Source organism: Aeromonas sp. FDAARGOS 1402, assembly GCF_019046925.1.
In the GTDB taxonomy this organism is placed as follows: Bacteria; Pseudomonadota; Gammaproteobacteria; order Enterobacterales; family Aeromonadaceae; genus Aeromonas; species Aeromonas caviae.
The window spans coordinates 1,069,925-1,127,595 of record NZ_CP077201.1 but is presented as its reverse complement, the minus strand read 5'-3'; the positions used below and the strand labels follow the sequence as shown (position 1 = coordinate 1,127,595).

The 57,671-nt window shown below is 63.4% G+C and carries 51 protein-coding genes and 1 pseudogene (2 of these 52 running past the window's edge); 41 read left to right on the top strand and 11 right to left on the bottom strand.

The annotated features are described in order from the left end of the window. A protein-coding gene (locus I6L32_RS05415; protein WP_161646814.1) for a phosphatidylserine/phosphatidylglycerophosphate/cardiolipin synthase family protein crosses the window boundary here: on the top strand, positions 1-656 show its 3' portion. Its footprint begins 598 nt before the window's first position; 656 of the gene's 1,254 nt are visible here — the last part of the coding sequence; its start codon lies beyond the left edge, outside the window; its stop codon occupies positions 654-656. Between the two features lie 468 nt (positions 657-1,124). Here I6L32_RS05415 and I6L32_RS05410 read toward each other — a convergent pair whose 3' ends face one another. Then, positions 1,125-2,243, bottom strand: a complete 1,119-nt coding sequence (locus I6L32_RS05410; protein WP_161646815.1) for a fatty acid desaturase — start codon at positions 2,241-2,243, stop codon at positions 1,125-1,127. Positions 2,244-2,392: 149 nt separating this feature from the next. On the opposite strand from I6L32_RS05410, the gene fabR reads away from it, so the two are divergent. Together fabR and I6L32_RS05400 are read left to right on the top strand one after the other, a co-directional pair. Beyond that, positions 2,393-3,013 (top strand): HTH-type transcriptional repressor FabR, encoded by a 621-nt coding sequence (gene fabR, locus I6L32_RS05405; RefSeq protein WP_010672598.1) that lies wholly within the window; start codon positions 2,393-2,395, stop codon positions 3,011-3,013. Between the two features lie 19 nt (positions 3,014-3,032). Further along, positions 3,033-3,398 (top strand): YijD family membrane protein, encoded by a 366-nt coding sequence (locus tag I6L32_RS05400; RefSeq protein WP_041212194.1) that lies wholly within the window; start codon positions 3,033-3,035, stop codon positions 3,396-3,398. A gap of 33 nt (positions 3,399-3,431) precedes the next feature. On the opposite strand, the gene I6L32_RS05395 is transcribed toward I6L32_RS05400, so the two are convergent. Beyond that, entirely contained in the window at positions 3,432-3,746 is a 315-nt protein-coding gene (locus I6L32_RS05395; protein WP_010672600.1) for a DUF1145 domain-containing protein, read from the bottom strand. Positions 3,747-3,854: 108 nt separating this feature from the next. Beyond that, positions 3,855-4,484 carry a 16S rRNA (guanine(966)-N(2))-methyltransferase RsmD gene (rsmD, locus tag I6L32_RS05390; protein ID WP_069652328.1) on the bottom strand — a complete coding sequence of 210 codons (630 nt, stop codon included), beginning with the start codon at positions 4,482-4,484 and terminating at the stop codon, positions 3,855-3,857. A 110-nt stretch (positions 4,485-4,594) separates the two neighbouring features. On the opposite strand from rsmD, the gene ftsY reads away from it, so the two are divergent. From ftsY to hutH, 10 genes are all read left to right on the top strand, one after another. Beyond that, positions 4,595-6,373: a signal recognition particle-docking protein FtsY gene (ftsY, locus tag I6L32_RS05385; protein WP_216944792.1), complete on the top strand. Its 1,779-nt coding sequence runs from the start codon at positions 4,595-4,597 to the stop codon at positions 6,371-6,373. Positions 6,374-6,595: 222 nt separating this feature from the next. Further along, positions 6,596-7,264 (top strand): cell division ATP-binding protein FtsE, encoded by a 669-nt coding sequence (ftsE, locus tag I6L32_RS05380; RefSeq protein ID WP_010672603.1) that lies wholly within the window; start codon positions 6,596-6,598, stop codon positions 7,262-7,264. After that, a complete protein-coding gene (gene ftsX / locus I6L32_RS05375) occupies positions 7,264-8,217 on the top strand; it encodes a permease-like cell division protein FtsX (RefSeq protein WP_029313524.1) in 954 nt (317 codons plus the stop codon). The genes ftsE and ftsX overlap by 1 nt, the downstream gene beginning before the upstream one ends. A gap of 452 nt (positions 8,218-8,669) precedes the next feature. Next, entirely contained in the window at positions 8,670-9,524 is an 855-nt protein-coding gene (gene rpoH / locus I6L32_RS05370) for an RNA polymerase sigma factor RpoH (RefSeq protein WP_029313526.1), read from the top strand. Between the two features lie 127 nt (positions 9,525-9,651). Beyond that, positions 9,652-10,311, top strand: a complete 660-nt coding sequence (gene can / locus I6L32_RS05365; RefSeq protein ID WP_010672606.1) for a carbonate dehydratase — start codon at positions 9,652-9,654, stop codon at positions 10,309-10,311. A gap of 10 nt (positions 10,312-10,321) precedes the next feature. Beyond that, positions 10,322-11,026, top strand: a complete 705-nt coding sequence (hutC, locus tag I6L32_RS05360) for a histidine utilization repressor (RefSeq protein WP_041212197.1) — start codon at positions 10,322-10,324, stop codon at positions 11,024-11,026. Positions 11,027-11,182: 156 nt separating this feature from the next. After that, the gene (gene hutI / locus I6L32_RS05355; protein WP_010672608.1) at positions 11,183-12,418 is read left to right on the top strand and encodes an imidazolonepropionase; all 1,236 of its coding nucleotides are present in this window, start codon (positions 11,183-11,185) and stop codon (positions 12,416-12,418) included. After that, positions 12,411-13,349 carry a formimidoylglutamase gene (gene hutG / locus I6L32_RS05350; RefSeq protein ID WP_216944791.1) on the top strand — a complete coding sequence of 313 codons (939 nt, stop codon included), beginning with the start codon at positions 12,411-12,413 and terminating at the stop codon, positions 13,347-13,349. The genes hutI and hutG overlap by 8 nt, the downstream gene beginning before the upstream one ends. A gap of 45 nt (positions 13,350-13,394) precedes the next feature. After that, complete coding sequence (hutU, locus tag I6L32_RS05345) at positions 13,395-15,098, top strand: urocanate hydratase (RefSeq protein ID WP_103244106.1); 1,704 nt, start codon at positions 13,395-13,397, stop codon at positions 15,096-15,098. A gap of 1 nt (position 15,099) precedes the next feature. Continuing rightward, positions 15,100-16,632 carry a histidine ammonia-lyase gene (hutH, locus tag I6L32_RS05340; RefSeq protein ID WP_043154412.1) on the top strand — a complete coding sequence of 511 codons (1,533 nt, stop codon included), beginning with the start codon at positions 15,100-15,102 and terminating at the stop codon, positions 16,630-16,632. Positions 16,633-16,825: 193 nt separating this feature from the next. Here hutH and I6L32_RS05335 read toward each other — a convergent pair whose 3' ends face one another. Both I6L32_RS05335 and I6L32_RS05330 read right to left on the bottom strand, forming a co-directional pair. After that, positions 16,826-17,923, bottom strand: a complete 1,098-nt coding sequence (locus I6L32_RS05335; RefSeq protein ID WP_010672612.1) for a calcium:proton antiporter — start codon at positions 17,921-17,923, stop codon at positions 16,826-16,828. Between the two features lie 151 nt (positions 17,924-18,074). Next, positions 18,075-19,610 (bottom strand): EAL domain-containing protein, encoded by a 1,536-nt coding sequence (locus I6L32_RS05330; RefSeq protein WP_103259361.1) that lies wholly within the window; start codon positions 19,608-19,610, stop codon positions 18,075-18,077. Between the two features lie 513 nt (positions 19,611-20,123). On the opposite strand from I6L32_RS05330, the gene I6L32_RS05325 reads away from it, so the two are divergent. Beyond that, positions 20,124-22,043, top strand: coding sequence for an EAL domain-containing protein (locus I6L32_RS05325; RefSeq protein ID WP_216944790.1), 1,920 nt, complete (start codon positions 20,124-20,126; stop codon positions 22,041-22,043). Here the strand turns inward: I6L32_RS05325 and I6L32_RS05320 are convergent. Beyond that, positions 22,040-22,954: a 1-aminocyclopropane-1-carboxylate deaminase/D-cysteine desulfhydrase gene (locus I6L32_RS05320; protein WP_193758469.1), complete on the bottom strand. Its 915-nt coding sequence runs from the start codon at positions 22,952-22,954 to the stop codon at positions 22,040-22,042. The two genes, I6L32_RS05325 and I6L32_RS05320, sit on opposite strands and share 4 nt — an antisense overlap. 120 nt (positions 22,955-23,074) lie before the next feature. On the opposite strand from I6L32_RS05320, the gene I6L32_RS05315 reads away from it, so the two are divergent. The 25 genes from I6L32_RS05315 to tldD all read left to right on the top strand — a co-directional run bounded on the left by I6L32_RS05315 (position 23,075) and on the right by tldD (position 52,529). After that, positions 23,075-23,938 (top strand): hypothetical protein, encoded by an 864-nt coding sequence (locus I6L32_RS05315; protein ID WP_041214302.1) that lies wholly within the window; start codon positions 23,075-23,077, stop codon positions 23,936-23,938. Next, the gene (locus I6L32_RS05310; RefSeq protein WP_216944789.1) at positions 23,938-24,531 is read left to right on the top strand and encodes a PilN domain-containing protein; all 594 of its coding nucleotides are present in this window, start codon (positions 23,938-23,940) and stop codon (positions 24,529-24,531) included. The genes I6L32_RS05315 and I6L32_RS05310 overlap by 1 nt, the downstream gene beginning before the upstream one ends. Next, positions 24,531-25,178: a type II secretion system protein M gene (locus I6L32_RS05305; RefSeq protein ID WP_216944788.1), complete on the top strand. Its 648-nt coding sequence runs from the start codon at positions 24,531-24,533 to the stop codon at positions 25,176-25,178. Before I6L32_RS05310 ends, I6L32_RS05305 begins: the two co-directional genes overlap by 1 nt. Before the next feature lie 55 nt (positions 25,179-25,233). Next, positions 25,234-25,536, top strand: coding sequence for an MSHA biogenesis protein MshK (locus I6L32_RS05300; protein ID WP_029313533.1), 303 nt, complete (start codon positions 25,234-25,236; stop codon positions 25,534-25,536). A 70-nt stretch (positions 25,537-25,606) separates the two neighbouring features. Next, entirely contained in the window at positions 25,607-27,283 is a 1,677-nt protein-coding gene (gene mshL, locus I6L32_RS05295) for a pilus (MSHA type) biogenesis protein MshL (protein ID WP_183149201.1), read from the top strand. Between the two features lie 151 nt (positions 27,284-27,434). Then, on the top strand, positions 27,435-28,325 hold the full coding sequence (locus tag I6L32_RS05290; RefSeq protein WP_216944787.1) for an ExeA family protein: 891 nt from the start codon (positions 27,435-27,437) through the stop codon (positions 28,323-28,325). Then, the gene (locus I6L32_RS05285) at positions 28,322-29,458 is read left to right on the top strand and encodes a tetratricopeptide repeat protein (protein WP_216944786.1); all 1,137 of its coding nucleotides are present in this window, start codon (positions 28,322-28,324) and stop codon (positions 29,456-29,458) included. The genes I6L32_RS05290 and I6L32_RS05285 overlap by 4 nt, the downstream gene beginning before the upstream one ends. 74 nt (positions 29,459-29,532) lie before the next feature. Next, a complete protein-coding gene (mshE, locus tag I6L32_RS05280) occupies positions 29,533-31,245 on the top strand; it encodes an MSHA fimbrial ATPase MshE (RefSeq protein ID WP_029313535.1) in 1,713 nt (570 codons plus the stop codon). Positions 31,246-31,292: 47 nt separating this feature from the next. Continuing rightward, on the top strand, positions 31,293-32,513 hold the full coding sequence (locus I6L32_RS05275; RefSeq protein ID WP_048208884.1) for a type II secretion system F family protein: 1,221 nt from the start codon (positions 31,293-31,295) through the stop codon (positions 32,511-32,513). A gap of 191 nt (positions 32,514-32,704) precedes the next feature. Further along, complete coding sequence (locus I6L32_RS05270) at positions 32,705-33,163, top strand: hypothetical protein (RefSeq protein ID WP_216944785.1); 459 nt, start codon at positions 32,705-32,707, stop codon at positions 33,161-33,163. Between the two features lie 76 nt (positions 33,164-33,239). Further along, the gene (locus I6L32_RS05265) at positions 33,240-33,899 is read left to right on the top strand and encodes a type II secretion system protein (protein ID WP_216944784.1); all 660 of its coding nucleotides are present in this window, start codon (positions 33,240-33,242) and stop codon (positions 33,897-33,899) included. Positions 33,900-33,918: 19 nt separating this feature from the next. After that, on the top strand, positions 33,919-34,359 hold the full coding sequence (locus I6L32_RS23495) for a prepilin-type N-terminal cleavage/methylation domain-containing protein (RefSeq protein ID WP_049637306.1): 441 nt from the start codon (positions 33,919-33,921) through the stop codon (positions 34,357-34,359). Between the two features lie 58 nt (positions 34,360-34,417). Then, on the top strand, positions 34,418-34,894 hold the full coding sequence (locus I6L32_RS05255; RefSeq protein ID WP_302056394.1) for a Tfp pilus assembly protein FimT/FimU: 477 nt from the start codon (positions 34,418-34,420) through the stop codon (positions 34,892-34,894). Next, complete coding sequence (locus I6L32_RS05250; protein ID WP_216944783.1) at positions 34,881-35,453, top strand: prepilin-type N-terminal cleavage/methylation domain-containing protein; 573 nt, start codon at positions 34,881-34,883, stop codon at positions 35,451-35,453. Before I6L32_RS05255 ends, I6L32_RS05250 begins: the two co-directional genes overlap by 14 nt. After that, positions 35,453-36,310: a PilW family protein gene (locus I6L32_RS05245; protein ID WP_216944782.1), complete on the top strand. Its 858-nt coding sequence runs from the start codon at positions 35,453-35,455 to the stop codon at positions 36,308-36,310. The genes I6L32_RS05250 and I6L32_RS05245 overlap by 1 nt, the downstream gene beginning before the upstream one ends. Further along, entirely contained in the window at positions 36,300-36,767 is a 468-nt protein-coding gene (locus I6L32_RS05240) for an MSHA biogenesis protein MshP (RefSeq protein WP_254203883.1), read from the top strand. Before I6L32_RS05245 ends, I6L32_RS05240 begins: the two co-directional genes overlap by 11 nt. A 25-nt stretch (positions 36,768-36,792) precedes the next feature. Next, positions 36,793-41,190 carry a DUF6701 domain-containing protein gene (locus tag I6L32_RS05235; protein WP_216944781.1) on the top strand — a complete coding sequence of 1,466 codons (4,398 nt, stop codon included), beginning with the start codon at positions 36,793-36,795 and terminating at the stop codon, positions 41,188-41,190. A 216-nt stretch (positions 41,191-41,406) separates the two neighbouring features. Then, positions 41,407-42,447, top strand: coding sequence for a rod shape-determining protein (locus I6L32_RS05230; RefSeq protein ID WP_005308111.1), 1,041 nt, complete (start codon positions 41,407-41,409; stop codon positions 42,445-42,447). A 41-nt stretch (positions 42,448-42,488) separates the two neighbouring features. Then, positions 42,489-43,397, top strand: a complete 909-nt coding sequence (mreC, locus tag I6L32_RS05225; protein ID WP_029313545.1) for a rod shape-determining protein MreC — start codon at positions 42,489-42,491, stop codon at positions 43,395-43,397. Further along, positions 43,397-43,882: a rod shape-determining protein MreD gene (mreD, locus tag I6L32_RS05220; RefSeq protein ID WP_010672635.1), complete on the top strand. Its 486-nt coding sequence runs from the start codon at positions 43,397-43,399 to the stop codon at positions 43,880-43,882. Before mreC ends, mreD begins: the two co-directional genes overlap by 1 nt. Positions 43,883-43,934: 52 nt before the next feature. Next, entirely contained in the window at positions 43,935-44,522 is a 588-nt protein-coding gene (locus tag I6L32_RS05215; protein WP_010672636.1) for a nucleoside triphosphate pyrophosphatase, read from the top strand. Between the two features lie 79 nt (positions 44,523-44,601). Next, positions 44,602-46,071: a ribonuclease G gene (gene rng / locus I6L32_RS05210; RefSeq protein WP_010672637.1), complete on the top strand. Its 1,470-nt coding sequence runs from the start codon at positions 44,602-44,604 to the stop codon at positions 46,069-46,071. Then, positions 46,072-49,971: a YhdP family protein gene (locus I6L32_RS05205; RefSeq protein WP_216944780.1), complete on the top strand. Its 3,900-nt coding sequence runs from the start codon at positions 46,072-46,074 to the stop codon at positions 49,969-49,971. A gap of 245 nt (positions 49,972-50,216) precedes the next feature. Then, positions 50,217-51,023 (top strand): carbon-nitrogen hydrolase family protein, encoded by an 807-nt coding sequence (locus tag I6L32_RS05200; protein ID WP_216945121.1) that lies wholly within the window; start codon positions 50,217-50,219, stop codon positions 51,021-51,023. Between the two features lie 57 nt (positions 51,024-51,080). Further along, positions 51,081-52,529 (top strand): metalloprotease TldD, encoded by a 1,449-nt coding sequence (gene tldD, locus I6L32_RS05195; RefSeq protein WP_041212218.1) that lies wholly within the window; start codon positions 51,081-51,083, stop codon positions 52,527-52,529. 55 nt (positions 52,530-52,584) lie between these two features. Here tldD and I6L32_RS05190 read toward each other — a convergent pair whose 3' ends face one another. The 3 genes from I6L32_RS05190 to I6L32_RS05180 all read right to left on the bottom strand — a co-directional run bounded on the left by I6L32_RS05190 (position 52,585) and on the right by I6L32_RS05180 (position 55,107). After that, a complete protein-coding gene (locus tag I6L32_RS05190; protein ID WP_041212219.1) occupies positions 52,585-52,788 on the bottom strand; it encodes a hypothetical protein in 204 nt (67 codons plus the stop codon). Between the two features lie 159 nt (positions 52,789-52,947). Continuing rightward, the gene (locus I6L32_RS05185; RefSeq protein WP_069785498.1) at positions 52,948-53,670 is read right to left on the bottom strand and encodes a MarC family NAAT transporter; all 723 of its coding nucleotides are present in this window, start codon (positions 53,668-53,670) and stop codon (positions 52,948-52,950) included. A 120-nt stretch (positions 53,671-53,790) separates the two neighbouring features. Beyond that, positions 53,791-55,107, bottom strand: coding sequence for an MFS transporter (locus I6L32_RS05180; protein ID WP_069785499.1), 1,317 nt, complete (start codon positions 55,105-55,107; stop codon positions 53,791-53,793). Between the two features lie 154 nt (positions 55,108-55,261). Here I6L32_RS05180 and I6L32_RS05175 point away from each other — a divergent pair. Further along, a pseudogene (locus I6L32_RS05175) lies at positions 55,262-55,938 on the top strand (ATP-binding protein). A 73-nt stretch (positions 55,939-56,011) separates the two neighbouring features. On the opposite strand, the gene I6L32_RS05170 reads toward I6L32_RS05175, so the two are convergent. Beyond that, complete coding sequence (locus I6L32_RS05170) at positions 56,012-56,866, bottom strand: neutral zinc metallopeptidase (protein ID WP_069785500.1); 855 nt, start codon at positions 56,864-56,866, stop codon at positions 56,012-56,014. Between the two features lie 74 nt (positions 56,867-56,940). Then, on the bottom strand, positions 56,941-57,204 hold the full coding sequence (locus I6L32_RS05165; protein ID WP_039040440.1) for a hypothetical protein: 264 nt from the start codon (positions 57,202-57,204) through the stop codon (positions 56,941-56,943). Between the two features lie 140 nt (positions 57,205-57,344). On the opposite strand from I6L32_RS05165, the gene I6L32_RS05160 reads away from it, so the two are divergent. Then, a protein-coding gene (locus I6L32_RS05160; RefSeq protein WP_010672652.1) for a GNAT family N-acetyltransferase crosses the window boundary here: on the top strand, positions 57,345-57,671 show its 5' portion. Its footprint extends 195 nt past the window's final position; 327 of the gene's 522 nt are visible here — the first part of the coding sequence; the start codon lies at positions 57,345-57,347; its stop codon lies beyond the right edge, outside the window.

Here is a 57,671-nt window from a genome sequence, read left to right as displayed (position 1 = left end):
TGCTGACCCTGACCGACCCCGCCATGGCGGCCGCCTATGATCTGCCGGCCACTCTGTTTGATGAGTGCCCCGTTCCCCTTTGCTGGCATCCAGGGCGAGGGCAGTGCTGGTTCGATCGCCCCGGCAAGGGGCTGGTCGCCCGGCCGACCACGGCGCCCCTGCTGGGACGCATGCTGGCGAGCAATCAGGGGGCCCTGAGGTTGGTGAGCCCTTACCTGATCCTGACACGGGGGCTGCGTCGCCGGCTCAAGGGGCAGCGACGGCAGGGGGTCGACATCGAGATCCTGACCAACTCCCTGGCCAGCACGGACGTGCCCCTGGTCTATGGCGCCTATCGACGTCACCGCCCCTGGCTCGAGCGTCAGGGGGTCAACCTGTTCGAGCTGACGACGGAGGCGTTCAGTCTGCATGCCAAGCTGATCCTGATGGGGAAGGAGGAGGCGCTGCTCGGCAGTTTCAACCTGGATCCCCGCTCCCTGATGCTCAACACCGAGTTGATGCTGCACCTCCATAGCCCGAGGTTGTGCGACGAGTTGCAGCAACTCATCGATGGCTGGTTGCAGCAGGCCGTGCACCCGGTGGCGGTGTCCCCTTCTGCATGGCGGCGCCTGCTGGCGCAATTGAGCGATTGGTTACCTTTGCACCGTTGGTTGTGAGTGGGATCCGCCTTGTGCGAGATCTCGCAAAGCCTTGTGCGCCTTCGAGGATAACGTTTGCCATCCAAAAACGGGACTGGATTGCATCGTATTGTTTTTAATCGATTTATATTGATAGCGCCGTAACAATCCAGGATCCTCGACTGCATAGAGGTGCGTGTAGAACGGTTTTTTATTTTATTTAACTGCGTAGTATCTCGAGTGCAAGGACAAACACGGCGGCTGGTCTGCCGTGTGGGTGACGGCAACAGGGGAAATGGGCCAACCGGATTGCTCCGGCAGGCGAGGCGGATCGGGAGCGGAAACCCGTGATTCCAGACAGACCCCCGTGGTTGCGGGAGCCCAATATGGAACATGCTATTTGCGAGGGGGTGACATGCGAATGTTGCCCCATTTTTTTATGCCGCCGTCCGTTTGCTCAATCAAAAAGACCGCCTGCTGGCGGTCTTTTGCGTGATGTCTCGGCGATCAGGCGAGGCCCGCCAGCAGACGACTCCAGTTGCGCTTGGCAACGAGGAAACCGTCTCGCAATGTGCGGTACTCCAGTTGCAGCCTGAGCCTGTCGTAGCGTGCGAGGGCTGTGCGCTTGCGCTGCTCCAGCAGTGACTTGCGGTTGGCATAGTAGAGCTGGATCTGCAGGCTCAGCTTGTCGTACTCCTCCTGCAGCAGTGCCTGCCAGCGTTCCCTGTCGTCCTGCTGGTGCACTCTGGCCTGGGCGCGCTTGAGTTGCATCTCCAGCCTGGCCTGCTCGATGCGTTCCTCCGGGCAGGATCTCAGGTCTTTGGCGAGCCCGCACCAGGCGGCGGTGCGGATCAGCCACTTGGTGGGATCGAACTGCCACCACTGAATGCCGTTGCGGTAGTCGTTCTCGAACAGGTGATGGAAGTTGTGATAGCCCTCGCCAAAGGTGAAGAAGGCCAGGATGCCGTTGTCCCGGGCGCTGTTGCGATCCGTGAACGGCTGGCTGCCCCAGATGTGGGCCAGGGAGTTGATGAAGAAGGTGGTGTGATGGGTCATCACCATGCGCAGCACCCCGGCCAGCAGCAACATACCGAGCAGATCCCCGTGCAAGAGGCCGAGCAGCAGCGGAATGCCGATGTTGGTGACCAGAGCCAGGGCCAGATAGTGCCTGTGCTGGAATGCGACCACGGGGTTGTTTTGCAGGTCGCGCACATTGCTGTAGTCGTGGTAGGTATCGCGCTGGTATTCCCGCAGCATCCAGCCGATGTGGGAGTACCAGAAGCCGCGACCCGCACTGTAGGGATCCTTCTGGTTGTCATCCACGTGGCGGTGGTGGCGGCGATGATCCGAGGACCAGTGCAGCGCCGAGTTCTGCAGGGCGAGCGCGCCTCCGATGGCGAAGATCCATTGCAGGGCCGGGTGTGCCTTGTAGGCCTTGTGGGACCAGAGCCTGTGGTAGCCGGCGGTGATGGAGATGCCGCAATAGCAGAACAGCAGCAGGAAGCAGAGCCACTGCCATAGGTCGTAGCCCTGGCTCAGTCCATACCAGGGGACCGCTATCAGTGCCGTGAGCCCGGAGAGGGCGAACAGCAGGGTGTTGGTCATGATGATCGGGGGGCGGTCCATTTCACTCGGCTCCTTTCAGCGAACAGCTGTTCACTATTCTCCATTGAGCCGGAATGCGGGTCAATGGTAAAAAAGTCGGAGACAAACCTGATCCCGGCCCCGCCTTCGGGTTATCATCTGGCCTCGCTAATCTCAAGGTGACTGTTTTCGTGGGTATTCGCGCGCAACAAAAAGAAAAAACCCGGCGTACGCTGATCGAGGCGGCGTTCAGTCAACTCTGCGCCAACCGCAGTTTCTCCAACCTCAGCCTGCGGGAAGTGGCCAGAGAGGCGGGCATAGCGCCGACCTCCTTCTATCGCCACTTTAGGGACATGGAAGAGCTGGGGCTGACGCTGGTGGACGAGGGAGGGCTGACCCTGCGCCAACTGATGCGCCAGGCGCGCCAGCGCATTGCCGGTGGTGGCAGCGTCATCAGCACCTCGGTGCAGACCTTCATGGAATTCGTCGAAAACAACCCGAACATCTTCCGGCTACTGCTGCGCGAGCGCTCCGGCACCTCGGCTGCATTCCGTCAGGCGGTGGCCCGGGAGATCCAGCACTTCATCGCCGAGCTGACCGATTATCTGGAAGCCACCACGCAGGCGCCACGGGAAGAGGCCTATATCCAGGCGGAGGCCATGGTGACCATCGTCTTCAGCGCCGGTGCAGACGCCCTCGACATGACCCCGGAAGAGTGCAAGGCACTGTCGGAGCGCACCATCAGCCAGTTGCGGATGATCGCCATGGGCGCCGAGGTGCAGAACCGCAAGCGCCACGAATCTCTCACATAACGCAAGGATGGACAGCCTCATGCATGAACCGAACGCGATTCCGAAGAAGCCCCTGGTGCTGGCCCTGCTGATCGGTATCTGTGGCGATGCCTTCCTGTCGGCCTTGATGGAGTCGGTCGTCCCCTTCTCCTTCTACCCCCTCATCGCCCTGTTGCTGGCGGCCAGCCAGCTCTATCAGCACTATCGCCATGAGCCCATGGTGGGCAACACACCCAGCTGCATCCTGCTCTGCTTCTTTATCGGCGTGTTCGGCCATTCTGCCCTGGTCAAGGTGCAGTACCCCGAGCTTGGCAGCAACTTCTTCTCCCTCATTGCCATGCTGCTGCTGCTTGCCGCCCTCTCCATCAAGCTGGGAATCAGCCTCGGAAAAACGCAGAAGGAGTGACGAATCACTCCTTCTGGTCGGGCCGGGGGTGGCCTAATCGGCCCTAGGGGGGGTCTCTCCCTTCTTCCTAGCGTCTATGATGGCCTGCAGCTTGGTGCGGATATCCATCATGCCGAACACCCCGAAGATCAGCACCTGGGTGAATTCGAGACGAGTGACAGCGAAGTAGGGTTTGCAAGCCGCCTTGATCATGCTGGCCTGTACCCAGTGCATCAATATCACGATGACGCCGCACACAGGCAGAAAGCCGTTCAGTTTGCCCGGCAGGGTGCCCAGCAGGGCGAGTGCCACACCGAACCAGAAGAACAGCAGCACCCCCATCGCCAACAGATTAAACACCCGCTTCATCGTTTACCTCCCGTACATAGAGTTGATAGCAGACCTGATGTGATCGACCTGCTTGTCCTTGAGCCGTTGTCCAAATTGACGGAGAAGGGGACTGTACCCATCTCCCCTTTAAACAGCTGCGTCATGCTTGGTGTCCCGCAGATAGAGCTGATAGCAGACCTGACCAGCCTGCTTGTCCTTGAGTAGTTTCCAGCTGGCGGGCAGCGCCAGATCGGCCATCTCTTTTTCCCGCTCCAGATAGATGAGGGCATCGGATGCCAGCCAGCCGCGCTGCTCGAGCAGCTCGCACACCTGGGGCAGCAGCTCGCGACGAAACGGTGGGTCCAGAAAGACCAGGTCGAAGGGGGTGGGCGGGCCTTGCAGCCAGCTCACGGCATCAGCCTGGATCACCTGCCCCTGGCTGCTGCCCAGGGTCGTCAGGTTCTTCTTGAGCTGGTCGGCGGCGCCTCTGTCCATCTCGATCAGGGTGACCTGTTCGGCATAGCGGGACAAGGCTTCCAGCCCCAGCCCGCCGCTGCCGGCGAACAGATCCAGGCAGCGGGTACCGCGCACGTGGGGAGCCAGCCAGTTGAAGATGGTCTCCTTGACGCGATCCGTGGTGGGTCTGAGCCCTTCCACATCCCTGACGGGGAGTTTGCGTCCCTTCCATTGGCCGCTGATGATTCGTACCACGCCCGCTCGCCCCTGAGGGGCCGGGCTCTTGCTCGGGCTGTTACGGCTGGATTTCACTCTGGGCATCGCGTTTCGTCGTCAGAAAATAAAGTGATAGTATAAGGCGGTTCATTTTTATGCCGACCCGCCGAGGGACGGCTATCTTAGCAGTCAGCCTTTGATGTGAGTATTTTTAGATGGCAAAAGGTTTGTTTTCCTGGCTGGGTTTCGGCCGCAAGAAAGAAGAGGCTGAGGCCGTTCCATCGCAGGCGCCCGACGCTACCCCGGCGGTCGTCGAGTCGGAGGCCGCCGCTGTTCCCGCGCCTGTCGCCGATGTTGCCCCGGCTGATGCCCCCACCGCCAAGCCCGAAGCGCCGCTGAGTGGCCCTGACGAAGGCCCCCTGGTTGTGGAAGAGCCGGAGGGCGAGCTTGAGCCCGTCATCGTCAATGAGGCCTTGATCTCAACCGAAGCTCAGGTCGCAGAAGAAGCCATTGTCGCCGCCGAAGCCCGCGCTTTGGAAGAGGCCCGTATTGCCGCCGAGGCTCGCGCCGCAGAAGAAGCCCGTGTTGCCGCCGAGGCTCGCGCCGCAGAAGAAGCCCGTATTGCCGCCGAGGCTCGTGCCGCAGAAGAAGCCCGTATTGCCGCCGAAGCTCGCGCCGCAGAAGAAGCCCGTATTGCCGCCGAGGCTCGTGCCGCAGAAGAAGCCCGTATTGCCGCCGAGGCCCGCGCTGCGGAAGAGGCTCGCATCGCTGCCGAAGCCCGCGCCGCAGAAGAAGCCCGTATTGCTGCCGAGGCCCGCGCTGCGGAAGAGGCTCGCATCGCTGCCGAAGCCCTTGCCGCGGAAGAAGCCCGTATTGCCGCCGAGGCTCGCGCCGCAGAAGAAGCCCGTATTGCCGCCGAAGCTCAGGCTGCCGAGGAAGCCCGTGTCGCCAAAGAGGCCCAGCGAGCGGAAGATTTGCGTCTGGTCGCCGCGATGGAGGCTGAGGCCGCCGCGCTGGCCGCTCTGCCACTGGCCGCCAAGGTGGACGACGACACTCAGGAGAAGCCGCAGCGGGAGGGCTTCTTTGCCCGCCTCAAGCGCAGCCTGGTGCGTACCAGGGAGAATATCGGTTCCGGTTTCTTCGGCCTGTTCCGTGGCAAGAAGATCGATGACGATCTGTTCGAAGAGCTGGAGACCCAGCTGCTGACCGCCGATCTTGGCGTCGACACCACCACCCGCATCATCGAGGGGCTGGTACAGCACGCGGATCGCAAGCAACTCAAGGACGCCGAGGCGCTCTACGGTCTGCTCAAACAGGACATGGGCGAGATGCTGGCCAAGGTCGAGCAGCCCCTGGTGATCGACACCAGCAAGAAGCCTTACGTCATCCTGATGGTCGGTGTGAACGGCGTCGGCAAGACCACCACCATCGGCAAGCTGGCCAAACAGTTCCAGGCCGAGGGCAAGAGCGTAATGCTGGCCGCTGGCGATACCTTCCGTGCCGCTGCGGTCGAGCAGCTGCAGGTGTGGGGTCAGCGCAACAACATTCCGGTGATTGCCCAGCACACCGGTGCCGACTCCGCCTCCGTCATCTATGACGCCATCGAGGCTGCCCGCTCCCGCGGGGCTGACGTGCTGATCGCCGATACCGCCGGCCGCCTGCAGAACAAGAGCAACCTGATGGAGGAGCTCAAGAAGGTGGTGCGGGTGATGAAGAAGCTGGACGATGCGGCGCCCCACGAGATCATGCTTACCCTGGACGCAGGCACCGGCCAGAACGCATTGAGCCAGGCCAAGCTGTTCAGCGAGGCGGTGGGCCTGACCGGCATCACCCTCACCAAGCTGGACGGCACTGCCAAGGGTGGTGTCATCTTCGCGGTGGCCGACAAGTTCCAGATCCCGATCCGCTACATCGGGGTGGGCGAGGGGATCGACGATCTGCGCCCGTTCGTCGCCAACGATTTTATCGAGGCGCTCTTCAGCCGCGAAGAATAAATCCGGCTGACATGAGTCGGCCCGGCCGTGACAAGCACGTGTTCCATACCCCGACTCCGGTCGGGGTATGTCACTATGAGGGCGCAGGCATGGCTCATCCAGGCAAGGGTGACATGTGGCATGCTTGTGACCGGTGTTGTCATCCAGGTGTTGTGCCGGTACGGGGGAGTGAGCGCCCCTTGCTTTATCCCGGTCGGGGTTTGTCAATCTCAGGGAACCGTTATGATTCGTTTTGACAAGGTCAGCAAGGTCTACAGTGGCGGTCATCAAGCGCTGCAAAAGGTCAGTTTTCACCTGCGCAAGGGGGAGATGGCCTTCCTGACCGGCCATTCGGGGGCGGGCAAGAGTACCCTCCTCAAGCTCATCAGCGTGATGGAACGGCCGACCGACGGCCGCGTCTTCTTCCACGGCGATGACGTCAGCCACATCCAGCGCAGTCAGATCCCCTACGTGCGCCGCCAGATCGGCATGATCTTCCAGGATCACCGCCTGTTGATGGATCGTACCGTGTTCGACAACGTCGCCCTGCCCCTGGTGATCGATGGCTACAGCCATGGGGACATCAACAAGCGGGTGGCGGCGGCGCTGGACAAGGTTGGGCTGCTCGGCAAGGAGCGCTACCAGCCGCGCATGCTCTCCGGTGGTGAGCAGCAACGGGTCGGCATCGCCCGCGCCATCGTCAACAAACCGCCGCTGCTGCTGGCGGACGAGCCGACCGGCAACCTGGATCCCCAACTTTCCATGGACATCATGCGCCTGTTCGAGGAGTTCAACCGCTTCGGCGTCTCCGTGCTGATTGCCACTCACGATCTGGGGCTGATCGCCCGGATGCGCTACCGCACCCTGACCCTCAAGGCGGGTCGCATGTATTCGTCCGGGGAGGATCGCTGATGGCTATTGTTCGTCATAAACAGCCGCCGTTGCGTCGTTTGATGATGTATGGAGTGGATCATGTGCGTCAGGCCTTTGCCAGCCTGGGTGAGCTGTGGCGCAACCCGCTCGCCTCCCTGATGACCCTGGCGGTGCTTGGCGTGAGTCTGGCGCTGCCTTCCTGTTTCCACGTATTGCTGAAGAATGCCGAAGTGGTAGAGGGGAGCTGGCAGACCAGCTCCCAGATCTCCCTCTATCTGCGCAAGGATCTGCCGGAGCAGAGCATCCTGGACATGAAGCAGCGGATCCTGCTCTATCCGGAAGTGGAGTCCGTCACTTATATGAACCGTGACGAGGCGCTCAGGGAATTTCGGGAGATCTCCGGTTTCGGTGATGCCCTGGATTATCTGGACAGCAACCCGCTGCCGCCGGTGCTGAGCGTGATCCCGGATCCGCGCTGGCAGAATCCGGAAGGGGCCGCCGAGCTGCTTGCCAAGCTGGAGAACGAGCCCGGTATCGAGCAGGGCAAGCTGGATCTGCAGTGGTTGACCCGGTTGCAGGGGATCATGAACCTGCTGCGCCACACCATTACAGGTATCGCGGTGTTGCTGCTCTCCGCCGTGTTGCTGATCGTGGGCAACACCCTGCGCCTGAATATCCTCAACCAGCGTTCCGAGATTGAAGTGCTCAAGCTGGTGGGTGCGACCGATGCCTTCATCCACCGTCCCTTCCTCTATACGGGCATCTGGTTCGGGGTCATCGGCGGCATGCTGGCCTGGTGGCTGACCGAGGTGATGGTGATCTGGAGCGAGGGGGTGGTGAAGGAGCTGGCGGGGCTCTACAACAGCAACTTTCGTCTGGTGGGGATGGGGGCGTTCGACGGCTTCAATCTCATACTGCTGGGCGCCCTGCTGGGGTTGATCGCCTCCTGGTTCTCGGTGCACAGGCACATTCGCGACATAGAACCGTCCTGATTAATTTGTCAGCATTTTAAAGCGCTGGATTTTGCGAACTGGATCAAGTAAAAGAGTGGCCCGTTTCTGGCACGGGCCACTTTCTCAGAGTAATCTGAATGGTGTCTGCGCCGAGGATCATATGTGGATCCTCTGAACCTTTTGATTTATCAATGGTCTATTGACTGCAACAGAATGAATACGGGTATGGCCCCTATGCCTTGCTCGTCTGACTTGGCAAGCATGTGAAGGTTGCGAGCTCCGCAACAATGGACTTAGCATGCTACTTTTCAGGGGTCCTTTACTGTGACCCCTTTTTTTTGACTGTTCATTTATGATTCATGCCGTCAGCCTAAGATAGGCCGGGTTCATGCTGGGGTGATGTATGATGCAGCACGCAGAATGATACCTGGTCGGTAGACACGTCTTCTCAGGGTGTTAGACTGATTCGATTGAAAAGTAAGAGGTAGAACATGGGAACTTCATTGCAACGCACTATGGCTCTGATTCCGCAAGGTAGTCTGGAAGGCTATATCCAGGCCGTCAACTCGATCCCTGTGCTGAGCGCAGAGGAAGAGCGCGAACTGGCGATGCGTCTGCAGCAGGATGGCGATCTCGAAGCTGCACGCCAGCTCGTTATGTCGCACCTGCGTTTTGTCGTTCACGTGGCCAAGAGCTACTCCGGCTATGGCCTGCCTCAGGCCGATCTGGTGCAGGAAGGCAACATCGGCCTGATGAAAGCCGTCAAACGCTTCGACCCGAGCGTGGGCGTGCGTCTGGTCTCCTTCGCCGTGCACTGGATCAAGGCCGAAATCCACGAATATGTGTTGCGCAACTGGCGCATGGTCAAGGTGGCGACCACCAAGGCCCAGCGCAAGCTGTTCTTCAACCTGCGCAAGTCCAAGAAGCGTCTGGGCTGGCTGAACCACGAAGAAGTGCAGGCCGTGGCTGCCGACCTCGGGGTATCCGCTGCCGACGTCACCGAGATGGAAGCGCGCATGAGCAATTACGATCAGGCTTTCGATCTGGTCGGTGACGATGAAGACGAGGGTGGCTTCGCGCCGGTGCACTATCTGGAAGACAAATCTTCCGATCTCGCCGCGAACATCGAGAACGACAACTGGGACAGCCATGCCACCCGTCGTCTGAGTGCGGCCATGGCGACCCTGGACGAGCGCAGCCAGCACATCATTCGTGCCCGCTGGCTCGATGACGAGAGCAAGACCACCCTGCAGGAGCTGGCCGATACTTACGGCGTCTCGGCCGAGCGGGTGCGCCAGCTTGAGAAAAACGCGCTCAAGAAGCTGAAAGATGCCATGGATGCCTGACGGCCTCCTCCGGTAAGAAGCAGGGCCTGATGGCCCTGTTTTTGTTTTGCGGGGATCTGGTCGGCCTTGCCTTGGTTACCCTTGTGTATGGTATGTTGCCGCCACTGCCACAGTAGGGAGAGCAGAAGTGAAACTGTTGAACGACTTGTTTACCAACAACCGCGAGTGGGCGGAACGGATCAAGGCCGAGGATCCCAATTTCTTCGCTACCCTGTCCGCCCAGCAGGCACCCGAGTACCTCTGGATCGGCTGTTCCGACAGCCGGGTTCCCGCCAACCAGCTGATGGGGCTCTTGCCGGGGGACGTCTTTGTCCACCGCAACGTCGCCAACCTGGTGGTGCACACCGACTTCAACTGCCTCTCGGTGCTGCAATACGCGGTGGAGGTGCTCAAGGTGAAGCACATCATCGTCTGCGGCCACTATGGCTGCGGTGGGGTCAAGGCTGCGATGCAGAACCAGGAGCTGGGTCTCATCGACAACTGGCTGCGCAACATCAAGGACGTCTACTTCAAATACGGCGAACAGCTCGAAGCCATCGAGGATGAGCACGAGCGCTTCGACTACCTGTGCGAGCTGAACGTGGCCGAGCAGGTCGCCAACGTCTGTCACACCACCATCATCCAGAATGCCTGGCGCAAGGGGCAGGAGCTGGCGGTGCACGGCTGGATCTACGGCATCAAGGATGGCCTGCTGCACGATCTCGATCTCTGCATCAGCGGCCCTGACCAGATCCCGGACGTCTATCGCGCCTGGCCGGACATGCGTCCGCCCCATCGTCGCCGCTGAGGACCATCCGGTGGCTCCTGCGCTCTACCTTCAGATAAAGCAGCACATCCTGGACGGGATCCGCGAACGCCACTATCAGGCGGGCGACCGGATCCCGACCGAGGCCGCCCTGTGCGAGCAGTTTGCCGTGAGCCGCATGACGGTGAACAAGGCGCTGCGTGAGCTGGTGGCCGAAGGCTGGCTGGTGCGCACCGCCGGATCCGGCAGTTTCGTGGCCGACAGGCGCACCGAGTCGCCGCTCCTGGCGATTCGCAATATTGCAGACGAGATCGCCGAGCGGGGCAGCGAGTACAGCGCGCGGGTGATCCGGCTGCAACGTCAGGCCGCCGACGAGAAAGTAGCGGTGCGTCTGGGCCTGCGGGTCGGGGCGCCCACCTTTCACAGCCTCATCGTCCATCAGGCCGATGGGGAGCCGCTGCAACTGGAGGAGCGCTTCGTCGATGCCGAGCGACTGCCCGGCTATGGCGAGCAGGATTTCACCCAGCAGACGCCAAACAGCTATCTGATGGAGATCTGCCCCCTCTCCGAGATGGAGCACGTGGTAGAAGCCGTGTTGCCGAGTGCTGGTGAAGCCGGACTGCTGCAAGTGAGGGTCGACACCCCCTGCCTGCTGCTGCACCGGCGCACCTGGTCAGACGGCTGTCTGGTCTCCTATGCCAGATTGTTGTCGCCGGGTTCCCGCTACAAGCTGAGCTCCAAGACGCGTCTCGCATAGTTGTATATACAAATTAAGCATTTAAAAGCCCACCTCTCGGTGGGCTTTTTTGTGCTTACACTCTAATAAAGCCGCTTTTATCAAGATGTGAACTTGATCCTTCCTTTCTTTTCAGAGATCGGCTATAAATTATTGTATATACATTTAGAGGTCGGTATGAACAAGGAACTGTTGAACTGCGAGCGGGTCTGGCTCAACGTGACACCCGCCACCCTGCGCCCCGATCTGGCGGACTACGGCCTGCTGGAGCCCCATGCCCTTGGCGTGCGGGATGGCAAGATCCACGCTCTGGTCCCCATGCAGGATCTCAAGGGCCCCTATGCCGCCTCCTGGCAGGACATGAAGGGGAAGCTGGTCACCCCCGGTCTCATCGATTGCCACACCCACCTCATCTTCGCCGGCAGTCGCGCCGAAGAGTTCGAGCTGCGCCAGAAGGGAGTCCCCTATGCGGAGATCGCCCGCAAGGGGGGCGGTATCATCAGCACGGTGCGCGCCACCCGGGCTGCCAGCGAGGAGCGGCTCTATGAGCTGGCGTTGCCGCGGATCAAGTCCCTGATCCGGGAAGGGGTCACCACAGTCGAAATCAAGTCCGGCTACGGCCTCACCCTGGAAGACGAGCTCAAGATGTTGCGGGTGGCCCGTCGTCTGGGAGAGACGCAACCTATCCGGGTCAAGACCACGCTGCTGGCGGCCCATGCGGTGCCGCCGGAGTATCGCGACGATCCCGACTCCTGGGTCGAGACCATCTGCCAGGAGATCATCCCGGCGGCGGCCGAGGCAGGTCTCGCGGATGCTGTGGATGTCTTCTGCGAGCACATCGGCTTCTCCCTTGCCCAGACCGAGCAGGTCTATCTGGCGGCGGATCAGTACAACCTCGCGGTGAAAGGGCACATGGATCAGCTCTCCAACCTGGGGGGCAGCACGCTCGCCGCCCACTTCGGCGCCCTCTCGGTGGATCATCTGGAATATCTGGATCAGGACGGGATCCAGGCGCTGGCCCACCGTGGCGTGGTCGCCACCCTGCTGCCCACCGCTTTCTATTTCCTCAAGGAGACCAAGCTGCCCCCGATCGCCGCCTTGCGCAAGGCGGGGGTACCCATGGCTGTCTCTTCCGACATCAACCCGGGCACGGCTCCCATCGTTTCCCTGCGCATGGCCATGAACATGGCCTGCACCCTGTTTGGCCTGACCCCGGTGGAGGCCATGGCCGGGGTGACCCGCCACGCCGCCAGGGCGCTTGGCGAGCAGGAACGGCTGGGGCAGCTCAAGGTCGGCATGCTGGCGGATTTCCTTGTCTGGAACTGCGGCCATCCGGCCGAGCTCAGCTACCTCATCGGTGTCGATCAGCTGGTGAGCCGTGTGGTCAACGGGGAGGAGACCCTTCATGGATAAGTTCAACGGGATCGACATGTCGGTCTGGCAGGGGCGTCAGGATCCCGAAGACGGTGAGTTGGCCCTGCGCTGGCACGATAGGGTGCAACCCTGGCAGGAGAATCGCGAACCCGGCGTGGTGCTGCTCGGCTTTGCCTGTGACGAAGGGGTGCGCCGCAACAAGGGGCGGGTCGGTGCGGCCGGTGCACCGCTGGCGGTGCGCAAGCTGCTGGCCAACACGGCCTGGCACCTGGGCGCCCCCGTCTATGACGGCGGGGATCTGGCCTGTGAGGACGGCGATCTCGATGCCGCCCACGGGCGCTTGGCCGAACGGGTCGCGAGTGCGCTGGATCAGGGGCACTTCCCCCTGGTGCTGGGAGGCGGCCACGAGGTGGCGTTTGGTAGCTGGAGCGGCCTGAACCGTCATCTTGGTGGCGAAGGGCGGTTCGGGATCATCAATTTCGACGCCCACTTCGATCTGCGCATGAAACAGGAGCAGGCGAGCTCGGGCACCCCCTTCTTCCAGATTGCCGAGCAGTGCGCCGCCCAGGGCACCCCCTTTCACTATGCCTGTCTCGGGGTGGCCGAAACCGCTAATACCGCGGCGCTCTTTGCCCGCGCCGAGGCGCTGGGAGTTTGGCACGTGCTGGACGAGGCGATGACGCAGACCGAGCTGCCAGCCTTGCTAGGCGGGCTGGATGCCTTCATCGCCCGTTGCGACCACCTCTATCTCACCATCGATCTCGACGTGCTGCCGGCGGCGGTGATGCCGGGAGTCAGCGCTCCCGCCGCTCGCGGCGTGGAGCTGGCGGTCATCGAGCCGCTCATCGCCCATATCCGGGCCAGCGGCAAGCTCAGGCTCGCCGATCTGGCCGAGTACAACCCGAACCTGGATCAGGACAACCGCAGTGCCCGCGTGGCTGCGCGCCTGGTTCACCAGTTGACCAAGTAGTGGCGCACCGCGCCGCCTGACTGCATCGCTAAACAAGGAGTGTCTATGTCTGTACAACACCAGGATCCCCGCCACGATCCGAGCCGCGTGATCCGTGCTCCCCACGGCACCCAGCTGACCGCCAAGAGCTGGCTCACCGAAGCGCCATTGCGGATGCTGATGAACAACCTGGATCCGGATGTTGCCGAGCATCCCCAGTCCCTGGTGGTGTACGGCGGCATCGGCCGCGCCGCCCGCAACTGGGCCTGCTATGACAAGATCGTCGAGGTACTGACCCGGCTCGAGGACGATCAGACCCTGCTGGTGCAATCCGGCAAGCCGGTCGGGGTGTTCCAGACCCACAAGGATGCGCCGCGGGTGCTCATCGCCAACTCCAACCTGGTGCCCCACTGGGCCAACTGGGAGCACTTCAACGAGCTCGATAAAAAGGGTTTGATGATGTACGGCCAGATGACTGCTGGCTCCTGGATCTACATCGGCACCCAGGGCATCGTGCAGGGCACCTACGAGACCTTCTTCGCGGTGGCGAACCAGCACTTCAATGGCGAGCCCAAAGGCCGCTGGATCCTGACCGGGGGCCTGGGTGGCATGGGCGGTGCCCAGCCCCTTGCTGCCACCATGGCCGGTTTCTCCATGATCGCCGTGGAGTGCGACGAGACCCGTATCGATTTCCGTCTGCGTACCCGCTACGTCGACAAGAAGGCCCACAGCCTGGATGAGGCGCTGGCCATGATCGAGGAGGCCAAACGCAGCGGCACCGCCGTCTCCGTCGGCCTGCTCGGCAACGCCGCCGACGTCTTCGCCGAGCTGGTGGCTCGCGGCATCACGCCGGACGTGGTGACCGACCAGACCTCCGCCCATGACCCGGTACACGGCTACCTGCCCCAGGGCTGGAGTGTGGCCCAATGGCGCGATCTGCAAAAGAGCGCACCGGACGAGGTCAACGTGGCGGCTCGCCGCTCCATGGCCCGTCAGGTCGAAGCCATGCTGACCCTGCAATCCCGCGGCGCCGCCACGCTCGATTACGGCAACAACATCCGCCAGATGGCGCTGGAAGAGGGGGTCAAGAATGCCTTCGACTTCCCGGGCTTCGTGCCGGCCTACATCCGCCCGCTGTTCTGCGAGGGCATTGGCCCGTTCCGCTGGGTGGCGCTCTCCGGCGACCCGGAAGACATCTACAAGACCGACCAGAAGGTAAAAGAGCTGATCCCGGACGATCCCCACCTGCACAACTGGCTCGACATGGCCCGCGAGCGCATCGCCTTCCAGGGCCTGCCGGCGCGGATCTGCTGGGTTGGCGTCAAGGATCGGGTGCGCCTGGGCCTGGCCTTCAATGAGATGGTGAAGAATGGCGAGCTGAAGGCTCCGGTCGTCATCGGCCGTGACCACCTTGACTCCGGCTCGGTGGCGAGCCCGAACCGCGAGACCGAATCCATGATGGATGGTTCCGACGCCGTTTCCGACTGGCCGCTGCTCAACGCCCTGCTCAACACCGCCGGCGGCGCGACCTGGGTTTCCCTGCACCACGGTGGCGGTGTGGGCATGGGCTTCTCCCAGCACTCCGGCGTGGTGATCGTCTGTGACGGCACCGACGATGCCGCCAAGCGGGTCGGCCGCGTGCTGCGCAACGACCCGGCCACCGGGGTGATGCGTCACGCCGACGCCGGCTACGAGATTGCCATCAACTGTGCCGTTGAGGCGAAACTGGATCTGCCGATGATAGACGCCACCGGCAAAGGGGTGAAATAAGATGTTCGAACTCAATCTGCAACCGGGCAAACTCTGCCTCGCCACCCTGCGTCGTGTCAGTCGCGAGCCGGTACACGTCAGCCTGGATCCGGCTGCTCTGGCGGGGATCCACGCCTCCGCCGCCGTGGTCACCAAGGTGATCGAGCAAAACCGGGTGGTCTACGGCATCAACACCGGCTTTGGCCTGCTGGCCAACACCCGCATTCCGGTGGAGCAGCTGGACGAGCTGCAGCGTTCCATCGTGCTCTCCCATGCGGCAGGGATTGGCGAGTACATGGAGGACGCCACCGTACGGTTGATGATGGTGCTCAAGGTCAACTCGCTCGCTCGTGGCTTCTCCGGCATCCGGCTGACGGTGCTCGAGGCCCTGATGACCCTTATCAACGCCGAGGTCTACCCCGTGGTGCCGAAGAAGGGCTCCGTCGGCGCTTCCGGCGATCTGGCGCCCCTGGCCCACATGAGCTGCCTGCTGATCGGTGAAGGCAAGGCCCGTCACAAGGGCGAGCTGATCGACGCCGCCACGGCCCTGAAGATTGCCGGGCTGGAGCCCATCGCCCTGGCGCCGAAAGAGGGGCTGGCCCTGCTCAACGGCACCCAGGCGAGCACCGCCTTCGCGCTGGAAGGGCTGTTCCATGCCGAGGATCTCTACGCTGGCGCCATCACCATAGGGGCCATGAGCGTTGAAGCGGCGCTGGGCAGCCGCCGGCCGTTCGATGCCCGCATCCACGAGGTGCGCGGTCAGCGCGGCCAGATCGATGCGGCCGCCTGCTACCGCCACTTGCTGGTGGACGGCAGCGAGATCGGCATGTCCCACCACAACTGCGAGAAGGTGCAGGATCCTTACTCCCTGCGCTGTCAGCCCCAGGTGATGGGTGCCTGCCTGACCCAGATCCGTCAGGCCGCCGAGGTGCTGGTGTGCGAGGCGAATGCGGTCTCCGACAATCCCCTGGTGTTTGCCGAGGATGAGGAGATCATCTCCGGCGGCAACTTCCACGCAGAACCCGTGGCCTTTGCCGCCGACAACCTGGCCCTGGCCATCGCCGAGATCGGGTCGCTGTCGGAGCGGCGCATGGCGCTGCTCATCGACTCGCGCATGTCCGGCCTGCCGGCCTTCCTGGTGAACAACGGCGGGGTGAACTCCGGCTTCATGATCGCCCAGGTCACCTCGGCGGCCCTGGCCTCCGAGAACAAGACCCTGGCCCACCCGGCCTCGGTGGACAGCCTGCCCACCTCGGCCAACCAGGAGGACCACGTCTCCATGGCCACCTTCGCCGGTCGCCGGCTGGCGGACATGGCCGAGAACACCCGTGGCATCCTGGCGGTGGAACTGCTGGCAGCGGCCCAGGGGCTCGACTTCCGCGCTCCCCTGCGCTCCACCGAGCTCATCGAGCTGGCCAAGGGCCGTCTGCGGGAAGAGGTCAGCTTCTATGACAAGGACAGGTACTTTGCACCGGACATCGAGGCGGCGGCCGCCCTGCTGGGCCGTGCCAGCTACAACGACCTGATCCCGGCCGGGACTCTGCCCAGCCTCTGAATTGGAGCCTGAGTAACCATAAATAAGACCGCCCATGGGGCGGTCTTTTCATTTCCGTCTCCCGCGCCTCGCGTCGGGGCCATCGGAAGCGCGCTGCGCAGAGTGGCAGCAGGCAGGTGGTGGCGGCCTTATCCGTGTTCAAACATCCGGAACAGATAAACCACGAACAACACTGGGGTGAGTGCTGGCAGCCTTATCCGTGTTCAAACATCAGGAACAGGTAAACGACAAACAGCACAAGATGGGTGGCGCCGTGCAGGGCGTGGGTGCGGCCGCTGCTGAAGGTCACTTTACAGACCATGAGGGTGGTGATGAGCAGCACCATGTCGGCAGGGGAGAGGCCCAGGCGCACTTCCTGCCCCATCAGGGAGCCGATGAAAAGTACGGAGGGTACCGTGAGGGCGATGGTGGCCAGCACGGAGCCGAAGTAGAGATTCATGGCCCGCTGCAACTGATTATTGAAGGCCGCCTTGATGGCGCCGACCGCTTCGGGGGCCAGTACGATACAGGCGACGATGAAGCCACCCAGTGCCATCGGGGCTTCCATCACGTGCACCCCGTAGTTGATGGGGATGGCCAGGGTCTTGGCCAGCAGGATCACCACCACCAGGTAGGCGAGCAGCAAGAGGGTGTGATAGACGTTGCTCTGCAGCGGGCCGTGGTGATCCTCGAGATCCTCGTGATCGCTGTCGACGAAGAAGTGGCTGTGGCTGCGGGTCTGGATCAGCAGGAAGACACCATAGAGCAGGATGGAGATGATGATCAGCATCCATGACATGGCCTTGGAGAGGCTGCCCAGGGTGCCGCCCTGGGTGAAGTTCGGCAGGACCAGACAGAGCAGTGCCAGGGGAATGATGGCCACCAGATAGGATTTGACCCCGTCCAGATTGAAGTTCTGGGTGTGATAGCGCCAGCCGCCAAACAGCAGGGTGAAGCCCACCAGACCGTTGGTGACCAGCATCACCACCGCGAACATGGTGTCGCGGGCCATGGTGGGATTGGGATCGCCGGTCAGCATGACGGAGGAGATCATCACCACTTCCAGGGAGATGACCGAGAGGGTCAGGATCAGGGTACCGAAGGGTTCCCCGAGCTTGATGGCGAGGGCGTCAGAGTGACGCACGACGGAGAAGATGGCCCAGGTCACGATGGCAAGCAGGGCCAGCGACACCGGCAGGTAGACCGCAAGGGGGGTTGTCTCTGCCAGCAGGTCGCTCCCCAGGGTTTTGAAGAAGAGCAGGGTCAGCAGACCGGCAGGCAGAGCAATCTCTTGTCGGATAAAAGACTTCATAGGCAGTGGTTCTCATCTCGGGGCGGCCTCGGCCGACGGGGTATGGAGCGACTTGGTGCACCCAAGGTGCACAGACCCATGATAAGGGGAGATGCTCCTCATGCGGAGCATCATTTTGTTGCAGAGGGTGAGAGGCGGGGCAGATACCGCCTCAGTGCGGGTCGGAGGGGCTGGTTGTCTCGCCCTCTTGCCATGCCATCAGCCAGATCTTCAGTTTGCTCAGGGGCATGGGCTTGGCATAGACGTAGCCCTGGATCAGGTGGACTCCGTGGCGATGCAGATAATCCACCTGCTCCTGGGTTTCGACCCCTTCGGCGATCATCTCCATGCCCGATTTGAGGCCGAAAGCGATGGTGGCATCCAGCACGCTGCGTTTGAGGTCGTCCGTGCCTATGGTATCCACGAACATCTTGTCGATCTTGATCTGGCGAATGCCGAGCCGTTGCAGGTAGGCAAAGCCGCCATAGCCGGTGCCGAAGTCATCCAGCTTGAAGTGATAGCCCCTCTCCTGCAGAGCTGCGATCTCCGCCATGGCCCCCTGGATGTGCTTGATGGGATCCCGCTCGGTGAGTTCGAAGGTGAGGCGGGCCGGCGAGGGCCAGCCATGGCGCTGCAACTGGGTGCGCAGACGAGGTTGCTCGATATGGCCCGCCACCAGATTGACGCTGACCCACTGGTGCGGGGCCAGGACGGGGAGATCCGCCAGGATGCGCTCCAGCAGTTGATCCGTCATCGGCAGGATCAGCCCCTGCTCCTCCGCATAGGCGATGAAGGTGCCTGGCGACACCAAATCCCGTCCTCGCTGCCAGCGCAGCAATGCCTCGAATCCCACCACCCTTCGGTTTCTGCTGTCCACTATGGGCTGATAGAAGGGGATGAACTCCCGCCGAGCCAGCCCTCTTTGCAGCAATCCTTTGAGGGAGCGCCGGTAGTTTCTAAGGCTCCAGTAGAGGGCCGCCAGCAGCGCCCCCAGCGCCCCGGCCGACCAGAGGCCATCACGGTGTATCTGTGAGCGGGCGTAGCGTTTCAGTGCCTCGCCAGCCCAGAGGGTCTGTTCCACCTGATGCTGGGGGTCGAAACTGAGCAGCCGCATCGGGTTTGCCTCTTCTCGAATGTGCTTGTTGCCACGGGGGAAAAAGAGCCCGGACTGGGTCGGGTGCTTGTGGTTGAACTCCAGGTAGAAACAGTCGTTGCAGGGGGTGCGCAGCAGCTCATGGCTCCAGCTGCTGTCGAGCACCCAATAGGCCAGATTGCCGTTGCGTCTCGCATAGACCAGGGTTTCGCGTTCGGTATCGAACATGGGGGCCGTGCTGGAAATATGAAAGTCGGGGGAGACCGGTATGCCGGCGTCGGCAAGCTGGGGCAGGGCGGGGCCCAGGGTGGAGCAGCCGCTCCCGTTGGCAAGCTGCAGGCCGGCCAGGCGAATATGGCGGTTGTAATACTGGGGTGAGCGCAGCAGCGCCATGTCTTTGGGGCCGCAATCGAAGGCAAAGTGGGCGAGTTGAGCGGGGACATCGTGATCCAGGAGCTGGTTGCGCTCCTGCTGGTAGTCGAGCAGAGCCCTTTCCTTTGTCTGCAACAGGTGGTGAGCCAGCTTGTCGCTCAACAGGGGGGTGAGCAACAGCATCAGCAGCGGGGGCAAACAGAAGAGGCCCAGAGGAATCCATAACGGAGATCGTGCAGACATGGTGGGCACCCTTCTTCCCTGAAATGAAACAACCCGATTGAGGCTCAAGCATCATAGCATTAGCTGCATCGATTTGAGCCAAGTTGGTCACACTTGGAACAAAAACGATAATTAATTGATAAATAAAGGATATGGCTACACACCTGAACAAGATTCAATCGCTGACCTGTCATAAATGACAATTGTCCAGCTTATCTGAAGTGGCTAAAGTAACGGTGCGGTTTGACTCACCGTGTGTTCAATACTCCTGTATCTATTTTTGTCAGTAGCACAGAGTGTTAGTTTTGATATGAGTGTTTCTTTTGGTCCCCGTTGTGGGACCATTTTTCTGTCCGCTCCTCAGCCTGTGTCCCCTCGTTCTCTCCCTTGATGCCTCTTTTGCGGCCCGCACAACGGCGCCGCATGACGCATCCGCCCGCTTATTTGCAGAAGCGGGATCTTCATCCATAGGCGGCGTTTGGTCTGGGCTGATACCATGATGCCCTATGGATGCTGTCGGCTACGGAAAGGCACATGAAACTGACCACTCAACTCGTCTCTTTTATTACGCTGTGCGTGATCTCGGCCATGGCCATGGTGATGCTCGGCGGGGTCTTCAGTTTCCGCCAGATGGGAATGGAGCTGCAGCAGAACCGGGTCGACTCCCTGGTGGAGATCATCGACAAGCAGCTCGGGGTGACCGATGACCAGCAAGCCCTTGCCCGCTGGCTGCCCTCCCTGTTGCGGGCCTCCCATGTGGTGGAGCTGGAGATCCGTCAGGACAAGCAGCGGGTCTACTGGTTTCGCGATGTGCAGCAGCAGACGGACGAGAGCCTGCTGATCGCCTACAGCGAGGCGATCCCCAATCAGACCGGGATGCGGGCCGACTTCAAGCTGGACAGGCCGTTCAAGGAGTTCGAGTACTCCATGAAGGCGATGTTCGGCATCTCTCTGGGTATCTTCATCGTGGTGTTCGGGCTCTGGTACTCCATCCGCTGGCTGCGTCAGCAGTTGCGCGGTGCCGAGCTGCTGGCGGAGCGTGCCCAGCTGATCCTGGATGGCAAGCTGACCAAGCTGGCCCATGACCCTGCCGAAGAGTGGCCTGTTTCGGCCAGTCAGGCCCTCACCCATCTGCTGACCGAGCTGGCCGACGCCCGCAAGGAGCGCAGCCGCTTCGACAACTTCATCCGCAGCAACGCCTTCGTTGACAAGACAACGGGCATCGGCAACCGCCTCTTCTTCGACAACCGGCTGGAGAGCGCCATCATGGAAGCAAGCGTGATCAGCGGCGGTGTGCTGCTGATCGAGCTGGCCGGTCTGGAGGAGCTGGATCCCGAGCTGAGCGGGCGCCCGAGCCAGGAACTCCTGATGGAGGCGAGTGCCACCATCGCCGCCTTCGTGCGAAAGCACAGCGGAGCCCTGCAGGCGCGCTATGCCGGTCAGGTCTTTGCCGTGCTGCTGCCGAACATGTCAGAGAGCGAGATGGTGGACGGCGCCAGCCAGTTGCTCAAGAGTCTGCAACGACTGCACTGGCCCGAAGCGGTCAATGCCGACACCGCCGTCTATCTCGGTGCGGTCTGCTATCAGGCACAGGATTCCCTGCTCAAGGTGCAGGAAGAGGCGGAGCTGGCGCTCAAGAGCGCGCGCCTGCAAGGACACAGCGGCTGGTTCCTGTTCGAGAAATCCCTCAACGAGGAGGCGAGCAGCAAGGGAACGGTGCGCTGGCGCACCCTGATCAGCCGTCGCATCGAGGAGCAGGGCATCGACTTCTACGTCCAGCCTGTGCAGCAGGAGCGGGATCAGGTGGTGTTGCAGCAGGAGCTGCTCATCCGCCTTCACGACGAGCAGGGCCGGGAGCTGCAGGCGGGGGTCTTCATGCCCATGGCGGAGAAGGCCGGTCTGCTGCTGCCGCTGGACAGGCTGGTGGTGGCCCGAGCCTTGCGACTGCTGCGCCAGCGACCGGCATCGAGCTGCCCCATCAGCCTCTCTCTGTGCGCCCAGAACCTGCTCACCCGCGAGTTCCAGCGCGAGCTCTTCTTCGAGCTGTTCCAGTTGCCGCGCAGTACCAACGAGGGGTTGATCCTGCAGTTGTCGGAGTCTCAGGTGACCCGCCACTACGAAGCCCTCAAGCGGCCGCTTCGGGCGATGCGCATGCTGGGGTGCAGGCTTGCCATCGATCATGCGGGCCAGGACGTGGTGAGCACCCAGTACATCAAGGAGTTCGAGATCCACTTCCTCAAGCTGCACCCCAGCCTGGTGCGGGAGATCCACCTGCGCCAGGTCAACCAGATGGCGGTACGCAGTCTGGTGGGGGGCTGTGCCAATACCCAGGCCCGGGTCATCGCGGTGGGGGTGGAGAGTGGCGACGAGTGGAAGATGCTGCGACACCTGGGCGTGCATGCCGGTCAAGGTCCCTGGTTTGCCGACCCCGAGCCCCTCAACCTGCCTGACTAGCGCCCCGGCCGGGGTGACAGGCGGCCCTGCTCCTCCAGGCCCGCCAGCCCCTGCAAGCCACCGGTGTGGATGAAGATGATCTTGCTGCCGCGCGCAATGCGGCCTGCCGCCAGTTCGCGAAAGAGCCCCCACATCGCCTTGCCACTGTAGATGGGTTCCAGCGGCAAGCCGGTTTCGGCACTGAATGCCTGCACCCATTGCCAGAGTGCCGGACTGAACCTGGCATAGCCGCCGTCGTGGTGATCCAGCGCGATGCGCCAGCCCGGGGTGGTGGCCGCCGCCGGATGCAACCGGCATACCTCGCCGGTGATGAAGTCGGCCCCCTTGAGCACCGCGATGGCCAGGATCTGCTCCTGCGCCCGCTTGCCCGCGATGAGTCCCGCCAGGGTGCCGCCGCTGGCGCAGGGCAGCACCCAGAGATCCGGCGAGAAGGGCACCTCGTCGACCAGCTCGGCCACCCCGGGGATGGCCAGCGGGCTGCTGCCTCCTTCCGGTACCAGCAGGGTGTCGTCATCCTCGAACCGGGCAAGCCATTCGGGATCCTGGCGCCGGCGATAGTCCTGCCGGTCGACAAAAACGAGATCCATGCCCCAGCCTTTCGCCGCTTTCAGGGTGGGATTGCTGACGGTATCCCCTTCACCGCGTATGATGCCCGTGGTGCGCAGTCCCAGTCTGAGTCCTGCTGCGGCCAGGGCGTGGATGTGATTGGAGTAGGCGCCGCCAAAGGAGAGGATGTGGCCCTTGCCCAGCATCTGTGCCTGTTGCAGATGGTATTTGAGCTTTCGCCACTTGTTGCCGGAGAGGGTCGGGTGGATCAGATCGTCCCGCTTGCACCAGAGCGTGACGTCATGGGCGGCCAGCAGAGGATGTCGGATCCGGTGCAGGGGGGAGGGGAGCTGAAGGGGAGCCATGGGATCGTCTCCCGTGGGTGCCAGCGTGGCCGTCGATGCGTCGTTTGTCATAAAGTTGGAGGCTAATAGCCTGTTTATGTTAAGGTTTAGTCCGTTTTACGCGGCCAGGTGAAGATCCAGATGAAGTCACTGTTCAGGCGTTCTCCCTCCAGCCATCAGGTCGGGATCCTGCTGGCCAGCGATCGCATTCTGCTGGCCTGCGTGGACCCCGTTCCCGTGTTTGCCAGCCAGCCTGTCAACGGCCCCCACGACTGGTCCAAGGCCCTGGCCGAGCTGTTTTCCCGGCACGGTCTGGCCAAGTCTAAGGTGCGGGTGGCCCTCGCGGCCAGCCTTTATCAGCAGATCCAGATCGACAAGCCCGCCGTCCCCGATGCCGAGATGGCGGGGGCCCTGCCCTGGGCCATCAAGGATTTCGTCAACGAGCCGGTGTTGCAGCTCGCCATGGATTATGTGGACCTGCCGACGCCCCCTGCCGGGCGTCCGCGCATCAACGTTGTTTGCATGCCCAAGAGCCGGGTGCAGCAGGTGGCGGATGCGGTCAACGGCGCGGCAACCCTGGAGGCCATCGTCAGTGACGAGCTGGCCATGACGGCCCTCTACGAGGCGGACCAGATGGTGCGCATGCTGCTCTGGCAACCCCGGGGGCAGGAGCTGCAACTGCTGGTCTTCCATCGGGGCGGACTCTGTTTCTCCCGCCAGTTGCGCGGATTTGCGAGCCTCACCGGCAGCCATGAGCCAGATGCCGACCAGCTCGATGCGCTGGCGCTGGAGATCCAGCGATCCATCGATTATCTGGCTGGCCATCTCAAGCTGCCCGAGCCCGGCCAGTTGCAACTGGCCATCGCCTCCTCCGCCATGGGGGTACTGGTGCGTCACCTGGAACAGACATTCGGTTTCCCGGTGTCGGCCATGGCAAACAAGGCGGTACTGGCAGGAGTCGAATACCTCAGTGCCTATGGCGCGGCCCTGGGCAGGAGCGACTGATGAAACACCATATCAACCTCTATGGCGCCGAATTCCGGCCAAGACGCCTGTGGGCCAGCCTGCCCCAGATGGCGTTGGTCTGGGGCGGCGTCCTGGTGCTGCTGCTGGGGGCCACCCTCCTCTATGGCTGGCAACAGCAGGGCCTCGATCGTGAATTGGCTGGCGTGCGGGCACAGCTCGACGTGCAGCGCGGCGAGGCCAGGCGTCTCGATGCGGAGCTGGCGCGCCATCTGGCGAATGCAGACTTGCAGCGGCAACTGGCCGACAAGCGGGAAGAGCTGGGGGCCAAACAGGCGCTGATGCAGCAGCTTGGCCACCTCTCCCTGCAAAAATCCCAGGGCTATGCGGGCGTGATGGCGGACCTTGCCCGCCTGCGGGATCCCCGCCTCTCCCTGCAACGGATCGAAATTAGCGACGGGCGCATCAACCTCGCGGGCGTGGCCGAACGCAGTCAGGACGTGCCCGCCTGGGTGAACCGCTTCAAGCAGACCCCCTCCCTGGCGGGCAAGCAGTTTGGCGAGCTCACCCTGAGTCGGGACAAGGAGGGCCAGCTTGCCTTCCAGCTCAGTGGCATAGCGCGGGAGACTCCCTGATGGACATGAAGGCACAATGGCAGGGATGGGCGCAGCAGATCGCAGCCCTCAGCCTGCGCGAGCGGATCCTCATTCTGTTGACCGGGGTCGTGCTGCTCGGGGCCATGGGCATCTATGGCTGGCTGGATGACGCCGACACCCGGCTGGGCCAGGATCGGCTGGCCCTGGCTGCGGCGCAGCGGGATCTGGAGATCCTGACCCTGGAAAATCAGGGTAAGCAGGCCAGGCTGGGGCGGGATCCCGATGCCCAGGTACGCGAGCAGCTCGCTGGTGTCGATACCACTCTGCGCCAGATGGATGCCGAGCTGCTGGCTCAGACGGTGGATCTGATCCCCGCCCACGAAATGCCCGCGGTGCTGGAGGCCCTGTTGTCCCGCTCCGCCAACCTGCATATGCTGGCGCTCACCTCCCTCAAGCCCGAGCCGCTGATGGCCGGGGAGCAGAAGGTGAACCTGTTCAGGCACGGCATCCGGCTTCAGCTGGAGGGCGGCTATTTCGATGTCTACCAGTACCTGAAAGCGCTCGAAGCCCTGCCTCGGCACTTCTACTGGAAGGGCTTTGACTACCGGGTGGTCGAGCATCCCAAGGCGGCGGTAGCGATGGAGATCTACACCCTCAGCACCAGCAAGGAGTTCATCCGTGGTTAAGCGGCATGTCGGCGGGACGGGATCCCGCATTTTTGCCTTCCCATCCTGGCGCTGGCTGGCCCTGTGGGGGAGCCTGCTCGCGCTACAGGCTCAGGCCGAGGTGCTGCAGGATCCCACCATGCCCCTGGCGGGATCCGGCTCGGCGGCGAGTGTCGCCAAGGAGGCCGGTCTGCCCAGGTTGCAGAGCGTCATCCTGGGGAGCGGGCCCGCCCTGGCGGTGCTCGACGGTCAAAGCTACCGGGTCGGCCAGCAGGTCAACGGATTCCGGCTGGTGGGGATCAGCGCCGACAGCGTGGTGCTGGAAAAAGCGGGCAAACGCCAGACACTGACCCTGTTTGGCAGCAAGATCCGGATGTGAAGTGGGTGTCGCACGGGATGGTGCGGGCCAGGTTTGTCGAGTTTCATAGCGAGTCAGGTGCACGAATAACATGAAAAAACACCCTTTTTGTCTGCTTCCCCTCGCGCTGGCGGTGGCGGGTTGCACTACCTATCGTCACCCCGAGCCGGTACAGGCCAAAGATGCACTCAAGCAGGCGATGAGCGAGCAGAGCCCGACCGCCCCCCTGACTTCCCTGCCGCCCTCGGTGCAGAGCGAGCTGTTGCAGCTCAATCGTCCCCAGCAGCCGATGACCATTCCCGAGAAGCGGATGCGCATCGCGGCCCATGACGTGGACGCGGTGGAGTTCTTCGGCTCCCTGTTCAAGGGCTCCCGCTACAGCGTGGCGGTCCATCCCGGTGTGGCGGGCGTCATTTCGGTAGAGCTCAAGGACGTGACCCTGCAGGAGGCGCTGGCGACCGTCGGCGACATGTACGGCTTTGACGTGCAGCGCAAGGGCAACGTGTTCCACGTCTATCCCGCCGGTCTGCGTACCGAGACCATTCCGGTCAACTACCTGATGATGGCCCGGCGCGGTCTCTCCCGTACCTCGGTGAGCACAGGCGGGGTGACGGCCAACGACAACAACAATGGCAATAACAACAACTTCGACAACGGCCTGAACAACAGTGGCAACAACAACAGCCAGGGCAACACCGCCAGCGGTGACAACAACACCAACAGCAACGGCACCCGCATCGAGACGGACAGCAACAACGACTACTGGACCGATCTGCGGGATGCCCTGCAGACCCTGATCGGCACAGGGGAAGGGCGGGCCGTCATCACCAGTCCCCAGGCGGGCCTGGTCACGGTGCGTGCCTATCCCAAGGAGCTCAAGGCGGTGCGCGAGTTCCTGGACCAGTCCGGCGAACACCTCAAGCGCCAGGTGGTGCTGGAGGCGCGGATCCTGGAAGTGTCCCTCAACGAGGGTTACGAGCAGGGGGTGGACTGGAGCGGCCTCTCCGCAAGCTGGGACGGCGGCAAGGGCATCACGGGGGGCGGCTCCCTGCTGGACAGCCCCATCGCTTCGACCCCCAACCAGATCTTCCGGGCTCTGGGGGGCGGCGCCGGCTTCACCATCTCCGATGGCAACTTCAACGTCGCGGTCAGCCTGCTCAAGACCCAGGGGGACGTGAACACCCTCTCCAGCCCGCGCGTGACGGCCACCAACAACCAGAAAGCGGTGATCAAGGTGGGGACGGACGAATACTTCGTCACCAACGCCTCGACCACCACCACCACCTCGGGGACTTCGGCCCCCATCGTCACCCCGAACGTGGAGCTGACCCCCTTCTTCTCGGGGATAGCCCTGGACGTGACGCCCCAGATCGACGAGCAGGGCAAGGTATTGCTGCATATCCACCCCTCCGTCATCGACACCGAGGAGCAGAGCAAGACCATCAGCGTCGGCACCGCCGATCCCCTGGTGTTGCCGCTGGCCAAGAGCTCCATCCGCGAGTCCGATACCGTGGTGCAGGCCAACAATGGGGACATCATCGTCATCGGTGGTCTGATGAAGACCGACAGGCAGGAGATTGTCAGCAAGGTACCCCTGCTGGGTGACATCCCCTGGGTCGGCGAGGCCTTCACCAATCGCCGGGAGAGCAACCGCAAGGTGGAGCTGGTGATCCTGCTCAAGCCCACCGTGGTGGAAAAAGACACCTGGCAGAAAGAGCTGCAACGCTCCTCCGAGCTGCTCGACAAATGGTATCCCCCCAAGGGCTGATCCGGGATGACGCGCCTGTTGAGCACTCCTTCTCCCATGTGGCGGCCCCTCCCGGCTGTCGCCACTGTGCCCTGCCCGACGGCGGAGGCGCCATGTCGCTGATCCGGGGCTGTCTGCGGCTGCGCGCCCGGGACTCTGGCCGGGAGGGTGCATGTATCTGAGTCACTTCGGACTGCGGGAGGCCCCCTTCGGCCTGACCCCGAACACCGGTTTCTATTACGGCCTGCCCCCCCACGAGGAGGCCATGCAGGTGCTCAACTGGGCGCTTTCCCAGGGGGAGGGGTTCATCAAGGTGACCGGCGAGGTCGGCACCGGCAAGACCCTGCTCTGTCGCAAGCTGCTGAGCGAGCTCGGCTCCGAGGCCTGCCCGGTGCGCCTGGCCTGGCTGCCCAACCCCCATCTCACTCCGGGGGAGCTGCGCACGGCCCTGGCCCTGGAGCTGGGGTTGACGCTGGCGGGGGAGAGCGAGCTGGATCTCACGGATCGCATTCACCGCCATCTGATCTCCCTGCATCGGCAGGGGAGCCGGGTGGTGGTGCTGATCGACGAGGCGCAAGCCCTGCCGGACGAGACCCTGGAGGCGATCCGGCTGTTTGGCAACCTGGAAACCGAATCCAGCAAGCTGCTGCAAATCGTGCTGTTCGGCCAGCCCGAGCTGGATGCCAGGCTCGGGCAGCCCCGTCTTCGCCAGTTGCGCCAGCGCATCGGTTTTTCCTACCGCCTGCGGCCGCTGCGGCTCGACGAGACCCGGGCCTATCTGGAGTACCGGCTGCAGGTGTCCGGCTATCGCGGGGCCGCCCTGTTCGATGGCTTCGCCCTGCGCAGGCTATGGCGCGCATCCCGCGGCATTCCCCGCCTCATCAACATACTGGCGCAGAAGTGCCTGATGCTGGCCTATGGTCGCGGTGTGTGGCGGATCGACAGCGCCCTGGTACGGCTCGCCATCCGGGATACCGATGATGCCCGCCGTGGCCGTCTCACCCTCTGGTGGCCCCTGTTGTTGTTGCTGGGCACCGCCCTGGCGTATGGAGTCTGGTCATGAGCTTGATCAATCAGATGCTGAAAGATCTGGATAGGCGTCAGCAAGAGGCCGAGGGAGCCGCCGTCTATGTGGCGCCGGTGCGCCAGCAAGGCTGGTGGATGCTGGTGCTGACCCTGCTGTGTACCCTGGCCCTGGGGATCCTCGGCTGGCGCACCTGGATCTTCTGGCAGCAGAGCCAGCGAGCCTCCCTGCCAGCGGCGCAGGTCGAGGCCCTCCGCACTGCCCCTGCGGCGGCGCCATCCGCGCCCCTGGCCGTGGTGGCCACCACGCAGGCGGTCTCCTCTGCCGCGCCAGTGGCAAAGGTGCCCGCCGCCAGTGCCGAGTCGATCGCCACGAGAGTGGCCCCCTCCGCAGCCGAGCAGGTTCCGGCCGATGAGGCCGTGCTCGCCGATGAGGGCAATCCGGAGGAAGCGCTGGGGGACGAGACGATCCCGAGCGACGAGGAGCTGCAGCCGGACCTCTATGCCGAGCTGGCTGCTGAGCAGAGTGCCGAAGAGGCGCCTGCACCCGCCGCGCCGCGCAAACCCGGGATCCTGAAGATCGAGACGGTGGAACTCTCCGACGCCGAGCTGGCCACCCTGGCCGAGCGCAAGGCGACCACGGCCATGGCCAAGGGACGGATGCAGGAGGCGCAGGATGGCTACTACGAGGTGCTGGCCCACGATCCCCACAACCAGGGGGCACGGGAACAGCTGGCGGGCCTGCTCTATGGCGCCGGACGGCTGACCGAGGCCGCCCAGGTGCTGGAAGAGGGGCTGAGGCTGGATCCCGCGCAGGCGGACCTGCGTCTGCTACTGGCCCGTGTGGCCATCAGCGGCGGGGATCGGCAGAAGGCGTTGGAGTGGCTCACCGGCTATCAGCCCGATATTGCCAGCAATCTGGATTATTACGCCACCTGGGCCGGTCTTGCCCAGGAGCTGGGGCAGCCTGTCCAGGCGTCCGAGATGTACGTCAGGCTGCTGCGCCAGCAGCCGGATCAGGGGCGCTGGTGGCTGGGACTGGGGGTGGCGGAGGATGGTCAGGGACACCGTCAGCGGGCACTGGATGCCTATCGCAATGCCCAGTTGCACGGCAATCTGGGGGAGGCCTCCACCCAATGGCTCGAACAACGAATTGGCCAACTGACCCATTGATTAAAGCGGCAGTTCGATGAGCCCATGCCATCGGACCGGGCAGCGGGCGTGAAGCAACAGAGATCGGAGCAACAATGGCACAACCCAGACTGAAAATGCGCCTAGGCGACCTGCTGGTACAGGAACAGATCATCTCGGATGATCAGCTGCAGCTCGCCCTGCAGCAGCAGCGCCAGACCGGCCGCAAGCTGGGGACCACCCTCATCGATCTCGGCTTCATCAGCGAGGTGCAACTGCTGACCTTCCTTGCCCGTCAGCTGGATGTGCCCTTCTTCGATCTCAACAACCTCACCATCGACGTCTCGGCCGTGGCGCTGTTGCCCGAGGTGCAGGCGCGTCGCTACCGGGCGCTGGCCGTCAACCTGAGCGACGACAAGGTCACCGTGGTGATGTCGGATCCGGCGGATCTGAGCGCCCTCGACGCCATCGCTGCCCTGCTCAGCCCGCGGGAGCTGGTGCTGGCCGTGGCCCGTGAAGGCCAGCTGCTGGAGTATTTCGACCGCCTCTATCGCCGCACCCGGGAGATAGAGAACTTCGCGGTGCAACTGCACGAAGAGCACCAGGAGACCGGCTTCGAGCTGGGGGCCGGCAGCCTCAATGCCGCAGCCGACGAGGGGGAGGCGACGGTGGCCAAGCTGCTGCGCTCCCTGTTCGAGGACGCGGTACAGGTGGGGGCCTCCGACATCCATATCGAACCGGACGAGAAGGTGCTGCGCATTCGCCAGCGTATCGACGGCGTGCTGCATGAGAACATCCTCAACGAGGTGCGCATTGCCCAGGCGCTGGTGCTGCGCCTCAAGCTGGTGGCCGGGCTCGACATCTCGGAGAAGCGTCTGCCCCAGGATGGCCGCTTCAATATGAAGGTGCGCGGCCGCGACGTGGATGTGCGGATGTCCACCATGCCGGTGCAGTACGGGGAATCCGTGGTGATGCGGCTGCTGGATCAATCTTCCGGCATCTTGTCGCTCGCCGAGACCGGGATGCCACCCGCCATCCTGACCCGCTTCCGTCGTCAGCTCAAACGCCCTCACGGCATGATCCTGGTGACGGGGCCGACCGGTAGCGGCAAGACCACGACGCTCTACGGCGCCCTCTCCGAACTCAACCAGGCCAGCCACAAGATCATCACGGTGGAAGACCCGGTGGAGTACCGTCTGCCCCGCATCAGCCAGGTGCAGGTCAATCCCAAGATAGGGCTCACCTTCTCCCAGGTGCTGCGCTCCACCCTGCGCCAGGATCCGGACATCCTGCTGGTGGGGGAGATGCGGGACAACGAGACGGTGGAGATCGGCCTGCGCGGCGCCATCACGGGTCACCTGGTGCTGACCACCTTGCACACCAACGACGCCGTGACCAGCGCCCTGCGTCTCATCGACATGGGGGCGCCCGGCTATCTGGTGGCGAGCGCCCTGCGGGCCGTGGTGGCCCAGCGCCTGGTGCGGCGGGTGTGTGAACACTGCGCCTGCGAGACGGCGCCGGACGAGGGACAGGCCACCTGGCTCTCTGTGCTCTCCGGTGAAGCGCCGGGGCAGCATCGCTATCGCAAGGGACGAGGCTGCCAGAGCTGCAACTTCACCGGCTATGCGGGCCGGATCGGGGTCTACGAGCTGCTGGAGCTGGATCAATCCATGATGGATGCCCTGCGCCGCAACGATGCCGAGGGGTTTGCCCGGGCGGCACGGGCGCATGAGCACTACCGCCCCCTGGCCCTGACGGCGCTCGACTATGCCCGGGAGGGGATCACCTCGGTGGACGAGGTGCTTCGGCTGGCCGAGGACCTGGGGTAACGCATGAGGCATCTGGATCGTACTGAATCACTCTTCCGGGGTCGCCCATGAACCGTTTTGCCTACAAGGGGCGTGACAGCCAGGGCCAGGCCGTCAGCGGCGTGGTGGAAGCGGTCAGCGAGCTGGCCGCCGCCGAGCAGCTGATGCGCCGCGGGGTGATGCCCACCGAGCTGAAGGCCGGCAAGGCCAGGTCTGCCAGCATCGACTGGTCGCTGCTGCTGGAAGGGAGCGTCAAGCTGGAGGAGCTGGTGGTCTTCAGCCGCCAGATGTATGCCCTGACCCGTGCAGGCATCCCTATCCTGCGCGCCATCGCGGGGCTGGAGGAGAGCGCCCACAGCAAGCCCCTCAAGCGGGCGCTTCACGCTCTGGGGGAGGATCTGGCCAACGGCCGGCCGCTGTCGAGCGCGATGCAGTCGCACCCGAAGGTGTTCAGCAGCCTCTTCGTGGCCATCATCCACGTGGGGGAGAACACGGGTCAGCTGGAGGAGGCCTTCCTGCAGCTCGCCAACTATTTCGATCTGGAGCTGGAGACCCGCAAGCGGATCAAGACCGCCATGCGTTACCCCACCTTCGTGCTGATTGCCATCGCCGTCGCCATGGTGATTCTCAACATCATGGTGATCCCCGTCTTTGCCGGGATGTTTGCCAAGTTCGGGGTGGAGCTGCCGCTGGCGACCCGTATCCTGCTGGCCACCTCCCACTTCTTCGTTCACTACTGGTGGCTGCTGCTCGCCATCCTGGTGGGAGCTGTCGTCGGCTGGCGACGCTGGGTCGCCACCACCAAAGGCAGGCTGGCCTGGCACAGATGGCAGCTGCGGCTGCCCATCGTCGGCTCCATCATAGAGCGCTCCCTGCTTGCCCGTTTTGCCCGCAGCTTCTCCATGATGCTCAAGGCCGGGGTGCCGCTCAACACGGCGCTGACCCTGGTGGCCGACGCGGTGGACAACGCCTGGATGGCGGGACAGATCCGCGACATGCGGGGCGGCATCGAGCGCGGCGAGAGCCTGCTGCGCACCGCCGGCGCCAGCGGCCTGTTCACTCCATTGGTGATGCAGATGATCGCGGTGGGGGAGGAGACCGGCCAGGTGGACGAGCTGCTGCACGAAGCGGCCGAGTATTACGAGCGTGAGGTGGATTATGACCTCAAGAGCCTCACCGCCCGCATCGAACCCATCCTCATCGGCATAGTGGCGGTCATGGTACTGGTGCTGGCCCTGGGTATCTTCACTCCCATGTGGGACATGATGAGAGCTGTTCGCGGTCAGTGACAGGGTTCAGCATCTTTACTCCCTTGATGATGGGACATGATGAGAGCTGTTCGCGGTCAGTGACTGGATTCAGCATCTTCACTCCTCTGATGGTGGGACATGATGAGAGCGGTGCGCGGCCAGTAGGCAGTATCTTCACGGTCATCCGGATGCTGCCCGTGCCGGGCACAGAGAACAAGGTATGAAAGAGCATGAGCAGAGAGGCCGAGCAGGATGAGCACTGGCTGGGGGGATATCGGCGGGTCGTCGTCTTTATCCTGCTGGCGGTCATCGTCACGACCCTGGTCATGAGCTATCGCAATCACAGGGAAGAGGCGCTGGCCATCAGCGCCAGCCTGCTCGGTGAGCAGTTCGCACAGCGGGCCCAGCGCCTGCACGGACGTTGGCTCGACGAGCGGCGTCCGTCGGTGCTCCATGCCGAGGGCACAGCCTGGCAGTTCGATGAGCGGGGCTGGCCTCTGGCGGTGTTGCCGCGCCAGTCGCCATCGGCCGATTGCCGTCAGCTCTGGCTCGCCCTGCTGGGGCACGATGAGGGGCTCTTATCCTGGCAGGCCCTTGCCAGCGAAGGGGGGGGCGGGTGTGAATTCGGCCAGGAAGGGCACTGGCTGCACTACAGCTTCACCGATGGCCGGGTGGTGGCCCGCCCCTGATTGGGTGCTTCAAGTATTTCATTGACATGATTTTTTTCTATCCGCATGAAATAATGCGGACCATTACGGAGGCAGCATGGCAGCAAAGAGAGTGAGACCCGTTCGGGCGCTTGGCCGGATGGCCGGTTTTTCCTTGATTGAGCTGGTGATCGTCATCGTGATCCTGGGGATCCTGGCCGTCACCGCCTTGCCCCGTTTTCTCGATGTGACCGACGAGGCGAAGAAGGCGAGCGTGGAAGGGGTGTCCGGCGGTTTCGCCACCGGGGTGTCCCTGGTGCGTGCCCAGTGGGAGGCCGAAGGGCGTGCCAGGCAGGATGGGCTCAACACCGTGCTCTATGACGGCTCGCGTTTCTATCTGACCACGCCGACCGACAGCCAGGTCAGCAATGGCGAGCTCTCTCCCGGGTATCCCATGGACACGGCAGCAAGCGGCACGCCCGATGTGGATCCGGCCAGCCTGACGGCGACCCGCTGCCTCAATATTTGGGAGGGGTTGTTGCAGAATCCTCCCAAGGCTACTGCCCGCTTTGACGAGGTGCGCGGTAGCGGCAATGACCTGAAGTTCTATGCCACGGTGAGCAACAATGGACTGGATTCGGTCTGCCGTTACTATCTGGTCAACAGCCTGAGCAAGGGAAGTGATGGACGTTATCAGGACCCGCAAGGGAGCACGGATGCGTTCATGAGTTTCAGTTATCGCCCGGCCTCCGGCCAGGTGACCACCCATATCAATTGATAAACCGAGGAAAGACGTAATGAAAAAGCAATCGGGCTTTACCCTGATCGAACTGGTCATCGTGATCATCATTCTGGGCATTCTGGCGGTCACCGCCGCACCCAAGTTCCTGAATCTGCAGGATGATGCGCGTCTGGCCGCCGCCAATGGCGTGAAGGCCTCCCTGCAAAGCTCTTCACAGCTGGTCTACAGCAAGGCTGCGATCCAGGGTATTGAGAGTTCTTCTGGTGCTGTCTCTGTTGCGGGTACTACCGTGGATACCTCGTTTGGCTATCCGGTGAATGCTGATGCAGGCAAAACAGTGGCACTGGACGGTTGGAGTGGCGCCATGTCAGGCACCATTGCGACCTTCAAGCCAAGCAACGAACCCAATAGCAAATGTGCGGTTACTTACAACAACGCCATCACTGCGGCGGGTGGTGTTCCCTCCATCGCTGTCAGCACCGATTGCGGCAAGTAATTGTCAGACAAGGCGAGGCTTCGGCCTCGCTTTTTCGTTATTCCCGATGAGGGCATGAATGTCGATAGCCAAGGGTTTCACCCTGATTGAACTGGTGATCGTGATCCTGTTGCTCGGGATTCTGGCCGCCTTTGCCGTGCCTAAATGGCTGGGCAAAGGCGGCTTTGAAACCCATACCCTGCGTGACGAGCTGGTGGCCCGGCTGCGGCTGGTGCAGACCATGAACATGCAGGAAGGGGACGCGCGCTGCACCCAGCTGGTGCTGGAGGCGGGGCGTTTTGGCCATCTGACCGGGGCGAGCTGTGCGCCTGCCCCCATTTCAGGCTGGCGTGGGGATGAGCAGCGTCGCGGGCGCCTGGTTCAGGCGTCCGGCAACCTGCAATTCTCTCCTCAGGGGACATTCCATTTCGACAAGCGCAGCGGCAGACCCCTGTGGCTAGGCTGCATCAACGGCTGCGAACTGGCTGTCAGCAGCGGCCAGGAGAGTGCCCGGCTGCGCATCGAGCCGGAAGGCTATATCCATGCGATCCCCTAAGATCCGCCGCGGCTTCACCCTGGTCGAGTTCGTGGTCGGCATCGTGCTGCTGGCCGTCGCCCTGACCGGCATCCTGGGGCTGCTTATCAATCAGGCTCCCCAGGCGGTGGATCCGGTGCAGCAGGTACGCGCCGCCCAGCTCGCCCAGCGCATCCTCGGCGAGATGCTGGAGAAGTCTTTCGACGAGCATTCCGATCGCAACGGCGGCCGTTTTCGCTGCGGCGAGACGGCCGGTGTGCCCGCCTTTACCTATCCCCCCTGCACGGCGAGCGCCGATTATGGCCCCGATGGTGGCGAGACCCGCCCCTACGGGTTCAACGACGTGGACGATTTCGACACGGCAGGCCGCTGGGTGGACGCCAGCTACTTTACCCAGGCCTCGGCCGCGAGCAGCGAAGAGGAGTATCGGCGCTACCAGGTGAAGATCGCGGTGGTGCCGGATACCCTCTTTGGCAGCGCGGGGGAGGGGGCCGAGTCCATCGGCAAGCGCATCACCCTGACCGTGCGCCTGCCGGACGGGAGCGAGCTGGTCTTCGGCCTCTATCGGGGGAACTACTGATGGGCAAGCCACATTCCCGTGATGCCGCGTGGGAATACCCATGTGCCAGACTCGCCCGTGACCGCGTCCGACCCGGGCGTGAGGGGGGCTTCACCCTGGTGGAGCTGGTGATGGTGATCCTGCTGCTCGGGGTGATGGCGACCTTCTCCAGCCAGTTTATCGGCATCGGCACCCAGATTTACGGAGATGCCAGCCGCCGCGAGCAACTGATGAGCGATGCCCGCTTCGCCATGGAGCGGCTCAACCGCGAGCTGCGCGATGCGGTGCCCGGTTCGGTGCGGGTCGAGGACGAAGGGGGCGGTGCCCAGGAGCAGGGGGCCTGTCTGCGGTTCTGGCCCATCGCCATCGCTGGCCGCTACCTGGAGACGGCGAGCAGCACAGTGCTTCGCATCGTCGAGCCAGTCACCATGCCGGCAAAGGAAGATACGGCCATCATCTATCCGCTGCCTGACACGACCTCTGGCAATACCATCACGCTGGACAAGGGGTGTGTGCAGGGGCGTTGCACTGCCAGAGTGACCGAGGTAGGAACTCCCGTCTCCGGGGCCGTGCCGCTGACCCTGGCGGCCGCTGTTACCAAGGATTCCCCGGGCCAGCGCATCTATTTTGCGAACCAGCAGGTGCTCTATTGCGTGAGAGGGGGCAGCCTCTGGCGCATGGCCAAGTCCCTCGACGACACCCTGAGCAGCAGCGAGACCACCCGGTTGATGGGGGAGCATATTCGTCCCGCCGCCTATTACTTCTATCGGGAACCCGCCGCCTTCAACCAGAGCGAGGTGGGGCTGCGGCTGGAGTTCGAGCAGCGCGACGAGCGCGTCGTCTTCCATCACAAGCTGGAGACCCTCAATGTGCCCTGACACTCCCACCATGGTGAGGTCCCAGCGGGGCAGCGCCATCCTGATCGCCCTCTTTGTCATCGTCATCATGGCCCTGCTGGCGGCGGCCATGGGGCGTTTCCTGGTGGACAGCAGCGAGAAGCACACGGTGGAGGTGCGCGGCGTGCGTGCCCTGATGGCGGCCCAGAGCGGGCTCGAAGTTGCACTGTACCGGCTCTATCCCAATGGGGAGTGGCAGGGGCAGGCCAGCCGGTGCGTCCCCGTGGCGCTCGACTTCACCGAGCCCGGGCTTGCCGGGTGTCAGGCCAGCATCACTTGCAACAGGGTGACGGTGAGTGCGGCCGGCGGGACCCAAACCGGATACCGATTCAGCAGTGAAGGGCGCTGTGGCCAGCCCGATGCCGGCAGTAGCCCGAACCCCGATTTTGCCGTCAGCCGCACCCTGGTGGCGGAAGCCTTTGATGGAGTGACGCCATGAGCCCCCTGCCAAGGAGCCAGACCCCATGAAGTCCAGCCAGCCTCTTCGCGGCGCCCTGTTGTGGATCTTGCTGGGATCCACCTCGGTGCAGGCCGCCAGCCAGTGTACCGAAGCCTTCCTCTTCCCGGTGCAGAGCCACGCCTCCCCCGGCGTGCTGAGCATGAACAATGAAAGCAAGATCATCAGCACCACTGTGGGGGCCAGTTACCCCTTCCTGACCAAAAACATCCAGCCCAACGCCAACTGCAACAACGGTGGTTTCTGGAACAACGGCACCTGGGTCTCCAATTGCAACGTCAGCGGCGCCCTTGCCAGTGTGCTCAAGGATGTGACCTTCATCAGCGACCCCGACGCGTTTCCGGCCAACCCGGGGGGCTTCCCCTCCTACAGCGGGAAAAATGATCTCGCTTGCGACGGGGCCATCTCTCCTGCTGCCGGTGACTACAAGAACGCCTCGTGGGGGGGCAACAGCTGCGTGGCGACCCTGAAATCGGGCCAGACCTATCGCTTCGATACCTTGTCTATCAGCGAAGGGGCGATGATCAACCTCAACGGTGCGACCGTCTATGCCCAGAAGATGACCATCAAGAATGGTTACAACAGTGGCGTCACCGGGTCGGGAGACCTTCATGTGAACGATCTGACCGTGACGAGTCAGGGCAAGCTCAATGACGCCAGGGTCACCGTCTACAGCACCCTTGAGGTCTCGGGCAATGGCAATACCGGGACTGCCGTCTTCCAGCCGCACTACCTGGACAAGGTCACCATGGAGGTCTCTGCCAGTGGCCAGAGCGTGCTCATGGGGGCAGGGGACTGGTTTATCAAAAGCCTGGGGATGAAGAGCAACAGTGCCATGACCTTCCAGGGGCAGAGCTCTCTCGCCGTCTATGGGCTCAAGATGGAAAACGAGAGCCGGATCTCCGCTGCGGGGAGTCGCAGCGACCTGACGCTCCAGCTTCACCAGACCCTGGAGGTGAGTGGCAACGGCACCCTCAACGGATATCTGCAGGCCCGCTACCTCAAGACGTTCAAACACCAGAGCACCTCCAACATCAATTTCTACTTTCGTGGCGGCAACCACTGGATAGACAAGATGGAGCTCGGTCAGAACGACAAGCTGATCTTTGACAGCGGCAGTGCCGCGAGGTTGTACATCAAAAGCGATCTGGCCCTGAGCGACCAGATGGAGGTTAATGCCGGGGGCAAGGCCAACGACCTGATGATGTATCACTTCGGCAAGGTCACCATGAGCGGCAATACCAAACTCAACGCCATTCTCTATGTGAACGCCGGGGATCTGGCCATGAGTGGCCAGGCCGTGCTGACCGGTGCTGTGTCGGCGGTGAACGTCTCCATGACCAACAACAGCAAGGTGATCCACGAGCCCTTCAACGGCGACTGGCCGGGCATGTGTGAAGACCCACTGACCTGTTTCAGCGACGACTTCTCCGCCAGCACCCTTGGCAGCGACTGGGTGGCGGCCCGCAGCAGCGGCGACTTTACCCCCGCCATCGTCAATGGCCGACTCGGCATGACCCAGGCCAGCCCCAAGCAATCCACCTCTGCGACTTACCAGCGGCTCTTCCCCGCCGCCAACAACCTGGTCACCATCGAATTCGACCACTATGCCCACGGTGGCAACGGGGCGGACGGCATGGCGGTGGTGCTCTCCGACGCCAGAGTGACCCCCCAGCCCGGCGCCTTCGGCGGGCCCCTCGGGTATGGCTTCAAGCCAGAAGCTAATGGCTTTGCCGGCGGCTGGCTTGGGGTAGGGATAGATGAGTACGGCAACTTCTCCGGCGAAGGTGGCAGTGTCAACAAGGGGCGGCGCAAGCAGTCCGTAGCGGTACGGGGATCGGGTTCCGGTACCAGCGGCTACAACTACCTCAAGGGCGCCTGCAACAACGGCGCCGACAACGCCAACGGCAACTGCCTGTCGCCGACCGTGGACAGCGGCTCGGACAGCAATCGCCCCCACCGTTATCGACTGACCATAGACTCGCGCATCACCGGCCAGTCCCTGGTCAAGGTGGAGCGCAATACCGGAGGGGGTTACAGCACTCTGATCGACAGCTTCAATGCTGCCGCCCAGAGTGGCCAGGCAGCCATTCCCGAGAATCTGTTGTTGTCCCTGACTGGCTCGACCGGGGATGCGACCAACGCCCACCAGCTCGACAACGTCCGGATCTGCGCCCTCAAATCCAATCCGGTGGGGACCCAGATCGATCACTTCGAGTTCGATCACTCCGGTCAGGCCCTGACCTGCAACCCCGAGACTCTGACCATTCGGGCCTGCGCCAACGCCAGTTGCAGCCAACTGTTCACGGACCCGGTGAGCGCCATCCTGACCCCCCTCAAGAATGGCAGCAACGGCTGGATAGCCGGCAGCCAGGTGAGCTACAACGGCAACACCGCCACCGTCAATTTCAGCGGCGGCACGACCACCTTGCAGCTACGCAACAATCTGGCGACGGCCATCACAGTGGGAGTGAGCGGCTCGACGCCGTCCACCAAACCCCTGAGCACCACCCTGTGCCGCGCCGGCAGTGGCGCCCTGAGCGCCGCCGCCTGTACCTTGAGCTTTGCCGACAGCGGCTTCCTGTTCAATGTGCCGGATACCCTGGCCAACAGGCCCCAAGATGTAGTGATCAGTGCCGTCAAAAAGGACAATGCGACCCAGCAGTGTGTCCCCGGTTTTACCGGTGAGCGTTCGGTCGGCTTCTGGGGAACGTATGTCACCCCGAATGACAATTCTGCCGGGAGTCAGATGGCGATTGATGGCAAGACGATTTCGACTTATGCCGCCAATGTAGTCTCGCCAGCGGCGACAACCCTCAATTTGACCTTCGATGGTCAAGGCAAGGCGACGTTGAAGAGTGTTCGCTATCCGGATGCAGGCCAGATGCGGCTTAATGCCCGCCACGATGGCAGCGGTGATACCGCAGGACTGGTGATGACAGGGGCGGATCTCTTCGTCAGCCGTCCGGTCGGGCTCTGCATCACGCCAGCACAAGTGGCCTGCGCAGCAGGGGATGCCAACTGTCCGGTGTTCAAGAAGGCGGGAGAGACATTCCAGGTAGACATCAAGGCGATGGCCTGGGAATCTGCCAATGATGGGGATATTTGTACCGGAAATCTGGCCACCCCCAACTTCGCGCTGGCAAATATCGCACTCGACAGTATCCTTGTGGCGCCCAGCTTAGGCACCAATGCCACGCTTGGCACCACCCGCTATAACCATGGGGTCGCCGCCAACAGTCTCAACAGTATCAACCAGACGGTGAGCGAGGTGGGGGTGTTCCGGATGACGGCGACACCACCGGAGGCAAAGCAGCCAGAGGGGAGCACCGTATCGACGGGCTATTTCGGCTATACCATCCCCGCCACCAGCGTGCCGATGGGGCGTTTCGTGCCCTGGGACTTCTACTTGGTGAGCAGCACTGTCACCCCGGCCTGCGGCGGCTTTAGCTACATGAGTCAGCCGTTTTGGGTGCAGACGACGGTGCAGGCACGGAACAAACAGGGTGAGATCACCCAGAACTACCGGGATGCTTTTGCCAAGGGGGTGATCTCCCTGGTGGCCGCCAATAACCAGGACGGGGTCGACAGATCCAACCGGCTGGTGGATAGCTCCAACCGGCTGGTGGATCCACTGGTTGCCAGCTGGTCGGCTGGAGAGGTCAGGTTCAATGACCAAATCCGCTTTAAACGCCTGCAAGATCTGACTACTCCCGCGACCCTGACCACGCCGGAGGAGCCACTGCGGCTGCTGCGGCTGGGGCTTAAGGTGGGGGACGGCGAAACGCCGGAGACCACTTTCCTCGACGGTCGGAACATGAATCCGTCCGTCAGCGGCACTTGCCAGAGCGGGGTGAACTGCACCGCCAAACAGCTCTCCATTCCGAAGGGATCGGACGATACCATGATCGCCTACTACGGCCGGCTGCTCGCCAGCACCCGTCAGGGGGTCGATAGCGCCCCGCTGGCGCTGCCCCTGCAGGTGCAATATTTCGAAGGGGGCCTGTGGCGAGCCAATTCGCAAGATAGGCGAGCCAATTCGCAAGATATCTGTACCCAGATCTCCCTGGCGGGAGGTGGTATCGTCTTTACCGATGCGGAGCAACGCTATGACTCCGCGACGGGGGATCTGATCCTCAAAGACGGTACCCGCATTCGCCTTGGTCTCGGCAATGTGGCTCCGGGCGGTACTCAGGTCGGTTTCGACGCAGGCGAGACCCGGTTCCACTTCGCGCCACCCAATCAGGCGGTGCGCATTCCCTATCGGATCGTGCTGGAGCAACAGCCATCCCAACCCGTCTGGCTGGCGGATCCGGCCACGGCGGATCACCTGCTGGGAGAGGCCATTTTCGGCCGGGATCGGGGTAATGACAGAATTATTTATCGCCGCGAAGTGATGCCCTGACACCCGGGCTGACACGGGGAGATAGACGCATTGCTGTACAGTGGCGTCTTATCTCCTTGTTTCGTAGTGTTTGTCGGCCTGAGCGGGTGAGTGATGACTCGCATTTTTGTCGCGCCTGATTGATTGGCGACAGTTTGAGCGCTTGCCCATTGGGGTGGGCATTGGTAAAGTTAGCCGGTTTTCTGCACCTCCAAATTCTTAGGATTTCCCGTAGCCATGTTCAAAAAGCTCAGAGGCGTCTTTTCCAACGATCTGTCGATCGACTTGGGAACTGCCAACACCCTGATCTATGTAAAAGATCAAGGGATCGTCCTTAACGAACCCTCAGTTGTCGCCATTCGCCAAGAGCGCGGGAACGCCAAATCGGTCGCTGCTGTCGGTCATGCCGCCAAGCAGATGCTGGGTCGTACCCCGGGTAACATCTCCGCCATTCGCCCGATGAAAGACGGCGTGATCGCCGATTTCTACGTGACCGAGAAGATGCTGCAGCACTTCATCAAACAGGTTCACGACAACAACTATTTCCGCCCCAGCCCGCGCGTGCTGGTGTGCGTGCCCTGCGGCTCCACCCAGGTGGAACGTCGCGCCATCAAGGAATCCGCTCTGGGCGCCGGCGCCCGCGAGGTTTACCTGATCGATGAACCCATGGCTGCCGCCATCGGTGCCGGCCTGCCGGTCTCCGAAGCGACCGGTTCCATGGTGGTGGACATCGGTGGCGGTACCACCGAAGTGGCCATCATCTCCCTGAACGGCGTGGTCTACTCCCAGTCCGTCCGTATCGGTGGCGACAAGTTCGACGAAGCCATCATCAGCTACGTCCGTCGCAACTACGGCAGCCTGATCGGGGAAGCCACCGCCGAGCGCATCAAGCACGAGATCGGCTCCGCCTATCCGGGCGAAGAGGTGCGCGAGATCGAAGTGCGCGGTCGCAACCTGGCCGAGGGTGTGCCCCGCAGCTTCACCCTGAACTCCAACGAGATCCTGGAAGCGCTGCAAGAGCCGCTCTCCGGCATCGTCTCCGCCGTCATGGTGGCCCTGGAGCAATCCCCGCCCGAGCTGGCGTCCGACATCTCCGAGCGCGGCATGGTGCTGACCGGTGGTGGTGCCCTGCTCAAGGACATCGACCGTCTGCTGATGGAAGAGACCGGCATCCCGGTCGTCGTGGCTGAAGATCCCCTCACCTGTGTCGCCCGTGGCGGTGGCAAGGCGCTGGAGCTGATCGATATGCACGGTGGCGATCTGTTCCACTACGAATAAGACCCAAAGCCGGCCGAGCGCCGGCTCTTTTTTGACGACTCATGAAACCCATCTTCGGTAGAGGCCCTTCGCTTCAGTTACGGTTGTTTCTCGCCGTCATCATCTCCGTCGCTGCCATCGTCGCGGATTCCCGCTTCGGTGTGTTCAGCCATGTCCGCGTTTATCTGAGCTCCCTGGTGAGCCCGCTGCAATACATCGCCAACGCCCCCGGCACCCTGCTCGACACCATGTCGACCCAGGTGCAGACCCGCGCCGATCTCATCGAGCAGACCAAGCAGCAGGAGCAGCAACTGTTCACCCTGCGCTCGCGCCTGCTCAAGATGGATCAGCTGGAGCACGAGAACCAGCGGCTGCGCGAGCTGCTGGGGTCGCCGGTACACAAGGAGTCCCGCAAGATGGTGGCCGAGCTGCTGTCGGTGGATTCCGACCCCTTCAGCCATCAGGTGCTGATCAACAAGGGGGCGCTGGATGGCGTCTACAACGGCCAGCCGGTGATCAACGATCAGGGGGTGGTCGGTCAGGTGCTCCACGTGGGCTCCACCACCAGTCGCGTCCTGCTCATCACCGACTCCAGCCACGGCATCCCGGTGCGGGTGCTGCGCAACGACTTGCGCGCCATCGCCTCCGGCAGCGGCGAGCTGGACAAGCTGGAGCTGCGCAACCTGCCCCGCAACACCGACGTCCAGGTCGGCGATCTGCTGGTCACCTCGGGCCTGGGCGGCCGCTTCCCGGAAGGTTATCCGGTGGCGACCGTGACCCGCTCCGACTACGTGGAGGGCAAGCCCTTCGCCCAGATCGAGGCCAAGCCGCTGGTGGCGCTGGACCGTCTGCGCTACCTGCTGCTGCTGTGGACCGACAAGAAACCGGAAGTACACGACAAGGATGCCCTTGAGCCTGCGGCGAGCGCCTCGGCGGCCACGGCAACCTCGGCGGCGGGGGCGACGCGCTGATGCTGCAACCCGCCAGCGGCAGGATCTGGATCTGGTGTTCGATCCTGCTGGCCCTGTGCCTCTCCATCCTGCCGCTTCCCTTTCAATTCGAACCCTTCCGTCCGGACTGGCTCGCCATGGTGCTCATCTACTGGGCGCTGGCGCTGCCGCACCGGACCAACGTCGGCACCGCCTGGGTGGCGGGCCTGCTGCTGGACGTGCTGCTCGGCAGCACCCTCGGCGTGCGGGCCATGGCCATGGCCATCACCACCTACCTGGCGGCCTTCCAGTTCCAGAAGATCCGCAACTTCTCCCTCTGGCAGCAGGCGCTGATCATCGGTCTGCTCTCCCTGGTGGGGAAGATCACCGTGTTCTGGGCGGAGCATCTGTTCAGCCGGGCCAGCCTCAACTTCGCCTACTTTTGGTCGACGTTGACGACGATGCTAATATGGCCCTGGATTTTTATGGTCTTGCGCAAGGTGCGGCGTCGCTTCAATATCAAGTGAATGTGAATAAAAACAACGCATTGTAACTGCGCATCGTCTCATTGAGTGAAGTATGAACAAGCACAACGAACTGCAACTCTATCTCGCCTCGGGCTCCCCCCGCCGGCACGAGCTTCTGACCCGCCTGGGCTACCGTTTCGAGGTCCTCAAGCTGGATGTGCCGGAGCTGCGCAACGACGGTGAGAAGCCCCAGGATTACGTCTGCCGGCTGGCCCGCGACAAGGCGATGGCCGGTGTGGCCGCGGCGCCCACTGCGCTGCCTGTGCTGGGGGCCGACACCATAGTGGTGCTGGGGGAGCGGGTGCTGGAGAAACCCTCCGACCTGCTGGACGCCAAGGACATGCTGGAAGCCCTCTCCGGGCGGGTACACCAGGTGATGACGGCGGTGGCCCTGGCCACCCCGGAGCGGTGCGATGTGCGGCTGGTCACCACCAACGTGGCGTTTCGCAAGCTGGACGAGGCCGAGATCGAAGCCTACTGGCGCACCGGCGAGCCGTGCGACAAGGCGGGCGCCTATGCTATCCAGGGCATTGCCGGCAAATTCGTCAGTCGCCTCGAGGGGAGCTACAGTGCCGTGGTCGGCCTGCCCCTGCTGGAGACGGACCTGTTGATCAAGCAGCACCTCGAGCAGACCCGGTAATCCTCTCGTCAGCAGTGCGCTGCTGAGTTACCCGTTGTTCGTCGTGCCAGAATTCAAAACTAGAAAGGCAAGGTAACTTATGTCGGTAGAACTGCTGGTAAACGTCACCCCCTCCGAAACCCGGGTCGCCCTGGTCGAGAACGGTCTGCTGCAGGAAGTGCATGTGGAGCGTCAGGCCAAGCGCGGCATCGTGGGCAACATCTACAAGGGCAAGATCAGCCGCGTGCTGCCCGGCATGCAGGCCGCCTTCGTCGACATCGGCATGGACAAGGCCGCCTTCCTGCACGCCTCCGACATCGTCCCCCATACCGAGTGCGTGGCGATCAAGGAGAAGGAGCAGTTCCAGGCCGGCAACATCGCCGAACTGGTGCGCCAGGGGCAGGACATCATGGTACAGGTGGTCAAAGACCCGCTCGGTACCAAGGGGGCCCGCCTCACCACCGACATCACCCTGCCATCCCGTTATCTGGTCTTCATGCCGGGCAGTGCCCACGTGGGGGTCTCCCAGCGCATCGAATCCGAGGCGGAGCGCGAGCGCCTCAAGCGCACCGTGGCCGGCTATGTGGACGAACTGGGCGGCTACATCATCCGCACCGCCGCCGAAGGGGTGGGGGAGCAGGAGCTGGAGCAGGACGCCGCCTTCTTGAAGCGTCTGTGGCGCAAGATCCTCGAGCGCAAGCAGAAGTACCCCCCCTGCAAGATCCTCTACGAGGATCCTAGCCTGGCATTCAGGGTGGTGCGTGACTTCGTCGGTGCCGAGCTCGACAAGATCCGGGTCGACTCGCGCCAGAGCTTCGATCAGCTCAAGCGTTTCACCGAGGAGTACGTGCCCGAGCTTGCCAACAAGCTGGAGTACTACACCGGCGAGTCGCCCATCTTCGATCTTTATGACGTGGAGAACGAGATCCAGCGGGCCCTGGAGCGCAAGGTGGAGCTCAAATCCGGCGGCTATCTCATCATCGACCAGACCGAAGCCATGACCACGGTGGACATCAACACCGGGGCCTTCGTCGGCCATCGCAATCTGGAAGAGACCATCTTCAACACCAACGTCGAGGCCACCGCCGCCATCGCCCGTCACCTGCGCCTGCGCAACCTCGGCGGCATCATCATCATCGACTTCATCGACATGCAGTCCGAGGATCACCGTCGCCGGGTGCTGCACAGCCTGGAGCTGGCGCTGGCCAAGGACAGGGCCAAGACCAACGTCAACGGTTTCTCCCAGCTCGGGCTGGTGGAGATGACCCGCAAGCGTACCCGGGAGAGCCTGGAGCACGTGCTCTGCGCCGAGTGCCCCGAGTGCAAGGGGCGCGGCCGGGTCAAGACGGTGGAGTCGGTCTGCTTCGAGATCCTGCGGGAGATCATCCGGGTCAACCGCGCCTACGACGCGGATCAGTTCACCGTCTATGCGGCCCCCTCGGTGGCCGATTACCTGCGGGGGGAGGAGTCCCACAGTCTGGCGGAGCTGGAAGTCTTCATCGGCAAGCAGGTCAGGGTGGTCTCCGAGCCGCTCTGTGGGCAGGAACAGTTCGATGTGGTGATGATGTAATTGGTCTATCGCTGGTTGAGTCGGGGCTGGTTGGCCCTCGGAGTCTTCTTCGTGCTGCTGGCCGTTCTGGTCAGCGTGGTACGACTGGGCGGCCCTTTGCTCAACCAGCACCGAGCGGCCGTGATAGGGACCCTGCTCGGAGAGAGTCAGCTCGAGGTGAGCGTGGATCACGTCGGGCTGGAGTGGACTCCCCGCGGCCCGGCCATCGGGCTGGAAGGACTGGCCATCGCCCCCGATTCGGGGCGTTTCTCCCTGCGCCTTGGCAAGGTGTGGGCCCACCTCGACTTCTGGCGCTCCCTCAACGAACTCAGACCGGTGTTTGGCCAGTTGATCCTGAGCGACGGCAACATCGCGCTGGACATGACCCAGCCCGCCACCCCCGTCAGCGGGAAGAGCGCGAACCAGCAGGAGGCCCTGCTACGCTTCCTGCTGACCCAGCTCTCCACCTTCGACATTCACGACACTCGCCTGAGCCTCACCACGGCACTGGGGGAGGTGCGCGCCCTCGACATCGCCCAGTTGCGCTGGCAGAACCGCGGCAAGCGGCATCAGGGGGTCGGCAAGGCCTATCTCATCAACGGGGTGGGGGAGAGCACCCTGGACCTCATCATCGATGTGGATGCTCCCGAGGTGCGGCTCGACCGCCTCAAGGGCCAGCTCTATCTGGGGGCCCGGGAGCTGGACATCAGCCCCATGCTGGCCCGGATCCACGCCGGCGCGCCGCCGGTGAGCGGCCAGCTCGACTTCCAGCTCTGGAGCGAGTTCGAGAAGGGCAGGCTCGGCAACTCCCTGCTGGCCTTTGGCAACAACCACCTGATCTGGAAGGACGAGATCAAGGGAGAGCCGCACCGCCTCGACCTGCAGGGGGGCAAGATCCAGCTGCGCCGGGACGGCGAGGCGTGGCAGCTCGCCAGCCACGACGTCATCTTCAAGCTCGATGGCGCCACCTGGCTGCACAGCCGCCTGCAGCTCGAGCGCATCGGCTCGCGCATCCAGGGCTATGTGCCCGCCATCGATCTCGACCAGATTGCCAACTTGAGCCAGCTGGTCTCCGGCCTCTATCCCGAGCTGACCGAGACCCTCAAGCGCACCCGGCCAAGGGGCCAGTTGCAGGAGCTGGTCCTGCAGGCCGACGGGGACTGGCAGGGGCTCTCTGTGCAGGGGCAACTGCGCGGCTTCGGGACCCGGGCCTGGCACGATGTGCCCGGTCTGCAAAAGCTGGACGGCGACTTCTGGCTGACCCCGAACGGGGGGCGTGCCCGCCTGACCCTGGGCAAGGGCAAGGTGGATCCGGCCCGCCACTTCAAGGAACCCATCCCGGTGGACAGCCTGAGTGCGGCCCTCGACTGGTGGCGGGCGCCGCAAGGCTGGGTGCTCTATGGTCAGGACATTGCCCTGGACAACCCGGATCTGCGCCTCGCCAGCCGGTTTCGCCTCGAGCTGTTCGAGCACCCCTTCCTCGCCCTGACCGGGCGGATCGACGTCAAGAACGCGGCCCATGCGGATCGCTACTACCCCCTGGCGGTGATGGATGAGGGGCTGGTGAGCTACCTGAGCGGCGCCATCAAGGGGGGCAAGGCCAAGGGAGCCGACCTGCTCTGGTACGGCGAATTCCGTGACTTCCCCTACGACAACGGCAAGGGCGTCTTCCAGGTGGCGGTGCCGCTGCAACAGGCCACCTACGAGTTTTTCCCGGGCTGGCAGCCGCTGACCGACCTGCAGATCGATCTGCTGTTCCAGAACGCCAGCCTCGACATGAACAGCCGCGCCACCCAGCTCGGCAAGGCCAGCTCCGACTCGGTGCACGCCTGGATCCCGGACCTCTATCCGGGGGCTCACCTCTACGTGGATGCCAAGGTTGAGGGCGAGGGCAAGGCCATCAGCGACTATTTGCAGGACTCGCCGCTGGGGGGATCCGTCGGTCAGGCGCTGCGGGAGGTGGAGATCCGCGGCCCCATGAAGGGCACGGTGAAGCTCGACATACCGCTGGATGGCGAGGGGGAGGTCAAGGCCAGCGGGGAAGCCAGCTTCAAGGACAACAAGGTGAGGATCGCCTCCCTGGATCTGCCCCTCGACGGGGTCGCAGGGACGCTCGAGTATGACAACGAGCAGACGCGCATTCACAACCTCAAGGCCAGCCTGTGGAACCAGCCGCTGACCCTGGATTATCAGGGGCGGCAACTGCCCCACGGCTATCAGGCCGACCTCAAGTTCCAGGGGCAGTGGGACAGCCGCCGCCAGCGCCGGGACATACCGGCCCTCGAGATGCTCCAGGGGCGCAGCAACTGGTCCGGTACCCTGGGGCTGACCCTGCCCGAGAACAAGGCGTTCAGCTTCCAGCTGGCGCTGGACTCCAACCTGCAGGGCATGGGGCTGGATCTGCCCGTGCCCCTGACCAAGGCGGCGGGTACCCGGCTGCCCCTCAAGGTGACGGCCCGTGGGCGGGATGGCAGCGCCGACATCCGCGCCGTGCTGGGGGCGGACATCGACATGCAGAGCCGCCTGGTGTACGGCGACGGCGTCCCCTACCTCAGCCGGGTGCGGGTCAACATCGGCCAGCCCGGGGCGCGGGTGATGCAGGACAAGCCCATGCTGCTCGCCATCAACCAGCAGCAGGCGGACGTGGCCGGCTGGCTGGCTCGTCTCAAGCAGTGGCTGCCGGCCGGTTCGGCGCCGAGTGACAATGCGGTGGTGGGCCCCTCTTTCTTGCCCCAGGAGTGGTGGGTAGATGGCCAGCTGGCCCGTGCCGACATCGGCAGTGCCAGCCTCAAGGCGGTGCACTTCACCCTGGGGCCGGTGAACCAGGCCACCGAGGTGATGATCGACAGCCCCGACGTGATGGGGGTGGTGCGGGTGCCGGTGGCCGATGGGCGCCCCATCGATGCCAAGTTTGCCCGCATCTACTGGTCCGGCAAGGGGACCGATCTCAGCCCGGATCCCGATGAGCGCCAGGACAGGGCCATCATGAATGCCATTCCCTGGCTCACCTTCAGCTGCGTGGATTGCCGCTTCGGCGAGCTGCCCCTGGGTGAGGTGAAGGGGGAGCTGCTGCCCGGGGCCAACCGGCTGGATCTCAAAGGACTGGAGATGCGCCTGGCGGGCAGCACCCTGCGCGGCAGCGCCGAGTGGCTGGCCCGTGGCAGCCAGATGCAGACCCGTGCCAGGGTGAACCTCGAGACCCGCAACAGCGAGCTGCTGCTCAAGCGGCTCGGCTACACCTCGCCCATCGGGGATGCCCCGGGCAAGCTGGCGCTGGATCTGAACTGGCGTGACGTGCCCTACCGCCTGAGCCTGCCGACTCTGGCGGGCAGCGCCGACTACCAGCTGGAGGGAGGCACCCTGCGGGAGGTCAACGACAAGGGGGCCCGGCTGCTCTCCCTGCTGAGCCTCGACTCCCTGATGCGCAAGCTGCGCCTCGATTTTCGCGATGTATTCGACAAGGGCTTCTATTTCGAGTCCATGTCCGCCTCCGCCAAGGTCAATCAGGGGGTGGTGGAGAACAACGACTTCTACATGAAGGGCGCCGCGGGCAACCTGCGGGGCAAGGGCATCGCGGATCTGGTGCGCTGGCGGCTCGACTTTGATCTGAGCTTCTCCCCCAACCTGGGGGGCACCCTGCCGGTGGTGGCGGCCTTCTCCCTGACCCCCATCACCGGGCTCTATGTGCTGGCCCTCTCCAAGCTGCTGGAGCCCGTGGTGGACGTGGTGACCCGCATCGATTTTCGGGTCTCCGGCCCGCTGGACGCCCCCAGGCTGGTGGAGGCGGGGCGGGATCGCGCCCGCATCAAGCTCAACCAGCACCAGAAGGATGCGGTGGATGCGGTGGCGCCCGGCCTGCCCGCCAAGGAGGTCACCCCCTTCCTGCTCGATCCCAAGCATCAGGGCTCGGGTCAGCGCTGAGGGCATGCACCGGGCTGGGGGACTTTCCCCCGGCCGCCAAACCCCTCATAGTGCAGATATTGCCCTGCGAGCCGAGAAGGCCTTCTGTCACCGGTCACCGGCTCGCCCAACAGATGAGTGCGGATATTGCCCTGCGAGCCGAGAAGGCCTTGTGTCACCGGCTCGCCCAACAGAAGAGTGCGGATATTGCCCTGCGAGCCGAGGAGGCCTTCTGCCACCGGCTCGCCCAACAGAAGGAGCGCGTCATGTGGCTAGCCGCCATGCAGTTGATTTCGGGTCGTACCTGGCAGGATAACCGGGAGCGGATCGCCGCCGAGCTGGCGAGTCTGCCCGGGGAGCGCCCCTTGCTGGTGCTGCTGCCGGAAAACTTCGCCCTCTTTGGCGAGCGGCAGGGGTATCTGGACGGGGCAGAGCCGTTGGGAAATGGCCCAATCCAGCAGCAACTCTCTGATTGGGCCAAATCCCACGGCATCTGGCTGGTGGCCGGGGCCATGCCCACCGCCATCGCCGGTGCCGACCACATCCACACCAGTACCCTGGTGTTCGATCCCGACGGCGAGATCAAGGGGCACTACCACAAGATCCACCTGTTCGACGTGGACGTGGCGGACAATCACGGCCGCTACCGGGAGTCGGAGACCTTCAGCCCGGGTGATCAGCCTGTGCTGGTGGACTCCCCCTTTGGTCCCCTCGGCCTTTCTATCTGTTATGATCTGCGCTTTCCCGAGCTGTACCGCCAGTTGGCCCGGGCCGGTGCCCGGGTGCTGCTGGTGCCTGCCGCCTTTACCGCCGTCACCGGCGAGGCGCACTGGGAGCCCCTGCTGCGGGCCCGTGCCATCGAGAACCAGTGCTACGTGGTGGCCGCCAACCAGGGGGGCACCCACGAGACGGGGCGCCAGACCTGGGGCCACAGCATGGTGATCGACCCCTGGGGCCGGGTGCTGGCCTGTCTGGCGTCGGGGCAGGGCACTGTGCTGGCGCCACTGGATGGGGCCCTGGTCGATGAATTGAAACGCACCATGCCGGTGCTGCAACACGCCCGCCTGCTGTGAGCCCGCGGCCGTGGATTTAACCGTTACGACATCTCGCATGAGAGTGGAGAGAAAGATTTGAGTCTATTGAGCCAGGTTAGTGCCTCACTGTTGGCCCCGAACGATCTCGACGAAGGGCGGCTGCAACAGCTGCTCGGCAGCCTGATGAGCCATCAGGTGGAGTTCGGCGACCTCTATTTCCAGCGCAGCTGGCACGAGTCCTGGATGCTGGAGGACGGCATCGTCAAGGATGGCAGCTACAACATCGATCAAGGGGTGGGGGTGCGCGCCGTCAGCGGCGAGAAGACCGGTTTCGCCTACTCGGACGAGCTGAGCCTGCTGGCGCTGCAACAGTCGGTGACTGCCGCTCGCGGCATCGCCGCCGCCGGTGCGCAGGGCAAGGTGAAGGCGTGGGCTCGCACCGAAGCAAACCTGCTCTACCCGGCGCTGGATCCCCTGCAAACCCTCGACAAGCAGCAGAAAATTGCCCTGCTGGAGCAGATGGACAAGTTCGCCAGAAGCCTGGATCCCGCCATCAATCAGGTGATGGCCTCCATCAGCGGGGTCTATGAAGAGATCCTGGTGGCCGCCACCGATGGCACCCTGGCCGCCGACGTGCGTCCGCTGGTGCGCCTCTCGGTGACCGTCATCGCCGAGAAGGGGGATCGCCGTGAGCGCGGCAGCGCGGGGGGCGGTGGCCGCTTCGGTTACGACCATTTCCTCGAGCTGGACGGGCTCGAGAGCCGGGCGTTTGGCTATGTGCGCGAAGCGGTACGCCAGGCGCTGGTCAACCTGGAGGCCATCGACGCCCCGGCCGGCACCATGCCGGTGGTGCTCGGTGCCGGCTGGCCCGGTGTGCTGCTGCACGAGGCGGTGGGTCACGGTCTGGAAGGGGACTTCAACCGCAAGGGCTCCTCCGCCTTTGCCGGGCGCATCGGCGAGCAGGTGGCCTCCAAGCACTGCACCATCGTCGATGACGGCACTCTGCCAGGTCGGCGTGGCTCCGTCTCCATCGACGACGAGGGGACGCCGGGCGGTTACAACGTGCTGATCGAGAACGGCATTCTCAAGGGTTACCTGCAGGACAAGCAGAACGCCCGCCTGATGGGCGTGCCGCTCACCGGTAACGGCCGCCGCGAATCCTACGCCGCCCTGCCGATGCCGCGCATGACCAACACCTACATGCTGGCGGGTCAGTACGATCCGGCCGAGATCATCGCCTCGGTGAAGAAGGGCATTTACGCCCCCAACTTCGGTGGCGGCCAGGTGGACATCACCTCCGGCAAGTTCGTCTTCTCCGCCTCCGAGGCCTACCTCATCGAGGATGGCAGGATCACTGCGCCCATCAAGGGGGCGACCCTGATCGGCAACGGCCCCGAGGCGATGAGCCAGGTTTCCATGGTGGGCCGTGATCTCGCGCTGGATCGCGGGGTCGGGGTCTGCGGCAAGGAGGGGCAGAGCGTGCCGGTCGGCGTCGGCCAGCCCACCCTCAAGCTGGATCAGCTCACCGTGGGCGGCACCCAGTAAGGTCACACACCTTTGTAAACCCCGGCCCGGCGCCGGGGCTGGGAAAGGGGTCGGGTCAGTTGACCGAAATGGCGCGGGCGTCGATGAAGAAGCGGGCGTGGCCGTGGTCATCCACCCTTATCTGGGCGAGCAGGCGATCCTTTCGCTTGAACTCCCATCCTGTCTTGATCCGGGTCAGCGCGGGGCTGGCGGCACCGACCACGTTCAGATACTCATGAAACAGGCTGTAGCTTCCAATCTCGGTCAGCATCTTTTCCATTTGCATATCTCCTCAAGTGATGGGGTCAGCACATGCCACGCTAGCGGTAACCTTCTGAACCCTGCCTGTACAAAAACCAGACTACCCCATCAAGATGAAGGCAATATGATCAGGCGCAAGATCAGGAGGGATTTGCACGAAAAATGACACCGTTTTCAATCAGGGCTGGCGCGGCACGGCGAGATGATCGAGGGCGGTAGATCCGGCATGGGTCGGCAAGGCGGCAGTGGGTTGTTCCATCACCTGGCCATGGAAGACGGGATCCTGCGCCACCTCCTTGACGCCGTTGATGCAGAACTGCATACCCATGCACACCAGCAGGAAACCCATGATGCGGGTCATGGCGTCGATGCCGGTGGCTCCCAGGATCTTGCACACGGGATCTGCCAGCTTGAGCACACCCCAGCTGATCAGGCTCATCAGGGCGAAGGCGGTGACCATGGCGGCATAGATGACGACGCGATCGGCCTCGGCCGGCAGCTCGGCGATCTGGGCCGCGCCGCTGATCACCAGCGCCATGGTGCCGGGTCCGCACATGCTGGGCATGGTCAGGGGCACGAAGGCGATATTCTGGTTGGCCTCGACCCCGGCAGACTGGTTTGGCGAGGGGAACAGCATGCGAAAGCCGATGAAGGCGATGATGAGGCCACCGGCCAGGCGCAGGCCGGGAATGGAGATCCCGAACAGATCCAGGATGGAGGATCCGATGAAGAAGCTGACGCACAGGGTGGCGAACAGATAGAGGGCGGCCATGTTGATCTGGCGGCGAATGTGCTCGCGGGACATGCCCTTGCTCAGTCCCAGCAGCAGGGTGGCCGTGGTGGGCGGGTTGACCATGGGCAGCAGGGCCAGCAAGGCGAGAAAGACGACCTGGAAGAACATAGTGGACCTCGGGCAGATGGACGGATTGGGGTGAGCTGGCAGGTCCGCAGCGGACCGCCACCCGGTCGATGATATCCGCAAAGAACAAGCCCCGACAGTGCGGGGCTTGCTTGGGAAGGATCAGGCGGCCTGCGGGGTGGCCTGGCGTTGGCCGCGCTGGCGCAGCCAGAGCCAGATGCCGAGCACGAAACCGAGGGCGGCCAGGCTGACCACATAGTGGGAGGGGGCCAGCACGTCCTCCTTCATCCAGAGGGTGACCAGCATGGGGGTGAGGCCGCCGAAGATGGCGTAGGCCACGTTGTAGGAGAACGACAGCCCGGAGAAGCGCACCACCGGCGGGAAGGCATTGACCATGACGTAGGGCACGGCGCCGACGATCCCCACCGCAAAGCCCGCCAGCATGTAGAGGGGCACCAGCTGATCCGTGCCGGCTACCAGGCTGTGGTAGAAGGTATAAGTGGCGCCGGCCAGCAGCAGGGAGCCCAGGATGAAGGTAGGGCCGCTGCCGATGGCATCGATCAGGCGACCATAGACGATGCAGCCCAGGGTGAGGGCGACGATGGCCAGGGAGTTGGCGGTCAGGGCATCGGCCGGGCTGATGCCGTGCACCTTCTGCAGATAGGTCGGGGTCATCAGGATCACCACCACGATGCCGGCGGAGAGCAGCCAGGTCAGCAGCATGGAGACGACGACGCTGCCCTTGTGTTCACGCAGCACCGTCTTGAGGGGCAGCTCCTCGGCCAGGGACTTGTTGGCCTGCATCTCGGCGAAGACCGGGGTTTCGTGCAGCCAGCGGCGCAGGTACATGGCGACGATGCCGAACACGCCGCCGAGCACGAAGGCCAGACGCCAGCCCCAGTCGCTCACATCGCCCGGGCTCATGCCACGGTTGATGGCGGTCGCCACCAGGGAGCCGAGCAGGATGCCGGCGGTCAGCCCCGCGGTGAGGGTGCCGCAGGCGACACCGACCCGGCGGGCGGGCACGTGCTCGGCCACGAAGACCCAGGCACCGGGGACTTCCCCGCCGATGGCGGCCCCTTGCAGGATCCGCAGCAGCAGCAACAGCAGGGGGGCGGCGATGCCGAGCACGGCGTAGGTGGGCAGCAGGCCGATCAGCAAGGTCGGCAAGGCCATCAGGATGATGCTGAGGGTGAACATCCGCTTGCGGCCGATGAGATCGCCAAAGTGGGCCATGATGATGCCCCCCAGGGGACGAGCCAGGTAGCCGGCGGCGAAGATGCCGAAGGTCTGGAACTGGCGCAGCCACTCGGGAATGTCGGCCGGGAAGAAGAGCTCGCCGATGACCACGGCGAAGAAGACGAAGATGATGAAGTCGTAGAATTCGAGGGCGCCGCCCAGCGCCGCCAGGCTCAGGGTTTTGTAATCCTGTCGATTGAGGGGGCGACCGTGGTCGTGCGATGTGCTGACTTTACTCATATCCTTATGTTTCCCATCGTTTTTTTAGTTATTCTCCCCGGTGTGCTGCGGGGATACGCTCACCCACGAGGGTATGCTTTTGTGTCCCGCAATGTAAATCGCACAATTCGCAACACTGTCTTGCAGCACGGTGCGGCAAGTAGCTGGAGAGATCATGACGAAGAAAAAGGTACTGCTCTCCTGGAGCAGCGGAAAAGACAGCGCCTGGGCCTTGCATCGCCTGCGGCAGGATCCGGCCATCGAGGTGGTGGGGCTGTTCACCACCCTCAACCAGGCGTTCGAGCGGGTGGCCATGCACGGGGTGCGCAAGCAGTTGCTGCTGGCACAGGCTGAGTGTGTGGGCTTGCCGCTGACCACCATCGACCTGCCCTGGCCCTGCAGCAACGAGGAGTATGGGCGCATCATGACGGGCTTCATCGCCGATGTGCAGGCCAAGGACATTTACCACATGGCGTTCGGGGATCTCTTTCTTGAGGATGTGCGCGCCTATCGGGAGCGGCAACTGGCGGGACCGGCATCACGCCGCTCTTCCCGCTCTGGGGCAGCGACACGACCGAGCTGGCGCAGGCGATGATCGACGCCGGGCTCAAGGCCAGGGTCTGTACCCTGGATCCGGGCAAGCTGGACGCCGGGTTAGGTGGTCATGAATTCGGCCCGGCCTTGCTGGCTGCCCTGCCCGCCGGGGTGGATCCCTGCGGCGAGAACGGGGAGTTCCACACCCTGGCCTGGGACGGCCCCATGTTCCTGCATCCCTTGCCCATCCGGGTGGGGGAGACGGTGCTGCGGGACGGCTTCGTCTTCACCGATCTGCTGGCGGAGGATCCCGAATGAGGGAAGACCCCCTCGGGTGAGAAAGAAAAGGGGCCGGCTCCGTGAGGAATCGGCCCCTTTGCGTTTGCCCCCTTCAGCGGGCGGCGAAGGTGTCGCAACTGGTGGGCTTGCCGCTGTCAAAACCGCGTTTGAACCAGGTGAGGCGCTGGGCCGAGGTGCCGTGGGTGAAGCTGTCGGGAACGACCCGGCCCTGACCTTGCTGCTGCAACCTGTCGTCGCCGATGGCCTGGGCGGCGTTGAGCGCCTCTTCCAGATCGCCGCGCTCCAGCACCTGCTCTTTTTCCATATAGTGGCCCCAGACCCCGGCGAAGCAGTCCGCCTGCAGTTCGAGCTTGACCGACAACCGGTTCTGGGCGACCTGGCTGAGCCCCTGTTGCTGCTGGCGCACCTTGGTGGAGATACCGAGCAGGTTCTGCACGTGGTGGCCCACCTCGTGGGCGATCACATAGCCCTGGGCGAAGTCGCCGTCGGCCCCCAGCTTGTCGCGCATGTCCTGATAGAAGGAGAGATCGATGTAGACGGTGCTGTCGGCCGGACAGTAGAAGGGCCCCATCACCGACTGCCCCTGGCCGCAGCCGGTGCGGGTCGCACCGCGATAGAGCACCAGTCTGGGGGCCTGATAGTGGTTGCCGCTTTGCTGGAACATCTCGCCCCAGGCGTCCTCCGTGGAGGCGAGCATCACCGAGGTGAAGCGGGCGAGGGGATCGTTGGCAGTCTGGGACGAGTTCTGACGTTGGGGCTGGCTCTGCGGGGCCGGATCCTGCAGCAGGGGGCCGAGGTCCACGCCGTAGTACCCCGCCACCATGACCACCACCAGCAGGATCAGGCGCCCCTTGCCACCGATGGGCAGGCCGCCACCCCCGTTGCCGCCGCCTTGCTGGCGTCGGTCTTCCACATTGTTGCTCTCACGGCGATCTTGCCAGCGCATATCCCCATACTCCCGTCATTGGTGGTGGCAGTAATGATAATGGCTGGCGCCGGGGCTTGCCTAATCGGCCCGGGTCATTCGGCCCAGGGCATCTCGGGCAGGCTGTCGAGAAACTCGCCGTAACGGACGAGGTTGAAGGGGCCCTGTTCGGCTTCCATGGCCATGAGTTCGGCGCCCAGGGCGCAGGCGATGTATTGCAGCGCCTCTTCCCGCGGGGTGCCCTTCATCACCAGGCGCATCAGGGTGGCTTTCACCTGGAGGGGATGGCCGTCGGCGAGCTGGTTCTCCACCATCTCCAGCAGTGTCTCTTCATCAAAAAATTCGGGGGTATCGGTCATGGCCGTTCTCCTGCCTGTTCCATGGGGTGGGCAGTATAGCGGGGACGCGGCTCCCGGGGGCGAAAATATCCTCCGGGTCTTGCCAAGGAAGCGGGGCGGGAGCAGTCTTGGACACTCTCTCTGCCGAACGAGCCCATGTCATGATCCTCTCCGAGCGCCTGGAACTGCGCGAACTGACCATTGTCGATGCCCCCTTCATTCTCGAACTGCTCAACGATGGTGATTTTCACCGCTACATCGGCGATCGCGGGGTGCGTACCCTGGCGGATGCCGAAAACTACATCCAGCAGGGGCCTGCGGTCAGTTATGCCCGCCACGGTCACGGACTCTATCTGGTGGTGCGGCGGGAAGACGGGGCCAGGCTCGGCATCTGCGGTCTGATCAAGCGCGATACCCTGCCCTGTGAAGACATCGGCTATGCCTTCCTGCCCGCCTGGCGTGGCCAGGGCTATGCCATCGAAGCCGCG

Coding starts and splice junctions, on each gene's coding strand:
- ftsX (WP_029313524.1), top strand. CDS start 7,264: ATGGCTATTGTTCGTCATAAACAGCCGCCGTTGCGTCGTTTGATGATG.
- mreC (WP_029313545.1), top strand. CDS start 42,489: ATGAAACCCATCTTCGGTAGAGGCCCTTCGCTTCAGTTACGGTTGTTT.
- rng (WP_010672637.1), top strand. CDS start 44,602: ATGTCGGTAGAACTGCTGGTAAACGTCACCCCCTCCGAAACCCGGGTC.
- I6L32_RS05240 (WP_254203883.1), top strand. CDS start 36,300: ATGTGCCCTGACACTCCCACCATGGTGAGGTCCCAGCGGGGCAGCGCC.
- I6L32_RS05290 (WP_216944787.1), top strand. CDS start 27,435: ATGTATCTGAGTCACTTCGGACTGCGGGAGGCCCCCTTCGGCCTGACC.
- I6L32_RS05315 (WP_041214302.1), top strand. CDS start 23,075: ATGAAGTCACTGTTCAGGCGTTCTCCCTCCAGCCATCAGGTCGGGATC.
- I6L32_RS05320 (WP_193758469.1), bottom strand. CDS start 22,954: ATGGCTCCCCTTCAGCTCCCCTCCCCCCTGCACCGGATCCGACATCCT.
- I6L32_RS23495 (WP_049637306.1), top strand. CDS start 33,919: ATGAAAAAGCAATCGGGCTTTACCCTGATCGAACTGGTCATCGTGATC.
- I6L32_RS05215 (WP_010672636.1), top strand. CDS start 43,935: ATGAACAAGCACAACGAACTGCAACTCTATCTCGCCTCGGGCTCCCCC.
- I6L32_RS05410 (WP_161646815.1), bottom strand. CDS start 2,243: ATGGACCGCCCCCCGATCATCATGACCAACACCCTGCTGTTCGCCCTC.
- I6L32_RS05310 (WP_216944789.1), top strand. CDS start 23,938: ATGAAACACCATATCAACCTCTATGGCGCCGAATTCCGGCCAAGACGC.
- hutI (WP_010672608.1), top strand. CDS start 11,183: ATGAACAAGGAACTGTTGAACTGCGAGCGGGTCTGGCTCAACGTGACA.
- I6L32_RS05325 (WP_216944790.1), top strand. CDS start 20,124: ATGAAACTGACCACTCAACTCGTCTCTTTTATTACGCTGTGCGTGATC.
- mreD (WP_010672635.1), top strand. CDS start 43,397: ATGCTGCAACCCGCCAGCGGCAGGATCTGGATCTGGTGTTCGATCCTG.
- I6L32_RS05190 (WP_041212219.1), bottom strand. CDS start 52,788: ATGGAAAAGATGCTGACCGAGATTGGAAGCTACAGCCTGTTTCATGAG.
- I6L32_RS05250 (WP_216944783.1), top strand. CDS start 34,881: ATGCGATCCCCTAAGATCCGCCGCGGCTTCACCCTGGTCGAGTTCGTG.
- I6L32_RS05275 (WP_048208884.1), top strand. CDS start 31,293: ATGAACCGTTTTGCCTACAAGGGGCGTGACAGCCAGGGCCAGGCCGTC.
- I6L32_RS05265 (WP_216944784.1), top strand. CDS start 33,240: ATGGCAGCAAAGAGAGTGAGACCCGTTCGGGCGCTTGGCCGGATGGCC.
- rsmD (WP_069652328.1), bottom strand. CDS start 4,484: ATGCCCAGAGTGAAATCCAGCCGTAACAGCCCGAGCAAGAGCCCGGCC.
- I6L32_RS05330 (WP_103259361.1), bottom strand. CDS start 19,610: ATGTCTGCACGATCTCCGTTATGGATTCCTCTGGGCCTCTTCTGTTTG.
- hutG (WP_216944791.1), top strand. CDS start 12,411: ATGGATAAGTTCAACGGGATCGACATGTCGGTCTGGCAGGGGCGTCAG.
- I6L32_RS05335 (WP_010672612.1), bottom strand. CDS start 17,923: ATGAAGTCTTTTATCCGACAAGAGATTGCTCTGCCTGCCGGTCTGCTG.
- I6L32_RS05395 (WP_010672600.1), bottom strand. CDS start 3,746: ATGAAGCGGGTGTTTAATCTGTTGGCGATGGGGGTGCTGCTGTTCTTC.
- hutH (WP_043154412.1), top strand. CDS start 15,100: ATGTTCGAACTCAATCTGCAACCGGGCAAACTCTGCCTCGCCACCCTG.
- I6L32_RS05165 (WP_039040440.1), bottom strand. CDS start 57,204: ATGACCGATACCCCCGAATTTTTTGATGAAGAGACACTGCTGGAGATG.
- I6L32_RS05185 (WP_069785498.1), bottom strand. CDS start 53,670: ATGTTCTTCCAGGTCGTCTTTCTCGCCTTGCTGGCCCTGCTGCCCATG.
- hutU (WP_103244106.1), top strand. CDS start 13,395: ATGTCTGTACAACACCAGGATCCCCGCCACGATCCGAGCCGCGTGATC.
- I6L32_RS05170 (WP_069785500.1), bottom strand. CDS start 56,866: ATGCGCTGGCAAGATCGCCGTGAGAGCAACAATGTGGAAGACCGACGC.
- I6L32_RS05400 (WP_041212194.1), top strand. CDS start 3,033: ATGCATGAACCGAACGCGATTCCGAAGAAGCCCCTGGTGCTGGCCCTG.
- I6L32_RS05245 (WP_216944782.1), top strand. CDS start 35,453: ATGGGCAAGCCACATTCCCGTGATGCCGCGTGGGAATACCCATGTGCC.
- ftsE (WP_010672603.1), top strand. CDS start 6,596: ATGATTCGTTTTGACAAGGTCAGCAAGGTCTACAGTGGCGGTCATCAA.
- mshL (WP_183149201.1), top strand. CDS start 25,607: ATGAAAAAACACCCTTTTTGTCTGCTTCCCCTCGCGCTGGCGGTGGCG.
- mshE (WP_029313535.1), top strand. CDS start 29,533: ATGGCACAACCCAGACTGAAAATGCGCCTAGGCGACCTGCTGGTACAG.
- rpoH (WP_029313526.1), top strand. CDS start 8,670: ATGGGAACTTCATTGCAACGCACTATGGCTCTGATTCCGCAAGGTAGT.
- I6L32_RS05255 (WP_302056394.1), top strand. CDS start 34,418: ATGTCGATAGCCAAGGGTTTCACCCTGATTGAACTGGTGATCGTGATC.
- I6L32_RS05200 (WP_216945121.1), top strand. CDS start 50,217: ATGTGGCTAGCCGCCATGCAGTTGATTTCGGGTCGTACCTGGCAGGAT.
- I6L32_RS05285 (WP_216944786.1), top strand. CDS start 28,322: ATGAGCTTGATCAATCAGATGCTGAAAGATCTGGATAGGCGTCAGCAA.
- I6L32_RS05270 (WP_216944785.1), top strand. CDS start 32,705: ATGAGCAGAGAGGCCGAGCAGGATGAGCACTGGCTGGGGGGATATCGG.
- I6L32_RS05180 (WP_069785499.1), bottom strand. CDS start 55,107: ATGAGTAAAGTCAGCACATCGCACGACCACGGTCGCCCCCTCAATCGA.
- I6L32_RS05305 (WP_216944788.1), top strand. CDS start 24,531: ATGGACATGAAGGCACAATGGCAGGGATGGGCGCAGCAGATCGCAGCC.
- I6L32_RS05230 (WP_005308111.1), top strand. CDS start 41,407: ATGTTCAAAAAGCTCAGAGGCGTCTTTTCCAACGATCTGTCGATCGAC.
- I6L32_RS05235 (WP_216944781.1), top strand. CDS start 36,793: ATGAAGTCCAGCCAGCCTCTTCGCGGCGCCCTGTTGTGGATCTTGCTG.
- ftsY (WP_216944792.1), top strand. CDS start 4,595: ATGGCAAAAGGTTTGTTTTCCTGGCTGGGTTTCGGCCGCAAGAAAGAA.